55 protein-coding genes (2 of these 55 running past the window's edge) are annotated in these 55,906 nt (G+C 62.3%); 30 read left to right on the top strand and 25 right to left on the bottom strand.

The features are described 5' to 3' along the window. The 3 genes from ACZ9A3_RS14660 to ACZ9A3_RS14650 form a co-directional block, all read left to right on the top strand. Positions 1-417, top strand: partial view of an arylesterase gene (locus ACZ9A3_RS14660; RefSeq protein WP_176794241.1) — the 3' portion only. The gene continues 189 nt to the left of window position 1, outside the view; the window shows 417 of its 606 coding nt (coding positions 190-606); its start codon lies beyond the left edge, outside the window; it ends in the stop codon at positions 415-417. Positions 418-473: 56 nt separating this feature from the next. After that, the gene (locus tag ACZ9A3_RS14655) at positions 474-755 is read left to right on the top strand and encodes a hypothetical protein (RefSeq protein ID WP_010222548.1); all 282 of its coding nucleotides are present in this window, start codon (positions 474-476) and stop codon (positions 753-755) included. Positions 756-876: 121 nt separating this feature from the next. After that, positions 877-1,854: a L,D-transpeptidase family protein gene (locus ACZ9A3_RS14650; protein ID WP_093380972.1), complete on the top strand. Its 978-nt coding sequence runs from the start codon at positions 877-879 to the stop codon at positions 1,852-1,854. A gap of 129 nt (positions 1,855-1,983) precedes the next feature. Here ACZ9A3_RS14650 and oprI read toward each other — a convergent pair whose 3' ends face one another. After that, a complete protein-coding gene (gene oprI, locus ACZ9A3_RS14645; protein WP_003259780.1) occupies positions 1,984-2,235 on the bottom strand; it encodes an outer membrane lipoprotei OprI in 252 nt (83 codons plus the stop codon). A 507-nt stretch (positions 2,236-2,742) separates the two neighbouring features. On the opposite strand from oprI, the gene ACZ9A3_RS14640 reads away from it, so the two are divergent. Further along, the gene (locus ACZ9A3_RS14640; RefSeq protein WP_010222546.1) at positions 2,743-3,027 is read left to right on the top strand and encodes a GNAT family N-acetyltransferase; all 285 of its coding nucleotides are present in this window, start codon (positions 2,743-2,745) and stop codon (positions 3,025-3,027) included. A gap of 86 nt (positions 3,028-3,113) precedes the next feature. Here the strand turns inward: ACZ9A3_RS14640 and ACZ9A3_RS14635 are convergent, their stop codons facing one another. Continuing rightward, positions 3,114-4,190 (bottom strand): 3-deoxy-7-phosphoheptulonate synthase, encoded by a 1,077-nt coding sequence (locus ACZ9A3_RS14635; protein WP_045194753.1) that lies wholly within the window; start codon positions 4,188-4,190, stop codon positions 3,114-3,116. Positions 4,191-4,354: 164 nt separating this feature from the next. Then, positions 4,355-4,807, bottom strand: a complete 453-nt coding sequence (locus ACZ9A3_RS14630) for a PilZ domain-containing protein (RefSeq protein WP_045194748.1) — start codon at positions 4,805-4,807, stop codon at positions 4,355-4,357. Positions 4,808-4,923: 116 nt separating this feature from the next. On the opposite strand from ACZ9A3_RS14630, the gene ACZ9A3_RS14625 reads away from it, so the two are divergent. The 10 genes from ACZ9A3_RS14625 (at position 4,924) to ACZ9A3_RS14580 (ending at position 17,286) form a co-directional block, all read left to right on the top strand. Beyond that, entirely contained in the window at positions 4,924-5,892 is a 969-nt protein-coding gene (locus ACZ9A3_RS14625; protein ID WP_093380975.1) for a putative 2-dehydropantoate 2-reductase, read from the top strand. 42 nt (positions 5,893-5,934) lie between these two features. Then, complete coding sequence (locus ACZ9A3_RS14620; RefSeq protein WP_093380979.1) at positions 5,935-6,843, top strand: 5'-nucleotidase; 909 nt, start codon at positions 5,935-5,937, stop codon at positions 6,841-6,843. 92 nt (positions 6,844-6,935) lie between these two features. Further along, positions 6,936-7,433 (top strand): universal stress protein, encoded by a 498-nt coding sequence (locus ACZ9A3_RS14615; protein WP_045194744.1) that lies wholly within the window; start codon positions 6,936-6,938, stop codon positions 7,431-7,433. 124 nt (positions 7,434-7,557) lie between these two features. After that, on the top strand, positions 7,558-8,532 hold the full coding sequence (gene cysB / locus ACZ9A3_RS14610) for an HTH-type transcriptional regulator CysB (RefSeq protein ID WP_010222540.1): 975 nt from the start codon (positions 7,558-7,560) through the stop codon (positions 8,530-8,532). A gap of 1,001 nt (positions 8,533-9,533) precedes the next feature. After that, positions 9,534-10,013, top strand: a complete 480-nt coding sequence (locus tag ACZ9A3_RS14605) for a CS1 type fimbrial major subunit (protein WP_093380981.1) — start codon at positions 9,534-9,536, stop codon at positions 10,011-10,013. Between the two features lie 95 nt (positions 10,014-10,108). Then, a complete protein-coding gene (locus ACZ9A3_RS14600) occupies positions 10,109-12,640 on the top strand; it encodes a CS1-pili formation C-terminal domain-containing protein (protein WP_476253334.1) in 2,532 nt (843 codons plus the stop codon). Continuing rightward, positions 12,640-13,854 (top strand): hypothetical protein, encoded by a 1,215-nt coding sequence (locus ACZ9A3_RS14595; RefSeq protein ID WP_476252852.1) that lies wholly within the window; start codon positions 12,640-12,642, stop codon positions 13,852-13,854. Before ACZ9A3_RS14600 ends, ACZ9A3_RS14595 begins: the two co-directional genes overlap by 1 nt. Before the next feature lie 134 nt (positions 13,855-13,988). Then, positions 13,989-14,723 carry a fimbrial biogenesis chaperone gene (locus tag ACZ9A3_RS14590; protein WP_093380986.1) on the top strand — a complete coding sequence of 245 codons (735 nt, stop codon included), beginning with the start codon at positions 13,989-13,991 and terminating at the stop codon, positions 14,721-14,723. Between the two features lie 36 nt (positions 14,724-14,759). Next, positions 14,760-15,386 carry a response regulator transcription factor gene (locus tag ACZ9A3_RS14585; protein WP_195884647.1) on the top strand — a complete coding sequence of 209 codons (627 nt, stop codon included), beginning with the start codon at positions 14,760-14,762 and terminating at the stop codon, positions 15,384-15,386. A 13-nt stretch (positions 15,387-15,399) separates the two neighbouring features. Beyond that, complete coding sequence (locus tag ACZ9A3_RS14580; protein WP_176794242.1) at positions 15,400-17,286, top strand: ATP-binding protein; 1,887 nt, start codon at positions 15,400-15,402, stop codon at positions 17,284-17,286. On the opposite strand, the gene ACZ9A3_RS14575 is transcribed toward ACZ9A3_RS14580, so the two are convergent. Continuing rightward, positions 17,273-18,007 (bottom strand): phosphoadenylyl-sulfate reductase, encoded by a 735-nt coding sequence (locus ACZ9A3_RS14575; RefSeq protein ID WP_093387442.1) that lies wholly within the window; start codon positions 18,005-18,007, stop codon positions 17,273-17,275. The genes ACZ9A3_RS14580 and ACZ9A3_RS14575 overlap by 14 nt on opposite strands. A 129-nt stretch (positions 18,008-18,136) precedes the next feature. Here ACZ9A3_RS14575 and thrH point away from each other — a divergent pair, with 129 nt between their 5' ends. Then, positions 18,137-18,754: a bifunctional phosphoserine phosphatase/homoserine phosphotransferase ThrH gene (gene thrH / locus ACZ9A3_RS14570; protein WP_213603770.1), complete on the top strand. Its 618-nt coding sequence runs from the start codon at positions 18,137-18,139 to the stop codon at positions 18,752-18,754. Between the two features lie 44 nt (positions 18,755-18,798). On the opposite strand, the gene pabB is transcribed toward thrH, so the two are convergent. The 4 genes from pabB to rloA form a co-directional block, all read right to left on the bottom strand. After that, positions 18,799-20,142 carry an aminodeoxychorismate synthase component I gene (gene pabB / locus ACZ9A3_RS14565; RefSeq protein ID WP_093380994.1) on the bottom strand — a complete coding sequence of 448 codons (1,344 nt, stop codon included), beginning with the start codon at positions 20,140-20,142 and terminating at the stop codon, positions 18,799-18,801. Between the two features lie 127 nt (positions 20,143-20,269). Beyond that, complete coding sequence (locus ACZ9A3_RS14560) at positions 20,270-21,247, bottom strand: alpha-L-glutamate ligase-like protein (protein ID WP_045194737.1); 978 nt, start codon at positions 21,245-21,247, stop codon at positions 20,270-20,272. After that, positions 21,247-22,779, bottom strand: coding sequence for an osmotic stress tolerance membrane protein RloB (gene rloB / locus ACZ9A3_RS14555; RefSeq protein ID WP_045194736.1), 1,533 nt, complete (start codon positions 22,777-22,779; stop codon positions 21,247-21,249). Before rloB ends, ACZ9A3_RS14560 begins: the two co-directional genes overlap by 1 nt. Positions 22,780-22,784: 5 nt before the next feature. Next, positions 22,785-23,321 (bottom strand): retropepsin-like aspartic peptidase RloA, encoded by a 537-nt coding sequence (gene rloA, locus ACZ9A3_RS14550; protein WP_026001282.1) that lies wholly within the window; start codon positions 23,319-23,321, stop codon positions 22,785-22,787. A gap of 293 nt (positions 23,322-23,614) precedes the next feature. Here rloA and ACZ9A3_RS14545 point away from each other — a divergent pair, with 293 nt between their 5' ends. From ACZ9A3_RS14545 to prpD, 6 genes are all read left to right on the top strand, one after another. Then, a complete protein-coding gene (locus ACZ9A3_RS14545) occupies positions 23,615-24,325 on the top strand; it encodes a GntR family transcriptional regulator (RefSeq protein WP_045194728.1) in 711 nt (236 codons plus the stop codon). Then, positions 24,322-25,212 (top strand): methylisocitrate lyase, encoded by an 891-nt coding sequence (gene prpB / locus ACZ9A3_RS14540; protein WP_045194726.1) that lies wholly within the window; start codon positions 24,322-24,324, stop codon positions 25,210-25,212. Before ACZ9A3_RS14545 ends, prpB begins: the two co-directional genes overlap by 4 nt. Before the next feature lie 77 nt (positions 25,213-25,289). Then, positions 25,290-26,417, top strand: a complete 1,128-nt coding sequence (gene prpC / locus ACZ9A3_RS14535; RefSeq protein WP_258594201.1) for a bifunctional 2-methylcitrate synthase/citrate synthase — start codon at positions 25,290-25,292, stop codon at positions 26,415-26,417. A 160-nt stretch (positions 26,418-26,577) separates the two neighbouring features. After that, on the top strand, positions 26,578-29,169 hold the full coding sequence (gene acnD / locus ACZ9A3_RS14530) for a Fe/S-dependent 2-methylisocitrate dehydratase AcnD (protein WP_258594199.1): 2,592 nt from the start codon (positions 26,578-26,580) through the stop codon (positions 29,167-29,169). A 99-nt stretch (positions 29,170-29,268) separates the two neighbouring features. Beyond that, positions 29,269-30,459: a 2-methylaconitate cis-trans isomerase PrpF gene (gene prpF, locus ACZ9A3_RS14525; protein ID WP_258594198.1), complete on the top strand. Its 1,191-nt coding sequence runs from the start codon at positions 29,269-29,271 to the stop codon at positions 30,457-30,459. A gap of 51 nt (positions 30,460-30,510) precedes the next feature. Further along, positions 30,511-31,995, top strand: a complete 1,485-nt coding sequence (gene prpD, locus ACZ9A3_RS14520) for a 2-methylcitrate dehydratase (RefSeq protein ID WP_045194719.1) — start codon at positions 30,511-30,513, stop codon at positions 31,993-31,995. 86 nt (positions 31,996-32,081) lie between these two features. Here the strand turns inward: prpD and acnB are convergent, their stop codons facing one another. After that, positions 32,082-34,691: a bifunctional aconitate hydratase 2/2-methylisocitrate dehydratase gene (gene acnB, locus ACZ9A3_RS14515; RefSeq protein WP_045194717.1), complete on the bottom strand. Its 2,610-nt coding sequence runs from the start codon at positions 34,689-34,691 to the stop codon at positions 32,082-32,084. Positions 34,692-35,097: 406 nt separating this feature from the next. Here acnB and ACZ9A3_RS14510 point away from each other — a divergent pair, with 406 nt between their 5' ends. After that, positions 35,098-35,565: a DUF1289 domain-containing protein gene (locus ACZ9A3_RS14510; protein WP_093381002.1), complete on the top strand. Its 468-nt coding sequence runs from the start codon at positions 35,098-35,100 to the stop codon at positions 35,563-35,565. 49 nt (positions 35,566-35,614) lie between these two features. On the opposite strand, the gene ACZ9A3_RS14505 is transcribed toward ACZ9A3_RS14510, so the two are convergent. Further along, positions 35,615-36,478, bottom strand: coding sequence for a universal stress protein (locus ACZ9A3_RS14505; RefSeq protein ID WP_258594196.1), 864 nt, complete (start codon positions 36,476-36,478; stop codon positions 35,615-35,617). Between the two features lie 158 nt (positions 36,479-36,636). On the opposite strand from ACZ9A3_RS14505, the gene ACZ9A3_RS14500 reads away from it, so the two are divergent. From ACZ9A3_RS14500 to ACZ9A3_RS14485, 4 genes are all read left to right on the top strand, one after another. Next, the gene (locus tag ACZ9A3_RS14500) at positions 36,637-37,242 is read left to right on the top strand and encodes a MiaE family protein (protein WP_213603782.1); all 606 of its coding nucleotides are present in this window, start codon (positions 36,637-36,639) and stop codon (positions 37,240-37,242) included. Between the two features lie 161 nt (positions 37,243-37,403). Then, positions 37,404-37,877, top strand: coding sequence for a MarR family winged helix-turn-helix transcriptional regulator (locus tag ACZ9A3_RS14495; RefSeq protein ID WP_093381004.1), 474 nt, complete (start codon positions 37,404-37,406; stop codon positions 37,875-37,877). Between the two features lie 39 nt (positions 37,878-37,916). Continuing rightward, a complete protein-coding gene (locus ACZ9A3_RS14490; RefSeq protein WP_093381006.1) occupies positions 37,917-39,113 on the top strand; it encodes an HlyD/EmrA/EmrK family protein in 1,197 nt (398 codons plus the stop codon). After that, on the top strand, positions 39,110-40,642 hold the full coding sequence (locus ACZ9A3_RS14485) for a DHA2 family efflux MFS transporter permease subunit (protein ID WP_045194704.1): 1,533 nt from the start codon (positions 39,110-39,112) through the stop codon (positions 40,640-40,642). Before ACZ9A3_RS14490 ends, ACZ9A3_RS14485 begins: the two co-directional genes overlap by 4 nt. A gap of 63 nt (positions 40,643-40,705) precedes the next feature. Here ACZ9A3_RS14485 and lpxH read toward each other — a convergent pair whose 3' ends face one another. Together lpxH and ACZ9A3_RS14475 are read right to left on the bottom strand one after the other, a co-directional pair. Then, a complete protein-coding gene (lpxH, locus tag ACZ9A3_RS14480; RefSeq protein ID WP_045194702.1) occupies positions 40,706-41,428 on the bottom strand; it encodes a UDP-2,3-diacylglucosamine diphosphatase in 723 nt (240 codons plus the stop codon). Continuing rightward, on the bottom strand, positions 41,425-41,928 hold the full coding sequence (locus ACZ9A3_RS14475; RefSeq protein WP_045194699.1) for a peptidylprolyl isomerase: 504 nt from the start codon (positions 41,926-41,928) through the stop codon (positions 41,425-41,427). Before ACZ9A3_RS14475 ends, lpxH begins: the two co-directional genes overlap by 4 nt. A 216-nt stretch (positions 41,929-42,144) precedes the next feature. Between ACZ9A3_RS14475 and ACZ9A3_RS14470 the strand changes: the two genes are divergently transcribed. Next, the gene (locus ACZ9A3_RS14470; RefSeq protein WP_045194697.1) at positions 42,145-43,848 is read left to right on the top strand and encodes a glutamine--tRNA ligase/YqeY domain fusion protein; all 1,704 of its coding nucleotides are present in this window, start codon (positions 42,145-42,147) and stop codon (positions 43,846-43,848) included. A 9-nt stretch (positions 43,849-43,857) separates the two neighbouring features. Then, positions 43,858-45,240 (top strand): cysteine--tRNA ligase, encoded by a 1,383-nt coding sequence (gene cysS / locus ACZ9A3_RS14465; RefSeq protein ID WP_045194695.1) that lies wholly within the window; start codon positions 43,858-43,860, stop codon positions 45,238-45,240. Positions 45,241-45,315: 75 nt separating this feature from the next. On the opposite strand, the gene ACZ9A3_RS14460 is transcribed toward cysS, so the two are convergent. The 4 genes from ACZ9A3_RS14460 to ACZ9A3_RS14445 form a co-directional block, all read right to left on the bottom strand. Then, positions 45,316-46,704, bottom strand: a complete 1,389-nt coding sequence (locus tag ACZ9A3_RS14460; protein ID WP_213603785.1) for a sensor histidine kinase — start codon at positions 46,702-46,704, stop codon at positions 45,316-45,318. Beyond that, positions 46,682-47,362 (bottom strand): response regulator transcription factor, encoded by a 681-nt coding sequence (locus ACZ9A3_RS14455; RefSeq protein ID WP_045194691.1) that lies wholly within the window; start codon positions 47,360-47,362, stop codon positions 46,682-46,684. The genes ACZ9A3_RS14460 and ACZ9A3_RS14455 overlap by 23 nt, the downstream gene beginning before the upstream one ends. A 200-nt stretch (positions 47,363-47,562) precedes the next feature. Then, positions 47,563-48,582 (bottom strand): branched-chain amino acid aminotransferase, encoded by a 1,020-nt coding sequence (locus ACZ9A3_RS14450; protein WP_093381010.1) that lies wholly within the window; start codon positions 48,580-48,582, stop codon positions 47,563-47,565. A 131-nt stretch (positions 48,583-48,713) separates the two neighbouring features. Next, complete coding sequence (locus ACZ9A3_RS14445) at positions 48,714-49,349, bottom strand: LysE family translocator (protein WP_045194687.1); 636 nt, start codon at positions 49,347-49,349, stop codon at positions 48,714-48,716. A gap of 133 nt (positions 49,350-49,482) precedes the next feature. Here ACZ9A3_RS14445 and ACZ9A3_RS14440 point away from each other — a divergent pair, with 133 nt between their 5' ends. Further along, a complete protein-coding gene (locus tag ACZ9A3_RS14440; RefSeq protein ID WP_476252851.1) occupies positions 49,483-49,983 on the top strand; it encodes an Lrp/AsnC family transcriptional regulator in 501 nt (166 codons plus the stop codon). 194 nt (positions 49,984-50,177) lie between these two features. Further along, positions 50,178-50,708 carry a cysteine hydrolase family protein gene (locus ACZ9A3_RS14435; protein WP_093387444.1) on the top strand — a complete coding sequence of 177 codons (531 nt, stop codon included), beginning with the start codon at positions 50,178-50,180 and terminating at the stop codon, positions 50,706-50,708. Here the strand turns inward: ACZ9A3_RS14435 and ACZ9A3_RS14430 are convergent. The 9 genes from ACZ9A3_RS14430 to ACZ9A3_RS14390 form a co-directional block, all read right to left on the bottom strand. Beyond that, entirely contained in the window at positions 50,685-52,292 is a 1,608-nt protein-coding gene (locus tag ACZ9A3_RS14430) for an ABC-F family ATP-binding cassette domain-containing protein (RefSeq protein ID WP_476252850.1), read from the bottom strand. The two genes, ACZ9A3_RS14435 and ACZ9A3_RS14430, sit on opposite strands and share 24 nt — an antisense overlap. Before the next feature lie 412 nt (positions 52,293-52,704). Next, entirely contained in the window at positions 52,705-52,953 is a 249-nt protein-coding gene (locus tag ACZ9A3_RS14425; RefSeq protein ID WP_093381016.1) for a hypothetical protein, read from the bottom strand. 67 nt (positions 52,954-53,020) lie between these two features. Then, entirely contained in the window at positions 53,021-53,263 is a 243-nt protein-coding gene (locus ACZ9A3_RS14420) for a hypothetical protein (RefSeq protein ID WP_476252849.1), read from the bottom strand. A gap of 156 nt (positions 53,264-53,419) precedes the next feature. After that, entirely contained in the window at positions 53,420-53,659 is a 240-nt protein-coding gene (locus tag ACZ9A3_RS14415; protein WP_476252848.1) for a hypothetical protein, read from the bottom strand. A 184-nt stretch (positions 53,660-53,843) separates the two neighbouring features. Then, the gene (locus tag ACZ9A3_RS14410; protein ID WP_476252847.1) at positions 53,844-54,089 is read right to left on the bottom strand and encodes a hypothetical protein; all 246 of its coding nucleotides are present in this window, start codon (positions 54,087-54,089) and stop codon (positions 53,844-53,846) included. A gap of 6 nt (positions 54,090-54,095) precedes the next feature. Beyond that, entirely contained in the window at positions 54,096-54,581 is a 486-nt protein-coding gene (locus ACZ9A3_RS14405; protein WP_476252846.1) for a hypothetical protein, read from the bottom strand. A gap of 148 nt (positions 54,582-54,729) precedes the next feature. Next, complete coding sequence (locus tag ACZ9A3_RS14400; RefSeq protein ID WP_093381029.1) at positions 54,730-54,972, bottom strand: hypothetical protein; 243 nt, start codon at positions 54,970-54,972, stop codon at positions 54,730-54,732. A gap of 12 nt (positions 54,973-54,984) precedes the next feature. Then, positions 54,985-55,464 carry a hypothetical protein gene (locus ACZ9A3_RS14395; protein WP_045194668.1) on the bottom strand — a complete coding sequence of 160 codons (480 nt, stop codon included), beginning with the start codon at positions 55,462-55,464 and terminating at the stop codon, positions 54,985-54,987. Positions 55,465-55,582: 118 nt separating this feature from the next. Continuing rightward, on the bottom strand, positions 55,583-55,906 hold the final stretch of the coding sequence (locus ACZ9A3_RS14390) for a hypothetical protein (protein ID WP_476252845.1). It continues 1,062 nt past the right edge of the window; 324 of the gene's 1,386 nt are visible here — the last part of the coding sequence; the start codon falls outside the window, past its right edge; it ends in the stop codon at positions 55,583-55,585.

Here is a 55,906-nt window from a genome sequence, read left to right as displayed (position 1 = left end):
TCGATCAGCGGCGACACCAGTGCCGGCGGCCAGGCGCGGCTGCCGGCGCTGCTTGCAGAGCACAAGCCGGAGCTGGTGGTGCTCGAATTGGGCGGCAACGATGGCCTGCGCGGGCAGCTGCCAACGCAATTGCAACAAAATCTTGCCTCGATGATCGACCGCTCGCGGGCTGCCGGCGCCAAGGTGTTGTTGCTGGGCATGCGCCTGCCGCCCAACTATGGCAAGCGTTACAACGAGGCTTTTGCCCAGGTGTATGAAAACCTGGCGACGGAAAAACAGGTGCCGCTGGTGCCGTTTTTCCTCGAAGGGGTGGGCGGTGTACCCGAGCTGATGCAGGGCGATGGCATCCATCCGGCGCAGGGCGCCCAGGCCAGGTTGCTGGAAAATGCCTGGCCGCAACTAAAACCGCTGCTTTGACGCTTTTATAGTGACCGGCTTTCGGCTAATGTTGCGCCCCCGATTTGGAGCCCCCGATGCCGCGTCCCGCCTGGTCCCTGTATGCCTATCAATTGATCGAGCCTGACGAACAGCTTGACCTGTTCGCCTGCCAGGAGATCCGCGTCCACCTGGTAGCCCGCCAGCTCGAGCTCGGTGGCTCGGCCGACCGCACCCTCTGCGGCACCCTGTTGCCGGCGCAACCGCGCTGGTCGCAGGCCGAGCGCAGCATCTACCGTGACCGCCGCCTGTGCTCGCTGTGCCGGGCAATTCTCGATGCCCAGCGCCGTGGCACGCGGCCAGTGTGGCCCGAGCTGTAACGCGCTGATATAACCTTTCATCCCCTGCACCGCCAACTGCGCCCGGGACATCTCCCTGTTCCGCGGGGGGCGGTGTACAATCGATTGCTTGACTCAATTGAATTAGCGAAGGATTTCCCGGATGTTGCCGCGCTTTCCCGCCGTCACCCGTTGCCTGTCCCTGGCCGCCCTGCTGGCGGCAGGTCCCGCTGCTGCGCTGGAGTTCCCCCTGCCGCCTCCCGGTGAAGACGTCATCGGCCAGGTCCAGGTGATCAAGGCCAAGTACGAAGACACCTTTGCCGACATCGGCACCGCCAACGACCTTGGCTACCTGGAAATGATCGCCGCCAACCCCGGCGTCGACCCGTGGCTGCCGGGCGCCGGCACCGAGATCATCCTGCCGACCCGTTTCATCCTGCCGCCGGGCCCGCGCGAAGGCATCGTCATCAACCTTGCCGAGTACCGCATGTACTACTACCCGAAAGGGCAGAACGTGGTGCATACCTACCCGCTGGGCATCGGCCGTGAAGGCTGGGGTTCGCCGATCGCCAACACCAGGGTCACCGCCAAGACCCCGAACCCGACCTGGACGCCGCCAGCCTCGATCCGCAAGGAGCACGCCGAAGACGGCGACATCCTCCCGTCCGTAGTACCGGCAGGTCCGGACAACCCGCTGGGGCCGTTCAAGTTCACCCTCGGCGTGCCGGGCTATCTGATCCACGGTTCGAACAAGAAGTTCGGCATCGGCATGCGCACCAGCCACGGCTGCTTCCGCATGTTCAACAACAACGTGCTGGAACTGGCCAAGATGGCCCCGGTCGGTGTGCCGGTGCGCATCATCAACGAGCCGTACAAGTTCGGTATCAGTGCCGGCAAGGTCTATCTCGAGGCGCACACGCCGCTGGACGACAAGGGCGACCCGTCGGTGGTCGACAAGCACACCGCGGTCATCAACGCCCTGCTCAAGCGCGAAGACCTGGCCAACAACCTGCGCATGAACTGGGACATGGTTCGTGATGTGGTCGCCGCCGAAGACGGCATGCCGGTGGAGATCGCCGTGCCCAATGGCGCTGGCAACCCGGCGCCGATGGTGTCCAGCGTGCCTTACGACATGCAGTAAGCCATTCCTGCTGTACCTGAGGCCTGCCATCGTGCAGGCCTCGTCGTTTCTGCTGTTGCACTTTCACGGCGGCAATAAAAAAGCCGACCCACAAGTGGGTCGGCTTCCAATAACAATCCCGAAGGACTATTACTTGCGGCTGGCTTTGTCCAGCATACGCAGAGCACGCTCGTTAGCTTCGTCAGCGGTCTGTTGTGCTTTTTGAGCAGCAGCCAGAGCGTCGTCAGCTTTGCGATAGGCTTCATCGGCACGAGCTTGTGCACGAGCAGCTGCGTCTTCGGTAGCGGTCAGACGAGCTTCGGTTTCTTTGGATACGCTGCTGCAACCGGTAGCCAGGACTGCGGCCAGAGCCAGAGCAGAAAATTTCAGAACGTTGTTCATCGTGTTCCCCTTCAAGGACTTTCTATTAAATAGCCATCTCTCAAGAAAGAGAAACTGGCCGGCGTACATAGTACCCATTACTTGTAGTAAGTAAACTGACAGAGCGCAAGAACTGCAAAAAAATGCGCCTGTCCCGGGTCCGCCACAGCCTTATGTAGAAAAACTGTGAAGGCGCCGCATGCGCGGGTGCTAACAAGTGTAGCAAGTGTGTAATTTGTTGAACTAAAAGTGACTTAAAGTGTCATCCTTCGTCATAGCACTACAACATCCGGCAACTGTTCAGGCCGATGCTCGCCGCCGTGTCCGCTTGCCACAAGTGGGTGAAATTTGCGACCAGCCACCTTGAGCATCCGGGCATCGGGCGCCTACTATTTGTACGTGCTCATTTGCCAGAGAACAGCCATGCTCTTCTCGTTGTCCAATGGGGCACGGGGTGGCGTAGAGGTTCCTTCGCCGGACAAACATCGGTAAGGTAGGGTCATAGCACAAGACCCGCGAGGAGTAGTGATGAGCGAGGCGTTGTCCATCCACCATGACCAGGCTGGTCATCAGTTCGAGACCAATGTGGACGGTCATCGTGCTTACCTGACCTACATGGACCTGGGTAAGCAGACCCTGGATATCTACCGCACGTTCGTGCCCAACGCGTTGCGTGGCCGGGGTATTGCTGCGGCGCTCACCGAGCAGGCGCTCAAGTACGCCGAAGACATGGGCTATACCGTGATTCCGTCGTGCTCCTATGTTGAGCGCTACATGGAACGTCAGCAAAAGCACGCCACCAACAAGGCCTGAAGATCACGAAGGGCAGCCCTTTGCGCTGCTGTTCAACGCACCAACAAAAACGCCGGGCAATTGCCCGGCGTTTTTGTACCTGCCTGTCAGCCGCGCTGGCGTTTGGGCAACACGTCCTTGAGCTTGGCGTGCATGCTGCGCAGGGTTTTCTCGGTGGACGCCCAGTCGATGCAGGCGTCGGTGATCGAGACACCGTACTGCAGGTCGTTGAGGTCTTTCGGGATTGCCTGGCAGCCCCAGTTCAGGTGGCTCTCGACCATCAGGCCGATGATTGACTGGTTGCCTTCGAGGATCTGGTTGGCGACGTTCTCCATCACCAGCGGCTGCAGGGCCGGGTCCTTGTTGGAGTTGGCGTGGCTGCAGTCGACCATGATGTTCGGCTTGATCCTGGCCTTGGCCAGGGCCTGTTCGCACAGGGCGACGCTGACCGAGTCATAGTTGGGCTTGCCGTTGCCGCCACGCAGCACCACGTGGCCGTAGGCGTTGCCCTTGGTGGTGACGATGGACACGCCGCCTTCCTGGTTGATACCAAGGAAGCGGTGCGGGCTCGACACTGACTGCAGGGCGTTGATGGCAACGGTCAGGCCGCCGTCGGTGCCGTTCTTGAAGCCGACCGCGGAGGACAGGCCCGAGGCCATTTCGCGGTGGGTCTGGGATTCGGTGGTGCGCGCGCCGATGGCCGACCAGCTGATCAGGTCCTGCAGGTACTGCGGCGAGATCGGGTCGAGGGCTTCGGTGGCGGTCGGCAGGCCCATTTCCGCCAGGTCCAGCAGCAGCTGGCGGCCAATATGCAGGCCGTCCTGGATCTTGAACGAGTCGTCCAGGTACGGGTCGTTGATCAGGCCCTTCCAGCCGACGGTGGTACGCGGCTTTTCGAAATACACGCGCATGACCAGGTACAGGGTGTCGGACACCTCTGCCGCCAGCACCTTGAGGCGCTCGGCATACTCGTGGGCAGCCTTGATGTCGTGGATCGAGCAGGGGCCGATCACCACGAACAGGCGGTGGTCCTTGCCGTCGAGGATATTGCGCACCACTTCGCGGCCGGCAGTCACGGTCTGCAGGGCGGTAGCGCTGAGGGGGATTTCCTTCTTGAGCTGATCGGGGGTGATCAAGGTCTCGTTGGAGGCAACGTTTAGGTCATCGATCGGTAAATCAGCCATCGTGTTACTCGTCAGGTCACGGGTGCCGGCCGCCAGCGATCCCCGTGCGGCGGAGCAGCGAAAATTGTACGCAGCGGGGAGCCGAACCTTAGCGCGTTACACCGTGGCTCGACAATGGGCAAGGGCGGCTTTCCTGCAAGGAAAAGCCCACAGCCACGGGGTTTTTACCCCGGAAGGAGGATTTCCCGGGTATGGCTTGCCTCAAGGCTGGCCTCGGAGAACTCGCCGGCGTGCAGGCTGACCCACTGCTGGGCGAGGGCTTCGACATCGGTATCGGGGTTGGCGGCGTGCTCCCGGGCCTGACAGAAGTGCTGGATCTGGCACACCTGTTCGCCCATGCGTGCGCCAAACAGCGCCTGTTCGTCGATAAAGGCAATACCCACCCGGTAGCCGTCCTGGTGCTTCTGGCACCAGGCCACGTAACCTGGGTAGCGCGCCTCGGCGCCGAGGGAGGGAATGAGCATTTCCACCGCCATGCCGCGTCGGTAGGCCCGAGGGTGGTTGCAGGCGATTCCGCCCAGGCTGATAGTGTGCAGCCGTTGGCGGAACAGTTTGGGCGACTGACGCAGGGTCAGCTCCACCGGAACATCGTCCGGGTGCAGCAAGAAACCACGCATGCTCGACTCCGTGTCGATTTTTTGACCTTGTTCGCCTCAGTATAGTGAAGGTTCGTAAAACGTATGATTTGCGTGTAAAAAATGTGAACAGAAAATGAACGCTTGAGGAGAGCAGGATGAACACGAGCAGCCCGCGTATCGGCGTAATCGGCACCGGTGCCATTGGTGGCTTCTATGGCCTGATGCTGGCGCGTGCCGGGTTCGAGGTGCACTTTCTCTTGCGCAGCGAGTTCGACGCCGTTCAGCTCAACGGTTTGCGCCTCGACAGCGCCGTGCATGGCATCGTGCAGATGAAGGTTTCGGCCTACGCCGACGCCGCCGACATGCCGCCCTGCGACTGGCTGCTGGTGGGCGCCAAGACCACCAGCAACGCTGAATTGGCGCCGTTGATTGGCAAAGCGGCGGCGCCGGATGCCAAGGTGGTGCTGCTGCAGAACGGCCTGGGTGTCGAAGAGCAGCTGCGACCGTTGCTGCCGGCCAACCTGCACCTGCTCGGCGGCTTGTGCTTTATCTGTGTCAACCGCGAAGCGCCGGGGGTGATCCGCCACCAGTCGCTGGGCGCGGTGAACCTGGGCTACCACAGCGGCCCGGCGGTCGATGACGACAGCCGCCAGCAGATTGTCGAGGCCGGGGCGGCGCTGTTCCATGGCGCCGGCATCGATTCCCAGGCCATGAGCAACCTGGCCCAGGCGCGCTGGCAGAAGCTGGTGTGGAATGTGCCCTACAACGGGTTGTCTGTGCTGCTCAAGGCCAGTACCACGCCGCTGATGGCCGATGCCGACAGCCGCGCATTGATCCAGGCGCTGATGGCCGAAGTAGTGCAGGGTGCCCGTGCCTGTGGCCATGAACTGCCGCAAGGCTATGCCGAGCACCTGTTTGCGGTGACCGAGAAGATGCCCGACTACTGGCCGAGCATGTACCACGATTTCGCCCAGCAGCGGCCACTGGAACTGGCGGCGATCTACGCCGAGCCGTTGGCCCAGGCACGGGCGGCGGGCTGTGAGTTGCCGAAGATGCAGGTGTTGTATCAGGCCTTGGCTTTTATTGACCGGCAAACAGCACCGCCCCTGCAGGAGCGGGCTTGACCCGCGATGAGGCCCGCTAGAACAGCGCAATAGGAGCAGCACATGAGCAAGAACCTCGGTGACAAACTGGTCGTCGCCATCTCCTCCCGGGCGCTGTTCGACCTCAGCGAGAGCCACCGGCTGTACCTGGCCGAGGGCGTTGAGGCGTATCGCCAGTACCAGATCGAACACGAAGACGAAGTGCTTGAACCTGGTGACGCTTTCCCGCTGGTGCAAAAGCTTCTGGGCCTGAACGCCCATCTTGGCCAGGCGCGGGTCGAGGTGGTGCTGGTGTCGCGCAACAGCGCCGATACCGGCTTGCGGGTGTTCAATTCGATCGAGCATCACGGCCTGGGTATTTACCGCGCCGCCTTCGTCGGCGGTCGTAGTCCTTATCCGTATCTGGCGGCGTTTGGTTGTCACCTGTTTCTGTCCACCGATGCCGATGACGTACGCAGCGCCCTGGAAGCGGGCTTTGCCGCCGCCACTATTCTCTCCGGTGGCGCCCAGCGTGCGGCCAGTGACGAGCTGCGCATCGCTTTTGACGGCGACGCGGTGCTGTTCTCCGATGAGTCCGAGCGGGTCTACCAGCTCGGCGGCCTCGAAGCGTTTCAGGCCAGCGAGCGTCAATCGGCGCGTGAGCCGTTGCGTGGCGGGCCGTTCAAGCCGTTCCTGGCGGCGCTGAACCTTTTGCAAAAGGAGTTCCCGGAAGGCGCCTGCCCGATCCGCACGGCGCTGGTCACCGCCCGTTCGGCACCGGCCCATGAGCGGGTGATCCGCACCTTGCGTGAGTGGGATATTCGCCTGGACGAATCGCTGTTTCTTGGCGGCCTGGACAAATCGGCGTTCCTCGAAGCCTTCGCCGCCGATGTGTTCTTCGACGATCAGGCCGGCCATTGCGAACGGGCCCGCAGCGTCGTCGCCACTGGCCATGTGCCCCATGGGATCAGCAACGAACCGACCCTGGGCTGACTGGCAAACCTCGGCGCCGGACGGCCCTGCGGCCGGTCTTGGCGCTGCTAAGCTGAAGCTTGCTCTGCCGTCGTGGCAGTCGAGGAGGTCGAATGATCCGTTCCATGCTGTATGCCACTGACCTCGGTGTGTACGCGCCTTTTGTCATGCAACACGCGCTGGCGCTGGCGCGGACCTTCAACGCAGAGCTCTACGTCATTCATGCAGTCGAGCCCATGGGCCAGTTCGCCGAATCACTGCTGCAAAGCTACCTGGACGAGCAGACCCTCGATGAACTGCACAGCGAAGGCGTCACCACGGTGATGGCCAACATCGAGCAGCGGGTCCTGGAAAACTTTCGTGACGAATTAGGCGAGGAGGCTGACCTGGCCCTGATCAAGGCCGTGCGCGTGCGCCAGGGCGACCCGGCGCAGGTGATTCTCGAACAGGCCCAGCGCCTGAGTGTCGACCTGCTGATCTTCGGCAGCCACAGCCAGGGCGCCGGCGTTGACATTCCGATTGGCCGCACCGCTGTGCGCTTGCTGCAGCTGTCGCCGGTGCCGGTGTACATGGTGCCGCTCGCGCAACATCTCGGTCGTAGGAAGTCTTAACTGGGTGACGTAGGTGGGTTCCTTGAAGACTGCTAAAATAGTTCTAGATTTATTCTTCAAACCACTAATATAGTTATAAATCGTCGCTGCTGCCGGTGACGCCCAGCTGATTTGAGGGATACCTATGAAGCTTCAACAATTGCGCTACATCTGGGAAGTGGCGCACCACGACCTCAACGTCTCCGCGACAGCGCAGAGCCTGTACACCTCCCAGCCGGGCATCAGTAAGCAGATCCGCCTGCTCGAGGACGAGCTGGGCGTCGAAGTGTTCGCCCGCAGCGGCAAGCACCTGACCCGCGTGACCCCGGCCGGTGAGCGCATCATCACCACCGCCGGCGAGATCCTGCGCAAGGTCGAGAGCATCAAGCAGATTGCCCAGGAATTCTCCAACGAGAAGAAGGGCACCCTGTCGATCGCCACCACCCACACTCAGGCGCGTTATGCCCTGCCACCGGTGATCAGCAGCTTCATCAAGCAGTACCCGGAAGTGGCCCTGCACATGCACCAGGGCTCGCCGATGCAGATTGCCGAAATGGCCGCCGACGGCACCGTCGATTTCGCCATCGCCACTGAAGCTCTGGAGCTGTTCGGCGACCTGGTGATGATGCCCTGCTATCGCTGGAATCGCTGCGTGGTGGTGCCTCAGGGCCACCCGCTGACCAAACTGCCAAAGCTCACCCTCGAAGCCCTGGCCGAATACCCGATCGTTACCTACGTGTTTGGTTTCACCGGCCGCTCCAAGCTCGATGAAGCCTTCAGCCACCGCGGCCTGACCCCGAAAGTGGTGTTCACCGCCGCTGACGCCGACGTGATCAAGACTTACGTGCGCCTGGGCCTGGGCGTCGGTATCGTCGCCAAGATGGCGGTCGACACCAAGCTCGACAATGACCTGGTGGTGCTCGATGCCAGCGAGCTGTTCGAGTCCAGCGTGACCAAGATCGGTTTCCGTCGTGGCACTTTCCTGCGCGGTTTCATGTGCGACTTCATCGAGAAGTTCGCCCCGCACCTGACCCGCGAAGTGATGGCCAAGGCGATCGCCTGCCACAACAAGCAGGAGCTTGAAGAGCTGTTTGAAGGCGTCGAGTTGCCAGTGCACTGATTTGCGTCTTCAATAGCTGATGTGCAGAAAGCGCCCTTCAAGGGGCGCTTTTTTTTGGCTCTTCACGGAATCCCGGGTTGGGATGTTGAGGCTGCGAGTTTATCCATTCAGTGTGGGGCTGCTGCTGGCCCCTTCCGCCTTTACGGCGGCCTACTTTTCTCTTGGGAAGACGTAGGCAAAACCGCTTGCTCCTGCATACGGCCCTACGCTGCGCTTCGGGTCCCCTCGCTACGGCACCTTCCGGGGCATCGCGGCCTACGACTTGCTTCGCAAGTCTACATCTCGCGTCTTCGGCTGCCGCCGAAGGTGCTGCGCACCGCCCCTACAGGCACCTACGCTCGGCCTCCTGAAGTCGCTTTTCGCGGCGTCTGGAAGTGCGTGCATGAATATCAAGATAAAGTTGGTGCTCGTTTTATCAGCGGGCTGTCCCGCTCCTGCGTCAGCATGGCTTCGCCAACATCTGCTTTCGCAGATACGTCAGTGCAGGCGCCGCCCGTAACTTCGCGACTTCAGGAGGCTGAGCGTAGGTGTCTGGAGGAGGCTGGTGCGTAGCACCCTTCGGCCGAGGCCGAAGTCGCAAGACGTAGACTTGGCGAAGCAAGTCGTAGGCCGCGATGCCCCTGGAGGGCACCGTAGCGAAGGAACCCGGAGCGCAGCGTAGGGCCGAATGCTGGAGCGAGCGGTTTTGGTTCCTTTTGCCAAGAACAAAAGGGACCCGCCGTAAGGGCGGAAGGGGCCAACAGCGGCGCCACACCGAATGGATAAGTCCGCAACCCAACCCAAGAATCATAGCCCCCGGGATTCCGTGAAGAACCTTTTTTTTGTGCGATTGAACGCTAATGCTCTTTGGGAAATTTCCCAACTCTGCTGGGAGTGGTCCGACTTTTTGCGTCGGATATCTGCCGAATAATCCTCCTCGCCAACCGCCCTGTGCGGTGCGGCATTCGCCGTTGGCACGTCGCCTGTGACGATTGCACAGGTCAATTCGAGGAGATCAATTCATGAAGCGCACTTTTCTGGCCCTGCCGCTCGCCTTGCTGGCCGTTGGTAATGTATTTGCCGCCGACCCACTGGAGAAACAAGTCACCGTAACCGCCACCGTTCCGACCGAGAACTTTTATGTCGAGCCGGTGGGCGGCAACTGGATGAACGAACCGCAGAACATGGCCTGGAACGCCCTGCGCGAATCGCTTGAGCCGATCCGCAAGCAATTGCAGGTCAAGAGCACCACCGGGGCGATTTCCGCCCGTCTGCTCAGCCCGGCAGTGATCAACAGCGGCGCCAACAGCATCGGTCTGGACGTCGCGGTCAACGGCACCGACCTGACCACCACCTCGGTGCCGGTAGTGCCGGCAGCCGCAGCGGCGGCGGGCACCCTGGTGGCCTTCGATGTGGCCGCGCAGTCTGCCGGTGCTGGCGGCTACGTGCCAGGCAACTACCAGGGCATCGTCAACATGCTGTTCGAGACCGTTTCGCCGTAAGTCGCCAGCCGGCGTTTTTTTGTCCCCTTCTATTCACCCCGTTGCTCCTTCGTTTGGATGAGTACGGGGTGAATATTGCCTGTGAAAAAATGGACATGGCCAATTACTTGTCTCTCGCTGCATCCGTTCGACTGGCCCTGGGTTGGGTTGTGCTCTGCAGTTCTGCCTGTGCCTGGGGCGATGCCCGGGGAGCGGCCGGGCCCTTGGGGGTGTTGAGCCAGGCGCAAGGCTTGCCGCAAGAATTCGGCGAGCACTTCTTTGATGTGCCCCTGGCGGTTCGCGTCGACCTCGATGGTCGCTACCTGGGCGATGCGCTGGTGGTGCTGTCGCGCGATGAGCAGGTGCAACTGCTCGACTTTACCGACACCTTCGAGAGTCAGGCCGCCGACAGCGAGCGTTCACGCTGGCGCGAACAGTTGCAGGAGCCGAGGTTGCTGGGCAACTGCCTGTCCAGTTGCCCGCTGGGGCTGGTGGCCTTGCACTACAGCCTGGTCAATTCACAGTTGTCAATCCTCACCACGGCGGCGGAGCGCAGCGACCAGCCGGCGCTTTACCACACCTTGCCGGAACGCGGCAGCCACGGCTTGCTGTTGCGCAACCAGTTGAACCTGGTCGGGGGCGACCTGGAAACCACCGGGCGTTATGCCGTGCAGGGGCGGGGCAGCGTCGGCAACTGGACTGCCGTTGGCGAGGCGCAGTTCGACCGCAACAGCGACTACGCCGAGCAAACCCGGCACCGTGTCGACCAGCTCTATGCCGAGCGTGTGCACGACCAGCATTTCTTTCGCCTGGGCTACTTTACCCCGGGCGCCCAAGGCCTGACCCGTCAGCCGCGCCTGCTCGGCAACCTGCCCGATACCACCCGCGGCCTGATGCTCGGCAGCAGCGACAGCCTGGCGGTCAATAATGGCCAGGCCAGCGCCACGCCCATCTATGTCACCCCGAACCGCTCGGCTATCGCCGAAATCTACCGTGATGGTGTGCTGATCAACAGCCAGTCGGTGCAGGCCGGTTTGCAGGCGCTGGATACCCGGGTGCTGCCGGGAGGCATTTATGAAGTAGAAGTTCGCCTGATTGAAGACAACCAGGAAACCTCGCGCAGCGAGGCCTTCATCTACAAACCCTCGAACTGGAACAACGCCGAGTCGCCCTGGCGCTACAACGTTTATGTCGGGCAGCAGAGCACCTTGTGGAGCAATTGGGACAAGGACTATGACAACAGCCTGAGCGCCGGGGTCTTTACCAATTACCTGTTGCACCCGCGGGCAGTGCTCGGGCTCTCGGCCCAGCGCATCGATGAACTCATGCAGTACGGCAGCTCGCTGGACTGGGATGTGCTCGATCCGTTCAAGCTCTATGGCAGTGTTTTTCACACCGAAGATCAGGGTAACGGCTACGACCTGCAAGGCATCTACAACTATGCATCGGGCTCGCTGGTGTTCAGCCAGAGCCGCTCATGGCTGGACAGCCGCAGGTTCGAAGACGATCAGCCTGGCGCGCAGCGCGACTTCAGCGTGCGCGAGGTGCGCCAGAGCGCACTGTCGCTGAACCACCGGGTCGATCGCCACAGTACCGCTACCGTACGGGTTTCCCATAGCAGTGGTACTGGCGCAAACGGCACCGGCTTCGATGTCGGCTGGGGTTATTTTGGCAAGCTGCTGGACTCCGATACCCACTGGCGGCTGTCAGTGTTCGATCGCCCTGGCACCAGCAGCTCGGGTGATGCGCGCAACCGCGGCGTCACCTTGAGCATGAGCATGAGCCTCGGCGGGCCGGGACGCAGGATTTCGGCAACCCTGGGCAGCCGCACGTCCCGCGACGGCGGGCGCGATCAGAACGCTTCGCTGACCTATCAGCAAGATGTCGACTACGGCGCGTTGCAGAGCCTGGCCGGCACGGTTTCGCTGGACCGCTACGGCACCGGCTTTGGCGGCAGCGCCCTGTTCGAGAGCCCGCTGCTGCATGGCGATGCCTATGCCCAGAGCTCGTCGTACAACGGCGAACTGACCGCCGGTTTGAACCTCGACAGCGTGCTGGCGATCGGCGCCGGCCAGGTGGCGATGTCCGGGCAGTACCTGCCCCACGAGGCCGGCCTGATTGTCGATGTCGAGTCGGACCTGCAGGGCCTGCGCATGCGCGCCGACGACCATCACGGCCACAGCGCCGTGCTGCGCCCGGGGCGCAATGTCATTCCGGTCAGCGCCTACAAGGCCGGCCTGGTGCATTTCGATTTCGAAGGCAGGGACGCCCATGCTGCGGTCATCCAGCCCGCTACGGTGGAGTATCACCTCAACCGCGGCGGGGTCGATTATCACCAGATTCGCGTGATGCAGACCGTCACCGTGATCGGCCGTCTGGTCGATGGCAAAGGCCAGCCGCTGCGGGGCGCGCTGGTAATCAACCACGCCAGCCGCAGCGTGAGCGAGGCGGATGGTTTCTTCGCCATCGAGATGAGCGAATCGACGCCGACCCTGGAGATTCGCCGGGGCGCTGATGCCTTGTGCCTGTTCAGCTTCGATCAGGGCACGTACACCCGCGAGAACGACATTCTGCTGGTCGGCGACCTGACCTGCGCCGGGGCCAATTTGGCCAGGGCTGAGCTGAAACAATCGAAGGAGGACGCTTGATGCGATGGCTGAAACAACCACGGTGCGCAACCCTTGGGGCACTCTTTTCGGTGTTCGCAGCGTTCTGTCCGGAACCTTTCACGGGTGTTGCCCAGGCCGGCGTGGTGGACATTACCGGCGAGTACATTCCGGGTTACAGCGGCAGGCCGCCTACTGGCTTTACCAACACCACGCCGCGGGCGGCTTTTTGTTCGGGATTGGTCTCCTGCGTCGGCAGCGAGTACCGGTTTACGGCCAATTTGCCGTTGAGCTTTTCTACGGCGTTCATCCATCGTGCACCGCATCCGCGGGACAATTACTTCATCAGGCTTCCCCCAAGCAAGACGTTGAATCTGGTTAATGAGCAAGGGGATTCGTTCAGTACCCAGTTCCGAGCGACGCATATCGGCCTGAGGATGGTGCCGGGCCTGACGGTCTTGGTCGCGGGGCCTACCCATGGCGCGTGTGAACGGGTTGCAGCGACCGAGGACAGAAACGCTACGGTGTATCTGGGGCGAATCGATACAGCTATTTCAACCGGTTGTTACATGGTCGGACGCAGCGGCAGTGCCGGGACCGTTATCAATATAGATAGCACTATCGAGGGGCTTGCTTTTGACCTGCAGTTGCCTTCGCCGCTCTCACTGAAAAATGGCGTCTACCGGGCCCAGTTGCAATTGAGCGTCGGTGGCAGTGGGGCGGACTTTGACCTGGGTAATCGATTCACCAGTGTCAGCACCAACATGCTCACCTTCAATTTCGAGTTCACCGTCAAACACCCCTTGAAGCTCGAGTTTCCGCCTGGCTCCGAACGCGCAGTACTCGAACCGCCCGGTGGCTGGGCAAGCTGGATCAATCGCGGCACGCCACCTCAGCGCCTGTACCGGGTGCTGCCATTCCAGATCTGGACCACCGGTGCGATCAGCGTGCACACCCGCTGCGAATACGACCTGGGTGGGCGCTGCGGCATTCGCGGCCGCGACGGCCACCAGGTTCCGTTGAAAGTCGCCCTGACCCTGCCGGCCAGTATGAGGCACCTGGGTGCGCCGGTGGACAACCTGGTGTTGCCGGTCGGCGCGCCGGCGGCGCTGCACATCGATACAGTCGAGGCCACGCTCGACCGTCAGGCGCGGCTGCTGTTCGAAGTGTCCCAGGCCGATACCGCCTCGATGCTCGGGTACCCGGGCGAAACCTTCCAGGGCGATGTGACGCTGGTACTGGATGCTGCGCTTTAAACAACCCCCGAACGGGGCAATTGGAAGTTTCGCTGTCAGTTAAGGAAGTTTCCTACAGCTCCTGCCGGTTGCCCGGACAGGCAGGGTGGATGAGAATGATATTAATTGGCCAGTTGAGCTGGGAGCTAAACGACATGAAAGGAATACTGGCGGTACCGCTGCTATGGATACTGGTGGCGAGCGCTGCGCTCGCCGGGCCCGAGCTCAACATCGGGACCTTCTACGATTACCTCGACGGTGAAAAGAGCACGTTGCTCAAGCGCGTGCGCAATGCCGGCGACACCACCGCCTTCGTCAAGGTCAGCGTCGCCGAGCTGGTTTACGATGAGCAGGGCCAGGCCCGCGAGGTTGAAATGGACGGCCGCGAGGCATTGCAGCGTGGCCTGGTGGTGAGCCCGGCGCGGTTGATCATCCCCGCCAATGGCATGCAGGCGGTGCGCCTGCTGTATCGCGGCGAGCGTGAGCACGAGCGTTACTTCAGGCTGCGTTTCATCCCGGTGCTGCCTGAGGTCAACGACGGTTTTGCCGTGACCGAAGATGAAGCCGAGCGCTATGAAAACGCCCTCAAGGTCGGGGTCAACATTTTGGCCGGCTACGGCTCGATCCTGTTCGTGCGGCCCCAGGCCAGCCGCTACCAGGTCGAGGTCGAGCATGAGGCCGGGCGCTTCCTGGTCCCCAACCGGGGCAACACCACCATCGTCCTCGATCATTTCAATGATTGCGCCGCCGGCAACAAGGACTGCGCCCCGGCGACCAAGCACCATGTGCTGCCGGGCAAGGTCCGTGCATTCGAGAAACAGGCCGGGCGCCACTATCGCTTTGAGCTGGTCGAGGGCGAGCAACGTCGCGAAATTGCCTTCAAGGGGTGAATCGGACCGAGTCACCGTCGTGGTATGAGGGAAGGTATGAGTAGTGTTCTGATCGTGGACGATCACCCGTTTATTCGCTCAAGCGTCAACCTGCTGCTGGTCAGCGAGCGCTTCGAAGTGGTCGGCCAGACCGACAACGGCATCGATGCCGTGCGCCTGGCTCGTGAGCTGAGCCCGGACCTGATGATCCTCGATATCAGCATTCCGGGCCTGGACGGCCTGGAGGTGATTGCCCGGGTCAAAGCAATGAAGCTTGCGCTGAAAATTCTGATCCTGACCTCTCAGCAGGCTGATTATTTTTCCCTGCGCTGCATGAAGGCCGGCGCGGTCGGCTATGTATCGAAAACCGACGATTTATGCGAACTGAGCAAGGCCGTGCATGCGGTCATGTCCGGCTACACCTACTTCCCTGAAGTCGCCTTGAGCTCGGTGAGCAGGGTCGATGTGCGCGCCTCGGAAGCCGAGTGCATCGCCAGCCTGACCAACCGTGAACTGCTGGTGCTGCAGCAACTGGCCCGCGGCCTGAGCAACAAGGCCATCGGCGATGCGATGCTGTTGAGCAACAAGACCATCAGCACGTACAAAACCCGTCTGATCGAGAAATTGAGGGTCAAATCATTGGTGGACCTGGCGGATGTCGCCAAGCGCAACCTGCTCATTTAGGTTGCCCAATTGTGTGCATGCTCGCTTGCTGCAGGCGCTGGTGTTGCTGGTACTGCAGTGCCTGGCCACAGTGGCCGGGGCCGAAGAGGTAGCGCCAGGCATCTGGCCGGATGCCATCCGCGGCCTGCACGCCTTTGAGGCGCAAGCGCATGCGGTGGTGGCGCAACACCCCACGCTGGCGATTGTCGACAGTTTCTGGCACGAAAACGGGCGCCTGATTGCCCAGGCTTGTGCCGTGGTCGGCAGCTTGCTGGCGCTGGCGCTGGTGTGGATTCACTACCTGCGCCAGTCAATCCGCAAGTGCGAACGGGCCGAGCGTGCCCTGACCGAGATGTATGCTGAACTGCAAGCGGCCAAGGAACAGGCAGAGGCGGCTAACCAGGCCAAGACGACGTTTCTGGCGACCATGAGCCACGAGATCCGCACGCCGATGAACGCCCTGTTGGGCATGCTCGAACTGGCCCAGGAAAAGGCCGATCAGGGTGTGCTCGACCGGCTGGCTATCGAGGTGGCCTCAAGCTCGGCGCGTGGCCTGCTTGAACTGCTCGGCGATGTGCTGGATGTCACCCGCATCGAATCCGGCCATTTGCTCCTTGAACCGCGCCGCACCCAGCTGCGCCAGCAGGTCGAAGGGGTGGTGCGCATGTTTGAACAGCAGGCCCTGGGCAAGGGCCTGCGCCTGCACCTGGAGGTTACCGGCGCCCTGGACAGCGACGTGCTGCTCGACGCCCTGCGCTTCAAGCAGGTTCTCTCCAACCTGATCAGCAATGCCATCAAGTTCACCCGTGAAGGCTCGGTGCGTGTGCGCCTGCACACCCAGCGCCGGCTGCGCCGCGTGGAGGTGAGCCTGGTGGTGGAAGATACCGGCGTCGGCATTCCCATGGCCGATTTGTCACGCCTGGGTACGCCCTATTGCCAGGCCAGCAACAACCGCCAGGCCGGGCGCAATGGTGCCGGGCTGGGGCTGAGCATCTGCCGGATGCTGTGCGAGCTGATGGGCGGGCGTATGCAGCTGGACAGCAGTATCGGTGTCGGTACCCGTGTCGAGGTGCAGTTGAACCTGGCCTGCCTGCCACCGGCGGCGTCCAGCGACGCTCCGGGCCGGCGCCGGGAGAGCGCAGGCCTGAGCAAGCCGCTGAAGGTGCTGGTGGTGGATGACTACCCGGCCAATCGCATCCTGCTCATGCACCAGCTCGGTTACCTGGGCCATCGCGTGCGGGTCTGCGAACACGGCGGCGAGGGCTTGCGCTGCTGGCTGCGCGAGTCGTTCGATGTGGTCATCGCCGACTGCAACATGCCGATCTTCGATGGCTATCGGCTGGCCAGGGCGATCCGCGAGCATGAGCGGCGCGCCGGCCGCGAGGCTTGCCGGGTGCTGGCGGTGACCGCCAATGCCCAGGCGTCGGAACGTGCCCGCTGCCTGGCGGCGGGAATGAATGCCTGCCTGTTCAAGCCCTTGAGCATCGACGATCTGCAGCAGGCGCTGGAGGGCCTGACGGGCCGTATCGCGGTGCCGGTGGTGGCCCAGGCAGCGCCGGTGCTACCGGGCATGGACATCTCCAGCCTGCTGGTGCTGGCCGCCGGTGATCAGGACAAGGTCCGGGCCCTGCTCGGCGATCTGGTCAGCAGCAATCGCCAGGACCTGCGCGGTCTGGACCGGTTGCACGATGGTAAGGATCGGGTGGCGTTGGCCGACCTGGTGCATCGGCTCAAGGGCGGGGCGCGGATGATCCGTGCTCATGAGGTGTTGGCAGTTTGTGTACAGCTGGAACAGGCCTGCAGTACACAGGCGCCGGCCCACCGCATCAGCCAGCTGGTGCAGATGCTGCGCCAGGCGATTATCGACCTTGAGCAGCACCTGGAGCGCTATTGCCAGCGCGAGGAAGTCAACCCTTGGTGATCAGGTTGCCGGCGTGCAGCCCGCATTCCTTCTGGGTCGACTCTTCCCACCACCAGCGGCCTTCGCGCTCGTGCTGGTTCGGCAGCACCGGGCGGGTGCAGGGCTCGCAGCCGATACTGATGAAGCCGCGCTCGTGCAGGCTGTTGTACGGCAGCTCGAGCATGCGGATGTAACCCCAGACTTCCTCGCTGCTCATCTGTGCCAGCGGGTTGAACTTGTACAGGGTGTGCTCGGGGCTCGAGAAGGCGCTGTCGATTTCCAGCGCCGCCACCTGGCTGCGGGTGCCCGGGCTCTGGTCGCGGCGCTGGCCGGTGGCCCAGGCGCTGACAGTGCTCAGCTTGCGCCGCAGCGGCTCGATCTTGCGGATGCCGCAGCACTCGCCATGGCCGTCCTTGTAGAAGCTGAACAGGCCTTTTTCCTTGACGAAGGGCTCGAGCTTGCTGTGATCGGGGGAGAGGATCTCGATCGGCAGCTGGTACTGTTCGCGCACCTGGTCGATGAAACGGTAGGTTTCCGGGTGCAGGCGGCCGGTATCCAGGCTGAACACCTTGAGGTTCTTGTTGAGCTTCCAGGCCATGTCCACCAGCACCACGTCCTCGGCGCCGCTGAAGGAAATCCACAGGTCATCGCCGAAGTGCTCGAAGGCCAGCTTGAGGATGTCTTGCGGCGACTTGTTGGCGTAGGTCGCGGCCAGGGCGGCGACGTCGAAGGGTTGGCTCATCAGGCGGCTTCCGGTCATTGAATGGCGCTTGGCGCTCGTAATGCCCTGATCTTAACAAAAATTGCCCGGGTAGACGCCGCGCATGTAGAGTGCGGCTTCCCATTTTTGGCGTTGTTCGAGGAGTGTGCTGTGGAAATTGCCTGTCTCGACCTGGAAGGCGTATTGGTCCCGGAAATCTGGATCGCCTTCGCGGAAAAAACCGGAATCGAATCGCTGCGGGCCACCACCCGTGACATTCCCGATTACGACGTGCTGATGAAACAGCGCCTGCGCATCCTCGATGAGCACGGCCTGAAGCTTTCCGATATCCAGGCGGTGATCGCCACGCTCAAGCCACTGGACGGCGCCATCGAGTTCGTCGACTGGCTGCGTGAGCGTTTCCAGGTGGTGATTCTTTCCGACACTTTCTACGAGTTCTCCCAGCCTCTGATGCGCCAGCTGGGCTTCCCGACGCTGCTCTGCCATCGATTGATCACCGACGAAAACGACCGGGTGACCGGCTACCAGCTGCGCCAGAAAGACCCCAAGCGCCAGTCGGTGCTGGCCTTCAAGAGCCTGTACTACCGGGTGGTTGCCGCGGGGGATTCGTACAATGACACCACCATGCTCGGCGAGGCAGATGCAGGGATTCTGTTCCATGCGCCGGAGAACGTGATCCGCGAGTTTCCGCAGTTCCCGGCGGTGCATGATTTTGCGGCGCTGAAGAAAGAGTTCATCAAGGCTTCGAACCGCTCGTTGAGCCTGTAGGGCCTCATCGCGGGGCGACGCCTCGACTTGCCCCGCGATGCTTTTCAGAGGCCTTGCAAGGTCTCGAGCAACACCTTGACCTTGGTGATCGACTCTTCGTACTCCGCCTGCCAGTCCGAATCCGCCACCACTGCGCCACCCCCCCAGCAGCACACCTGACCGTCCTTGACCAGCAGGCTGCGGATGGCGATCGAGCTGTCCATCTCGCCGCGCACATCCACATACAGCAACGACCCGCAGTACAGCGCCCGACGGCTGGGTTCCAGCTCGTCGATGATCTGCATGGCGCGGATTTTCGGTGCGCCGGTGATCGAGCCGCCGGGGAAGCTGTCAGCGATCAGGTCCAGGGCATCCTTGCCGGCCGCCAGGCGCCCGGTGACGCTGCTGACCAGGTGATGGACGTTGGGGTAGCTCTCCAGGCTGAACAGCTCCGGGACCTTCACCGAACCGATCTCGCAGGTGCGCCCCAGGTCGTTGCGCAGCAGGTCGACGATCATCAGGTTTTCTGCGCGATCCTTGCTGCTGCCCAGCAGTTCGGCGGCGTTGCGCGCATCTTCGTCGGCATCGCTGCTGCGCGGGCGGGTGCCCTTGATCGGCCGGGTTTCGACCTGGCCATTGCTGACCTGGATGAAACGCTCCGGCGAGAAGCTCAGCAGCACGCTGCCGTCGGCCAGCAACTGGAACCCCGAATACGGCGTCGGGCAGGCCTGGCGCAGGGCCTGGTAGGCGTGCCAGGGGTCGCCCTGGCAGGGCGCGCGAAAGCGTTGGGTGAGGTTGATCTGGTAGCAGTCGCCGGCATGGATGTACTGCTGCACGCGGTCGAAGGCCTGGCGGTAGCTGTGTGCGCTGATATCGCCGCGCATCGGTGCTTGCAGGGCGAAGCTGGCGGCATCGATAGCAGGTGGCGCCTCGAACAGTTCAATCAGGCGCTGGCGTTCGGCCGCTGCCAGGCTTGGGTGAAACAGCAGCTGGCTGCACTTTTGCTGGTGATCGCTGATCAGTGCCCAGGCATACAGGCCAAGGCTGGCATCGGCCAGGCCCAGGTCATCGACAGCGATGCTTGGCAGTTGCTCCAGGCGCCGGCCAAAGTCGTAGCTCAGGTAACCGATCAGGCCGCCGGCAAACGGCAACTCGATGCCATCCGGTACCTGCGCCTGGCCCAGTTGCGCCAGGCTTTCACGCAGCCGTTGCAGGTAGGCGCTACCACGTTCATCCATCGCGGGCGCGAGGGTTTGCAGCGGCCAGGCGCTGAGCAGGTCAAAGCGGCCGCGTTCGGCGCTAGGCCGGGCGCTGTCGAGCAACACGGCGCCGGGCGCCTGGCGAATACGCGCGAAGTAGGCCGCAGGGTCGGCCTGGTAGGGCAGGGGGTGGAGCGTACAGGTCGGCATGCAAGTAACAGCTATGAATGCGGGGAGGCGATTGTAGTCCTCTGTAGGAAATGCTCCTAGCGCTGACTACGACATAGAGGCTCCAGGGCGCGCCAGCCGGGCAGGCTGGCGCGCACAGGATGTGGACTCAGCTCGGCACGTGGCCGAACAGCTCCTGGGCGAAGCGTACGCGTTCTTCGGGGCTTTCCTGGCGGCCGTCTTTGGCCAGTTGCTCCAGGTGCGCTTCCACCGCGTGGGTACGCAGGGTCAGGCCGCAGTCGTTGGCGATCTGGATGTTCAGGCCGGGGCGGGCGTTGAGTTCGAGGATCAACGGGCCCTTGTCCTGGTCCAGCACCATGTCGACACCGATGTAGCCCAGGCCGCACAGCTCGTAACAGCCGGCGGCAAGCTTCATGAAGCCGTCCCAGTTCGGCAGTTGCACACCGTCCACCGCGTTGGTGGTGTCCGGGTGCTTGCTGATGATGTTGTTCAGCCAGGTACCGCGCAGGGTCACGCCGGTGGCCAGGTCGACGCCGACGCCGATGGCGCCCTGGTGCAGGTTGGCCTTGCCGCCGGACTGGCGGGTGGGCAAACGCAGCATGGCCATCACCGGGTAGCCCATCAGCACGATGATGCGGATGTCCGGCACGCCTTCGTAGCTGATGCTCTTGAAGATCTGGTCGGGGGTAACGCGGTACTCGATCAAGGCGCGGTCGCGGTGACCGCCCAGGGAGTACAGGCCGGTGAGGATGCTGGAAATCTGGTGCTCGATTTCCTCGTGGCTGATGATCTTGCCCGAGACCGTGCGGTAACGGTCTTCGAAGCGATCGGCAACCACCAGGATGCCGTCGCCGCCGGCACCCTGGGCAGGCTTGACGACGAAGTCGCTGCGCCCGCCGATGATCTCGCCGAGCTTGTCGATCTCTTTCTCGGTGGAGATGATCCCGTACATTTCCGGCACATGGATGCCGGCCTGGATCGCACGCTCCTTGGTGATGATCTTGTCGTCGACGATCGGGTACAAATGGCGCTTGTTGTACTTGAGGACGTAGTCCGCATTGCGCCGGTTGATACCCATGATGCCCCGGGCCTCCAGGGCTTTCCAGGTTTTCCAGAGACCGAACATCAGGCGTCAGCCTTCACGAAAGCCTTGAAACGCACCAGCTCCGTCAGGCGGTAGCCGCGGTAGCGACCCATCGCCAGCATGAAGCCCACCAGAATCAGCAGTACCGCCGGGAAGGTGAAGACGAAGTACACCAGCTCCGGCACGCTCATCAGCAGATGCGCCAGGGAGGCAGCGAACAGGGTGCCGATCGCCACTTTCATGGCATGGCCGCCGCCGCGTTCTTCCCAGGTGATCGACAGGCGCTCGATGGTCATGGTCAGGATCACCATCGGGAACAGCGCGACCGACAGGCCGCGTTCCAGGCCCAGCTTGTGGCTGAACAGGCTGATGGCGGCGATCAATACCACGACGAAGGTCAGCACCACCGACAGGCGCGGCAGCATCTGCAACTTAAGGTGTTCAAGGTAGGAGCGTAGCGACAGCCCGAGCGCGGTAATCACCGTGAACAGGATGATGCCGAAGCCCAGCTGGGTTTCGCGGAAGGCCAGGGCGATCAGCACCGGGGTGAAGGTACCCAGGGTCTGGATGCCGATCAGGTTGCGCAGCACCAGGATCACCAGCACGCCGATCGGGATCATCACCATGATCATGAAGGTCTGCTGGGTCTGCAGCGGCAGGCCGTACAGCGAGTACTCGAGGAAGTCGGCGTCGGTGTTCTCGTCGGTCAGCTTGGCCAGGCGAATGGCGTTCATTTCGCTGTTGTTGAGGCTGAAGCTGACGTTGGCTTTCTTGCCGCCATCGACGGTGATCAGGTTGTCGTCACCGGTCCACCACAGCAGGCGGTCGGCCGGCAGGCCTTGCTCGCCGGTGTCCGGGTTGAAGTACAGCCAGTCGCTGCCGTTGAAGCTGCGCAGCCACAGTTCAGGGGTTTGCGGCTGGTCGGCGACCAGGCGGATGGTGTGGACCTTCTCCACCGGCACGTGGGCAATCGACAGCAGCAGGTCGATGACCTTGGCCTTGTTCAGCGACGAGGTATCGCCGGCCAGCAGCAGCTTGACGTTGTCGTCGTTGAGGTTGTTGACCCGCTTGATGGTCTCGCCAACGAAGGTTTCGACGTCGGCCGAGTGCTGGCGAATAGGCGCCATCAGGGCTTCGGCGGCGATCTTCTCGGGGCCTTCTACCGCCAGGCTGTCGCGGAAGGTCGGGCCTTTGATCTTGGCTTTTTCGGTGCTGTAGCGCTTGGTCAGCACCAGACGGTAGTAGAGGGTCTGGTTGCCGCTGGCGCGACGGGCCGACCAGGTCACCTTGCGGTTGCCGTCGACGCGGTTGACGCTGACGCCGTAGTTGTTGGAGATGAAACTCTCGTTGAGGCTCACATAGTCGCGGCTCAGCGGCGGCACGAACATCTGGACCTTGACCGGGTCCTTGGGGCTGGCGACGAACTCGACCTTGGCGTCGATGTTCCACAGGTCATCGGTTTCGTCCTCGGTCACCGGAATGCCGAGAAAGAAGATCTGATAGGCCGTGACCAGGATGCCCAGTAGCACCAGGACGGTAATCAGGACTTTCAGATGGAGGGTAAGAGAGCGCATCAGGATTACTCTGCGGTGTGAGCGTCAGTGGCGCAGGCGGGTTTGCCGGCAGCGTATTTAAGGCTTGGATCGACCAGCGCGTCGAAGTGCTTGAGGGCCTCGGAGCCGATCAGCAGCGGATACTGGAACGCGCTGCGGTCGGTCAGGTTCACTTCGATGCTGCGCAGGGCCGTACCCATGCAGATGTTCATGGCAATCACCGGGCGGGCGGTATAGGCCTTGCCTTCGTCCGGGTCGTAATCTCCGGCGCGTCGCTTGATCTTGCTGACGCGGGCCAGTGGTCGTTCTATCGGATGCGAGTGGGCAGCGTCAATTGCCAGGTAGAAGCGCACCCATGACTCACCATTGCGCTTGAAGCGCTTGATGTCGCGGGCACTGAGCGAGGCGGTCTTGGCCCCGGTGTCGAGTTTGGCCGCCACTTCCAGGTCGATATCGGCCAGGCGGGCGTATTCATTAAGGCCGTACACGGTCTTTTCCGCAGCCTGGCCCAGGGCCGGCAACAGACAGAGGCTGAACAACAGGGGGAGGGGCGTAAGTCTCATAAATCCTGGCGCGGTGCTGTGCGATGTTCGGGTCAAGGCCACTGGCAGTACTGCGCAAGCTTCCTCGTTTACCTGGCACCTGCATAAACAGATGACAGACACACTATTCGTGCCCCGTCGGGAGGCGCGGCATTCTATCACGCTGGTGTGCTGGCGCCAGCGGCTGGACTCAGACAACAGCGGACACCTTGAAGTTCGTTCTTAGACGATTGTCGACAATATTCATTTTGTCTTTGACTCCGCATGCCGATTTAGCTAGTTTTGCCCTCATTGATTTATGAGGTGTCGACAATATGCTGGACACAGCCCAAGCCCCCGGCACAGTGGCAGACGACAGCGAAACCCTCTCGGAAAACGTCTTCCGGCGTATCCAGGCGGCCATCGTCAAAGGCGAGATCGCCCCCGGCAGCAAGATCTCCGAGCCTGAGCTGGCACGCACCTACGGCATCAGCCGCGGGCCGCTGCGCGAGGCCATCCACCGCCTGGAAGGCCAGCGCCTGCTGGTGCGCGTACCGCATGTCGGGGCGCGGGTGGTGTCGCTCAGCCATGCCGAGCTGATCGAGCTGTACGAGATCCGCGAGTCCCTCGAAGGCATGGCCTGCCGCCTGGCCGCCGAGCGTATGAGCGTAGCCGAGATCGACGAGCTGCGCCGGGTGCTCGACACCCACGAGCGCGACGCCACCTTCCAGGCCGGCCTGGGCTATTACCAGCAGGAAGGCGATTTCGACTTCCACTACCGGATCATCCAGGGCAGCGGCAACCGCACCCTGGTGCAGATGCTCTGCGGCGAGCTGTATCAACTGGTGCGCATGTACCGCATCCAGTTTTCCGCCACGCCCAACCGGCCACGCCAGGCGTTCGCCGAACACCACCGGATTCTCGATGCCATCGCCGACCGTGACGGTGAACTGGCCGAGCTCTTGATGCGCCGGCACATCGGCGCCTCCAAACGCAACATCGAGCGTCACTATCTGGACGCTACCAGCCCACGAGGTGAGTCATGAGTCAGAAAAGCAGTCCCGGCCAGCGCTTTCGCGATGCAGTTGCCGCCGAACACCCGTTGCAGGTGGTCGGTGCGATCAACGCCAACCACGCGCTGCTGGCCCAGCGTGCCGGTTTCAAGGCCATCTACCTGTCTGGTGGCGGTGTTGCCGCAGGCTCCCTGGGCCTGCCTGACCTGGGCATCAGTGGCCTGGACGACGTGCTGACCGACGTACGGCGCATCACCGACGTCTGCGACCTGCCGCTGCTGGTCGACGTCGATACCGGTTTTGGCTCCTCGGCGTTCAACGTCGCCCGTACGGTCAAGTCGATGATCAAGTTCGGCGCTGCCGCCATTCATATCGAAGACCAGGTCGGCGCCAAGCGCTGCGGCCACCGCCCGAACAAGGAGATCGTCACCCAGCAGGAGATGGTCGACCGCATCAAGGCCGCTGTTGATGCCCGTACCGACGACAGCTTCGTGATCATGGCGCGTACCGACGCCCTGGCCGTCGAAGGCCTGGAAGCGGCCCTGGACCGCGCTGCCGCCTGCATCGAAGCCGGCGCCGACATGGTCTTCCCGGAAGCCATCACCGAGCTTTCGATGTACAAGACCTTTGCTGACCGGGTCAAAGCCCCGATCCTCGCCAACATCACCGAGTTCGGCGCGACGCCTTTGTACACCACCGAAGAGCTGGCCTCGGTCGATGTCTCGCTGGTGCTGTACCCGCTGTCGGCCTTCCGTGCCATGAACAAGGCCGCGGAAAACGTCTACACCGCGCTGCGCCGCGACGGCACGCAGAAAAACGTCATCGACACCATGCAGACTCGCATGGAACTGTACGACGCCATCAACTACCACGTGTTCGAGCAGAAGCTCGACGCCCTGTTCGCCCAGAAAAAGGGCTGAATGCTCGAACCTGTAGGCGCGGGCTTGCCCCGCGATTAGCCAAGATTCCATAACAATTTCAAAAGTGGAGAAAGACAATGGCCGAAGCAAAAGTACTCAGCGGTGCCGGCCTGCGTGGTCAAGTGGCCGGGCAAACCGCACTGTCGACCGTGGGCCAGGCCGGTGCCGGCCTGACCTACCGTGGTTACGACGTGCGCGACCTGGCCGAGCACGCGCTGTTTGAAGAAGTCGCCTACCTGCTGCTGTACGGCGAGCTGCCAAGCAAGGCGCAGCTGGCCGAGTACCAGCAAAAGCTGAAAACCCTGCGCGACCTGCCGCAGGCCCTCAAGGAAGTGCTTGAGCGCATTCCGGCCAACGCCCACCCGATGGATGTCATGCGTACCGGTTGCTCGGTGCTCGGCACCCTGGAGCAGGAGCTGACCTTTGCGCAGCAGCACGACAAGACCGACCGCTTGCTGGCGCTGTTCCCGGCGGTGATGTGCTATTGGTACCGCTTCAGCCACCATGGCGTGCGCATCGACTGCACCAGCGACGAAGACACCCTCGGCGGCCACTTCCTGCACCTGCTGCACGGCAAGAAGCCGAGCGAGCTGCACGTCAAGGTGATGAATGTCTCGCTGATTCTTTACGCCGAGCACGAATTCAACGCCTCGACCTTCACCGCGCGGGTTTGTGCCTCGACCCTGTCCGACCTGTACTCCTGCGTCACCGCCGCCATCGGCTCGCTGCGCGGCCCGTTGCATGGCGGCGCCAACGAAGCGGCGATGGAGCTGATCGAGCGCTTCCAGAGCCCGCAGGAAGCGGTCACCGAGCTGCTGCAGATGCTCGCGCGCAAGGACAAGATCATGGGCTTTGGCCATGCCATCTACAAAGAGTCCGACCCGCGTAACGAAGTGATCAAGGCCTGGTCGAAGAAGCTGGCGGACGAGATGGGCGATACCGTGCTGTACCCGGTGTCCGAAGCCATCGACAAGACCATGTGGGAGCAGAAGAAACTGTTCCCCAACGCCGACTTCTACCATGCCTCGGCGTACCACTTCATGGGCATCCCGACCAAGCTGTTCACCCCGATCTTCGTCTGCTCGCGCCTGACCGGCTGGGCGGCGCATGTGTTCGAACAGCGTGCCAACAACCGCATCATCCGCCCGAGCGCCGAGTACACCGGCGTCGAACAGCGCAAGTTCGTGCCAATCGAACAACGCTGAGACCAGGCCGAGCTGCAAGCTTGAAGCGCCAAGCTGCAAGTAACAGCAGGGATGTGCCCCGGCAGTAAATGCTGACGCACCACTCATCTGCTTTGCTTGCCGCTAGTGGCTTGGGGCTTGTAGCTGGCTTTCGACCTTACCGTGATTGAGTCCCTGTGCCATGAATAGTGAATTTCGCAAGAACCTGCCGGGCACTGGCCTGGATTATTTCGACGCCCGCGCGGCTGTCGATGCGATCAAGCCCGGCGCCTATGACCGTCTTCCCTATACCTCGCGGGTGCTGGCGGAAAACCTCGTGCGCCGCTGCGACCCGGCCAGCCTCAATGCTTCGCTGGGCCAGCTGATCGAGCGCAAGCGCGACCTCGACTTCCCCTGGTTCCCGGCCCGTGTGGTGTGCCACGACATTCTTGGCCAGACCGCGCTGGTCGACCTCGCCGGCCTGCGCGACGCCATCGCCGAAGGCGGCGGTGACCCGGCCCAGGTCAACCCGGTGGTGCCGGTGCAACTGATCGTCGACCACTCCCTGGCGGTGGAATGCGGTGGTTTCGACCCGCAGGCGTTCGAGAAGAACCGCGCCATTGAAGACCGCCGCAACGAAGACCGTTTCCACTTCATCAACTGGACCAAAAAGGCGTTCAAGAACGTCGACGTGATTCAGCCAGGCAACGGCATCATGCACCAGATCAACCTGGAGAAAATGTCGCCGGTGATCCATGCCGAGCGCGGCGTGGCCTACCCGGACACCTGCGTCGGCACCGACAGCCACACCCCGCACGTCGATGCCCTGGGCGTGATCGCCATCGGCGTCGGCGGCCTTGAGGCCGAAAACGTCATGCTCGGCCGTGCCTCGTGGATGCGCCTGCCGGAGATCGTCGGCGTCGAGCTTTCGGGCAAGCCGCAAGCGGGCATCACCGCCACCGACGTGGTACTGGCCCTGACCGAATTCCTGCGCAAGGAAAAGGTCGTTGGCGCCTACCTTGAATTCTACGGCGAAGGCGCTCGCGCCCTGACCCTGGGCGACCGCGCGACCATCTCCAACATGGCCCCGGAATACGGCGCCACCGCGGCGATGTTCTCCATCGACCAGCAGACCATCGACTACCTCAAGCTCACCGGTCGTGAAGACCAGCAGGTCAAGTTGGTAGAAACCTACGCCAAGGTCGCAGGCCTGTGGTCCGACAGCCTGGCCAACGCCGAGTACGAGCGAGTGCTGCGTTTTGACCTGTCCAGCGTGGTGCGCAACATGGCCGGGCCGTCCAACCCGCACGCCCGGGTCGCCACCAGCGACCTGGCGAGCAAGGGCATCGCCGGCCAGTGGGAGGAAGTACCGGGGCAAATGCCCGATGGCGCGGTGATCATCGCTGCCATCACCAGTTGCACCAACACCAGCAACCCGCGTAACGTGATTGCCGCCGGTTTGCTTGCGCGCAACGCCAACAAGCTGGGCCTGGTGCGCAAGCCGTGGGTCAAGTCTTCGCTGGCACCGGGTTCCAAAACCGTCGCCCTGTACCTGAAAGAGGCGGGCCTGGATGACGAGCTGGAGCAGCTCGGTTTTGGCATCGTCGCCTTTGCCTGCACCACCTGTAACGGTATGTCTGGCGCGCTGGATCCGCTGATACAGCAGGAAATCATCGACCGCGACCTGTACGCCACCGCCGTGCTCTCGGGCAACCGCAACTTCGACGGGCGGATTCACCCATACGCCAAGCAGGCGTTCCTGGCGTCGCCGCCGCTGGTGGTGGCCTACGCGATTGCCGGCACCATCCGTTTCGACATCGAGAAGGACGTGCTGGGCGTGGTCGACGGCAAGGAAATCCGCCTGAAAGACATCTGGCCAAGCGACGAAGAGATCGACGCGGTGGTCAAGGCCGCGGTCAAGCCCGAGCAGTTCCGCCAGGTGTACATCCCGATGTTCGCCGTACAGGAAGACACCGGGCCCAAGGTCACCCCGCTGTACGACTGGCGCCCGATGAGCACCTATATCCGCCGCCCGCCGTACTGGGAAGGCGCCCTGGCCGGCGAGCGCACGCTCAAGGGCATGCGCCCGCTGGCGGTGCTGCCGGACAACATCACCACCGACCACCTGTCGCCGTCCAACGCCATCATGCTCGACAGCGCCGCCGGTGAATACCTGGCGAAAATGGGCCTGCCGGAGGAAGACTTCAACTCCTACGCCACCCACCGTGGTGACCACCTGACCGCTCAGCGCGCAACCTTTGCCAACCCGAAACTGTTCAACGAAATGGTCCAGGAAAACGGCAAGGTCAAGCAGGGTTCGCTGGCGCGCCTCGAGCCGGAAGGCAAGGTCACGCGCATGTGGGAGGCGATCGAAACCTACATGCAGCGCAAACAGCCGCTGATCATCGTTGCCGGTGCCGACTACGGCCAGGGCTCGTCCCGTGACTGGGCGGCCAAGGGCGTGCGCCTGGCCGGTGTCGAAGCCATCGTCGCCGAAGGCTTCGAGCGTATCCACCGTACCAACCTGGTGGGCATGGGCGTGTTGCCGCTGGAGTTCAAGGCGGGCGTCAACCGCAAGACCCTGGGCATCGACGGCACTGAAACCTTCGACGTGCTCGGTGAGCGCACCCCGCGGGCGACCCTGACCCTGGTGATCACCCGGGCCAACGGTGAGCGTGTCGAAGTGCCGGTGACCTGCCGCCTGGATACCGCCGAAGAAGTCTCGATCTACGAAGCGGGCGGGGTGCTGCAGCGCTTTGCCCAGGACTTCCTCGAATCGGCGGTCGCGGTTTGAGGTAGGGCCTCATCGCGGGTCAAGCCCGCTCCCACTGAACTGTGGGAGCGGGCTTGACCCGCGATAGCTCCCCCAAAGCACTCACAGGACAACTCGGCCATGGCTCACGTACCCCAGATCAAAATCCCCGCCACCTACATTCGTGGCGGCACCAGCAAGGGCGTATTCTTTCGCCTCGATGACCTGCCGCAAAGCGCGCAGATCCCGGGCCCGGCCCGCGACGCGCTGCTGCTGCGGATAATCGGCAGCCCCGACCCCTACGGCAAGCAGATCGACGGCATGGGCGGCGCGACGTCGAGCACCAGCAAGACCGTGATCCTCTCGCGCAGCATCAAGCCCGGGCATGATGTCGACTACCTGTTCGGCCAGGTCTCGATCGACACCGCGTTCGTCGACTGGAGCGGCAACTGCGGCAACCTCTCGGCAGCCGTTGGTTCGTTCGCCATCAGCGCCGGCCTGGTCGACAGCAGCCGCATCCCGCACAACGGCGTGGTCGTGGTGCGCATCTGGCAGGCCAATATCGGCAAGACCATCGTTGCCCACGTGCCGATCACTGACGGTGAAGTGCAGGAAACCGGCGACTTCGAACTGGACGGCGTGACCTTCCCGGCCGCCGAAGTGCAGCTCGAATTCATGGACCCGGCCGCCGACGAAGACGGCGAGGGCGGCTCGATGTTCCCCACCGGCAACCTGGTCGATGACCTGGTGGTGCCCGGTGTCGGCACCCTGAAAGCCACGCTGATCAATGCCGGCATCCCGACCATCTTCATCCAGGCCGAGGCCCTCGGCTACACCGGTACCGAGCTGCAGGATGCGATCAACAGCGACTCGCAGGCCCTGGCCCGTTTCGAAACCATCCGTGCCTATGGCGCGGTGCGCATGGGCCTGATCGAGCATATCGACGAGGCCGCCAAGCGCCAGCACACACCGAAAGTCGCCTTTGTCGCGCCAGCGGCGGCTTATCAGTCATCCAGTGGTAAAGCCGTGGCCGCCGGCGACGTTGATCTATTGGTACGGGCGCTGTCCATGGGCAAGCTGCACCACGCCATGATGGGCACCGCTGCGGTTGCCATTGGTACTGCCGCGGCAGTGCCTGGCACCCTGGTCAACCTCGCCGCCGGTGGTGGCGAGCGCACGGCCGTACGTTTCGGTCACCCCTCGGGCACCCTGCGCGTGGGTGCTGAAGCCCGCCAGGTGAACGGTGAGTGGACTGTCACCAAAGCAATCATGAGCCGTAGCGCTCGCGTACTGATGGAGGGCTGGGTACGGGTACCCGGTGATGCCTTCTAACCAGTAGCGGCGCTTGGCTCCCTGTTACCTACGTCAACAGAGAGATGTGAAATGAGTGCCAACGTTGATCTGAATAACCGTCCCGACTACGACCGGGTGCTGCAGGACATCGCCGATTACGTCCTCGGCTACAAGGTCGAGTCGCAGGAGGCGCTGGACACCGCGCGCAACTGCCTGATGGACACCCTGGGCTGCGGCCTGCTGGCCCTGCGCTTCCCGGAATGCACCAAGCACCTGGGGCCGCTGGTGGAGGGCACGGTGGTGCCGTTCGGCGCGCGGGTGCCAGGTACCCGCTACCGCCTGGACCCGGTCAAGGCCGCCTGGGACATCGGTTGCATCGTCCGTTGGCTCGATTACAACGACACCTGGCTGGCTGCCGAATGGGGCCACCCCTCGGACAACCTCGGCGGTATCCTGGCCGTCGCCGATCACCTCTCGCAAAAACGCGTGGCCAATGGCGAAGCGCCGCTGAGCATGCGCGTAGTGCTTGAGGCGATGGTCATGGCTCATGAGATCCAGGGTGTGATTGCCCTGGAAAACTCCTTCAACCGCGTTGGCCTCGATCATGTGCTGCTGGTCAAGGTCGCCTCGACCGCGGTGTGCGCCAAGCTTATGGGCGCCAATCGCGAACAGCTGCTGGCGGCGTTGTCCCACGCCTTTGTCGATGGGCAGGCGTTGCGTACTTATCGCCATGCGCCGAACGCCGGCTCGCGCAAGTCCTGGGCGGCGGGCGATGCCTCCAGCCGTGGCGTGCGCCTGGCCGATATCGCCCTGCGTGGCGAGATGGGCATCCCCGGGGTACTGACGGCGCCGCAGTGGGGCTTTTATGACGTGCTGTTCAGCCACACCAACAAGGACCTGGCGCTCAAACCCGAAGGCAAACGTGCTTTCAGCCTGAGTCAGAAGTACGCAAGCTACGTGATGGAAAACGTGCTGTTCAAGATCAGCTTCCCGGCCGAATTCCATGCCCAGACTGCCTGCGAAGCGGCAGTGACCTTGCACCCGCAGGTGCGCAACCGCCTGCATGAAATCGAGCGTATCGTCATTACCACCCATGAGTCGGCGATCCGCATCATCTCCAAGGTTGGCACCCTGGCCAATGCCGCTGACCGTGATCACTGCATCCAGTACATGACCGCCGTGCCGCTGATTTTCGGTAACCTGGTGGCCGAGCAGTACGAAGATGATTTCCATGCTGCGCACCCGATCATTGACCGTCTGCGCGAGAAGATGGAGATCGTCGAAGAGCCGCGATTCACCCGCGAGTACCTGGAGGCCGACAAGCGTTCGATCGCCAATGCCGTGCAGGTGTTCTTCAACGATGGTTCGAGTACCGAGCAGGTGGTGGTGGAGTACCCGATCGGCCATCGCCGGCGCCGGGCCGAGGGCATTCCGCTACTGGAAGAGAAGTTCAAGGCCAACCTGGCGACGCGGTTTACCGGGCAGCGTTCGGCGCAGATATTTGCCCTGTGCAAGGACCAGCAGGCGCTTGAAGCGACGGCAGTGCAGCGGTTTGTGGATTTGTTTGTGATCTGAGGGCCTCATCGCGGGGCAAGCCCGCTCCTACAGGGCCCCATAAAAAACCCCGCCAATTGGCGGGGTTTTTTTAACGCTAAGTCAGCTTAGGCTTGAACAACCGGGATCTTGGCGTTCGCAGCGGCTTCACGGAACTCGGCGATCTGGTCGAAGCTCAGGTAGCGGTAAACGTCGGCAGCCATGCTGTCGATGTTCTTCGCGTACTCCATGTACTCTTCGACGGTTGGCAGCTTGCCCAGGATCGAGGCAACAGCGGCCAGCTCGGCAGAGGCCAGGTAGACGTTGGCGCCATCACCCAGACGGTTCGGGAAGTTACGGGTCGAAGTCGACACTACGGTCGAGTTCGCCGCAACGCGTGCCTGGTTACCCATGCACAGCGAGCAGCCCGGCATTTCCATGCGCGCGCCAGCCTTGCCGTAGATGCCGTAGTAGCCTTCTTCGGTCAGCTGGTGAGCGTCCATCTTGGTGGGCGGCGACAGCCACAGACGGGTCGGGATCGAGCCTTTGACCTTGTCCAGCAGCTTGCCGGCAGCGCGGAAGTGACCGATGTTGGTCATGCACGAACCGATGAACACTTCGTCGATCTTCTCGCCCTGTACCGAGGACAGCAGACGGGCGTCGTCCGGGTCGTTCGGGGCGCAGAGCACAGGCTCTTTGACGTCGGCCAGGTCGATCTCGATGATCTCGGCGTATTCGGCGTCCTTGTCGGCAGCCAGCAGTTGCGGGTTGGCCAGCCAGGCTTCCATCGCTTGCGCGCGGCGTTCCATGGTGCGGGCATCGCCGTAGCCTTCGCTGATCATCCAGCGCAGCAGGGTGATGTTCGACTTCAGGTACTCGGCAACGGCTTTTTCTGGCAGCTTGATGGTGCAACCGGCAGCCGAACGTTCGGCCGAGGCGTCGGACAGTTCGAACGCTTGCTCGACGGTCAGCTCGTCCAGGCCTTCGATTTCCAGGATGCGGCCGGAGAAGGCGTTGATCTTGCCTTTCTTCTCGACGGTCAGCAGGCCTTTCTGGATGCCGTAGTAAGGGATGGCATGGACCAGGTCACGCAGGGTGATGCCTGGCTGCAGCTTGCCCTTGAAGCGCACCAGTACCGACTCCGGCATGTCCAGCGGCATGACGCCGGTGGCCGCGGCGAAGGCGACCAGGCCGGAACCTGCAGGGAACGAGATGCCGATCGGGAAGCGGGTGTGCGAGTCACCACCGGTACCGACGGTGTCCGGCAGCAGCATGCGGTTCAGCCAGCTGTGGATGATGCCGTCGCCTGGACGCAGGGACACGCCACCACGGGTGCGGATGAAATCCGGCAGGGTGTGGTGGGTGGTGACGTCGATCGGCTTTGGATAGGCCGCGGTGTGGCAGAACGACTGCATGACCAGGTCGGCGGAGAAGCCCAGGCACGCCAGGTCTTTCAGTTCGTCACGGGTCATCGGGCCAGTGGTGTCCTGGGAGCCGACGGTGGTCATCTTCGGTTCGCAGTAGGTGCCTGGACGCACGCCTTTGCCTTCCGGCAGGCCGCAGGCTTTACCGACCATCTTCTGTGCCAGGGTGTAGCCCTTGCCGGTGTCGACAGGTGCTTCAGGCAGCTTGAACAGGTCGGTTGGGCCCAGGCCCAGCTCGGCGCGGGCTTTCTCGGTCAGGCCACGGCCGACGATCAGCGGGATACGGCCGCCAGCGCGGACTTCGTCGAGCAGCACCGGGGTCTTCAGTTCGAAGGTGGTGATGACGTCTTCGGTGCCGTGCTTGCAGACTTTGCCAGCGTGCGGGTAGACGTCGATGACGTCGCCCATGTTCAGGTTCGACACGTCGAACTCGATCGGCAGGGCGCCGGCGTCTTCCATGGTGTTGTAGAAGATCGGGGCGATTTTCGAACCGAAGCAGAAGCCGCCAGCGCGTTTGTTCGGTACGTACGGGATGTCGTCGCCGAAGAACCACAGCACCGAGTTGGTGGCGGATTTACGCGAGGAACCGGTACCGACCACGTCACCGACGTAGGCAACCGGGAAGCCTTTGGCTTTGACTTCTTCGATCTGCTTGAGCGGGCCGATGGCGCCTTGTTGCTCAGGCACGATGCCGTCACGGGCCATTTTCAGCATGGCCAGGGCGTGCAGCGGGATGTCAGGGCGCGACCAGGCGTCCGGGGCAGGGGACAGGTCGTCGGTGTTGGTTTCGCCAGGGACCTTGAACACGGTCAGGCTGTACTTGTCAGCGATGGCTGGCTTGCTGGTGAACCACTCACCGGCGGCCCAGGATTCCAGCACGGCCTTGGCGTGGGCATTGCCCGCCTTGGCTTTTTCGGCGACGTCGTGGAAGGCATCGAACATCAGCAGGGTGTGCTTGAGCTGTTCGGCGGCCACAGGGGCCAGTTCGGCGTTGTCCAGCAGCTCGACCATGGTGGCGATGTTGTAGCCGCCCTGCATGGTGCCCAGCAGCTCAACGGCGCGCTTCTTGTCGATCAGCGGCGAGGTGGCTTCGCCTTTGGCGATGGCGGAAAGGAAACCGGCCTTGACGTAGGCGGCTTCGTCCACTCCTGGTGGAACGCGATTGGTGATCAGGTCGACGAGGACTGCTTCTTCGCCAGCAGGGGGATTCTTCAGCAGCTCGACCAGGCCTGCGGTTTGTTCGGCGTTAAGCGGCTGGGGCACGATACCCTGGGCGGCACGCTCTTCGATGTGTTTGCGGTAGGCTTCAAGCACAGTTATTACCCTCATCAGTGGTCCCAAATGGGTGTCCGGGACGCTCATCCAGAAATTCCGGCAGCCATGCGCAATACGGCTTCTTGGGCCGCGTAGCCAGGGTTGCAGGAAATCCTTACAGAAGCTGCTTTCAAAGTTTTACGCCTGTAGAACGGAGGCTGATGAGGGCTGGCGCGGGACATGCGCGAAGCGAATATCCCGGGCCAACGCCGTTCTACCGGATGAACTGTGCTCGTGACGCTTTGAAAACAGCTTCTAACGGACATTGCTGCCTTAAAAAGGCCGGATGATTCTACGGTAAAAAGTCGATAAAGGTAAGGCGCGCTGGATGACTTTAGCGGGTGACCCTCGTTAGACAAAGGGCTAACATGGCAGCCTGTTCCACCGCCAAGCTGTCGGTTTTTTCATGTCCAATCAGTCAATTAAAACGCCTTGCGTCGGCCTCTGTTCCACGGTTTACGGGGACTTGGTGTGCCGTGGCTGCAAGCGTTTTCACCATGAAGTGATCAACTGGAACGGCTACAACGAAGATGAGAAGCGTGCGGTGTGGCTGCGCCTGGAGCAATTGCTGGTGCAGGTCATGGTGGCCAAACTTGAAGTCTTTGATGCCACGCGCCTGCGCCAGCAACTGGAGCTGCGCAAGGTCCGCTTCGTAGCGCATCAGTCTGAATATTGCTGGGCTTATCAACTGATTGCCCGCGGCGCACGGGTGATCCGTGAGCTGGAGGCTTACGGCATGGTGCTGCTGCCGGAGTTTCGCGACTGGGAATTGCCCGAGCTGCGCGATGCCATTGATCGGGAATTCTTCCTGCTGTCGGAGGCCCATTACCAGCGCTATATCGCGCCAGGCTTTCTCAAGGATGCCTTGGGGTAGGTGGTCAAGCCTGCTCCTGTAGGAGCGGGCTTGACCCGCGATGAGGCCCTCAGCCCCTGGCCAGTTCCGTCAGCTGCACCTTCACATCCTCGGTCTTGAGCACCAGCACATCACACTCCAGCGCATCGAGCACCACTTCCGCGGTGTTGCCGATCAGCGCCCCGGAAATCCCGGTACGGGCCACGGTGCCAATCACCGTCACCGCCGCTTCGTACTTTTTCGCCGTATAGGGAATCAGCACATCCGCCGGCCCTTCGGCAACATGCAGGCGCTCATTGCTGATATCGAACTCGGCCTGGAACGCTGCGCATTCCTCGCGGTACTTGCGCTCGATGGTGTCTTTGAGCTGATACACCGGGTCTGCCGCTGACAGCATCGGCGACGGATGGGCGCTGATCACATGCAGCTCGCCCTTGGCCAGGCTTGCGATCGCGTAGCCATGGTCGATGATGCTGGTGTGCAGCAGGCGATGGGCCTCGTCGTGGTTGCCGACGTCGACTGCGGCAAGAATCACCCCGCCGGTCCACGGGCGCTCGCTCTTGACCATCAATACCGCGCACGGGCACTGGCGCAGCAGCTTCCAGTCGCTGGGGGTGAGCAGGGCGCGCTTGAGTGGGTTATCCGGGCGATGCTCCTTGATCACCAGCTCGCAGCCTTCGGCCTGCTGCACACTGACGATCGACTCGTGCAAGGTGTCGTGCCAGGCCTGCTCATGGGTTACGTTGTTGTAGCCGTCATCATGCAGCTGGCTGGCCAGCAGGCTGAGCAGGGCGCTGTGGTCGTGCTTCTTGTCGCACATCAGCAAGTGCAGGCGCGCGCCGGTGACCCCGGCGATCAGTTTGGCCCGGGTCAGCGCCCGGCTGTGAGCGTGATCGGGATCCAGTACCACCAGGATGCTGCGTACTTCTTGCATGAGCGTGAACTCCCTTCATAAATGGCGGCCAATGCCTGACTATAGTCGGCGCCAACTGCACCGGGCGTTGATATGTATCAAGCATAGTTCACTGGTGATCGGCGCTGCTGCCGGTATAATCGCCGGTCTTGCCGTTTGCCCTGCCTGTTTGTGAGCCTATGTCCCTTATCCCTGAAATCGAAGCCTTCCTTGGTTGCCGTACCCCTGATGCCTGGGTCCAGGCGGCGCTCGCCGACCAGGAAACCCTGCTGATCGATCACAAGAACTGCGAGTTCAAGGCCGCCAGCACCGCCCTGAGCCTGATGGCCAAGTACAACACGCACCTGGACCTGATCAACATGATGTCGCGCCTGGCCCGCGAAGAGCTGGTGCACCATGAGCAGGTACTGCGCCTGATGAAGCGGCGCAAGATCGCCCTGCGGCCGTTGTCGGCCGGGCGCTATGCCTCGGGCCTGCGCCGGGTGGTGCGCACCCACGAGCCGGTGAAGCTGGTCGACACCCTGGTGGTCGGCGCCTTTATCGAGGCGCGCAGTTGCGAGCGCTTTGCCGCCCTGGTGCCGCACCTGGATGAAGAGCTGGGCAAGTTCTATCACGGCCTGCTCAACAGCGAAGCGCGGCATTATCAGGGTTACCTCAAGCTTGCCCATCAGTACGGCGATGGCGCAGATATCGAGCGGGTGGTGGAGAAGGTCAGGGCGGTCGAGGCCGACCTGATCAGCAGCCCGGATGAAGAGTTCCGTTTTCATAGCGGCGTGCCGGTCTGATTAATCACTTCTTTTGAATGCCTGATCGCGGTGCGGCGACCCGACTTGCCCCGCGATTGCCTTCTATCGACAAAATAATAAGCTAGCTAATTAATGCCTTGACGTTAGCTGCCTAAGCAGTAACATTATGTAACTTACTGCCTAAGCAGGTATCTGTGTCCATGCAGCACTACACCCCGGAAAACTTCCAGAACTGCACCCTCGGCATGCTTCTGGGCCGCACCGCGCTGGTCAAGGACCGCATCATCGACAGCCACATGCAGCCTTACGGCGTGACTGCCGCGCAGTTCAAGGTGCTGATCATCGTCGCCCAATACGGCGTCGACACCCCGGCCGAGCTGTGCCGCTACCTGTCGGTTGACAGCGGTTCGATGACGCGCATGCTCGACCGCCTCGAACAGAAAGACCTGATCATCCGCCGCCGTTGCCCGGACGACCGTCGGCAGATTCGCCTGGGTCTGAGCGAAGAAGGCCAGAAGCTCGCCGACCTGCTGCCACAGATCGGCGCTGCGGCGATGAACGAGCTGGTCGGTGTGCTCGAGCCCAGTGAGCTGGCCACCCTCGAAGCGATCCTGAGCAAGGTGCTGCTGGCCGCCGGCGACACCCTGACGGCCATGCGCCTGGGCGCCAAGTAAGCGCCCATTTCACCCATTCACTCAGCCAAGGTATTAGCAATGGCCACTACTTCTTCTGCGCACGACACCACGCAGGACCTCAACAACCAGCGCAAGCGCAAGACCTGGCTGTTGGCCCTGGCGTTGCTGATCGTCGTCGCCGGCGCTGGCGTCTGGGCCTGGCACGAGCTTTACGGGCGCTGGAGCGAAGAGACCGACGATGCCTATGTCAACGGCAACGTAGTGGAGATCACCCCGCTGGTCACCGGCACTGTGGTCAGCATCGGCGCGGACGATGGCGACCTGGTCCACGAAGGCCAGATGCTGCTCGAATTCGACCCCAGCGACGCCGAGGTCGGCCTGCAGGCTGCCGAGGCCAAGCTGGCGCGTGCGGTGCGCCAGGTGCGTGGCCTGTACAGCAACGTCGATGGCAAGAAGGCCCAGGTGGCTTCGCGCCAGGCCGAGCTGAAAAAAGCGCAGGAGAACTTCAACCGGCGACAAACCCTGGCCGCCGGTGGGGCGATCTCCAAAGAAGAGCTGTCCCATGCCCGCGACGACCTGTCTTCGGCGCAAAGCGCCTTGAATGATGCAAAACAGCAGCTCAACACCACAGCGGCGCTGGTCGATGACACCGTAGTGTCGTCGCACCCCGAGGTGATGGCCGCGGCCGCCGAGCTGCGCCAGGCCTACCTCAACAACGCCCGCACCACCCTGGTGGCGCCGGTCACCGGCTACGTTGCCAAGCGCACCGTGCAGCTTGGCCAGCGCCTGCAACCGGGCACTGCGACCATGGCGGTGATCCCCCTCGACCAGCTGTGGATCGACGCCAACTTCAAGGAAACCCAACTGCGCAACATGCGCATCGGCCAGCCGGTCGACATCGTTGCCGACCTGTACGGCAGCGACGTCAAGTACAGCGGCACCATCGACAGCCTCGGCGCCGGCACTGGCAGCGCCTTTGCCCTGTTGCCGGCGCAGAACGCCACCGGCAACTGGATCAAGATCGTCCAGCGGGTGCCGGTGCGTATTCATATCAATGCCGAGCAACTGGCCAAGCATCCGCTGCGGATCGGCCTGTCGACCCAGGTCGAGGTCGATCTGCATGACCAGAGCGGCCCGGTGCTGGCCCAGCAGCCGCCGCAGAAGGCCTCGTTCGCCACCCAGGTGTACGACCGTCAACTGGTCGAGGCTGATCGCCTGATCACCAGGCTGATCCATGACAACAGTGCCGGTTCCAGCAAGACGGCGCAGCGATGAGCGCCAATCAGGCTTCCTTTACCCCGCCAAGCCTGTTGCTGACCACCATCGGCCTGTCACTGGCGACCTTCATGCAGGTGCTCGACACCACCATCGCCAACGTGGCATTGCCGACTATTTCCGGCAACCTCGGCGTCAGTTCGGAGCAGGGCACCTGGGTCATTACCTCGTTTGCGGTGAGCAACGCCATTGCCTTGCCGCTGACCGGCTGGCTGAGCCGGCGCTTCGGTGAGGTCAAGCTGTTCATCTGGGCCACGCTGCTGTTCGTGCTGGCTTCGTTCCTTTGCGGCATTGCCCAGTCGATGCCCGAGCTGGTCGGCTTTCGCGTGCTTCAGGGCATCGTTGCCGGGCCGCTGTATCCGATGACCCAGACCCTGCTGATCGCAGTCTATCCGCCGGCCAAGCGCGGCATGGCCCTGGCGTTACTGGCCATGGTCACGGTGGTGGCGCCGATTGCCGGGCCGATTCTCGGCGGCTGGATCACCGACAGCTACAGCTGGCCGTGGATCTTCTTCATCAATGTGCCGATCGGCCTGTTCGCCGCCGCCGTGGTGCGCCAGCAGATGCGCACGCGCCCGGTCAGCACCAGCCGCCAGCCGATGGACTACATTGGCCTGCTGAGCCTGATCATCGGCGTCGGCGCCTTGCAGATCGTGCTCGACAAGGGCAATGACCTGGATTGGTTCGAGTCGAATTTCATCGTCATCGGCAGCCTGATCTCGGTGGTGTTCCTGGCGGTGTTCATCATCTGGGAGCTGACCGACAAGCACCCGGTGGTCAACTTGCGCCTGTTTGTGCACCGCAACTTTCGCATCGGCACCATCGTGTTGGTCGGCGGCTATGCCGGCTTCTTCGGCATCAACCTGATCCTGCCGCAGTGGCTGCAGACGCAGATGGGCTACACCGCCACCTGGGCAGGCCTGGCGGTGGCGCCGATCGGCCTGTTGCCGGTGCTGATGTCGCCGTTTGTCGGCAAGTACGCGCACAAGTTTGACCTGCGGGTGCTGGCGGGGCTGGCGTTCCTGGCGATTGGCGCCAGTTGCTTCATGCGTGCCGGCTTTACCAACGAAGTCGACTTCCAGCACATCGCCCTGGTGCAATTGTTCATGGGGATCGGCGTGGCGCTGTTCTTCATGCCGACCTTGAGCATCCTGCTCTCCGACCTGCCGCCGCACCAGATCGCCGACGGCTCGGGGCTGGCGACCTTCCTGCGGACCCTGGGCGGCAGTTTTGCCGCGTCGCTGACCACCTGGATCTGGATTCGCCGGGCAGACCAGCACCATGCCTACCTGAGCGAGAGCATCAGCAACTACGAGCCTGCGACCCGCGAGGCGTTGAACCAGCTGGGCGGGGCGAGCGGGCAGTCGTATGCGCAGCTGGAGCGGATGCTCAGCAGTCAGGCGTACATGATGTCGACGGTGGATTACTTCACCCTGATGGGCTGGATTTTCGCAGGCTTGATATTGCTGGTGTGGCTGGCCAAGCCGCCGTTTGCAGCCAAGGCCGGGCCGGCGTCGGCGGGGCACTGATAATCGCGGGGCAAGCCCGCTCCTACCAGGAATGTAGGAGCGGGCTTGCCCCGCGATCAGTCTTCAGGGAAAAGCAAAAGGCTGCAGTTGAAACCCTTGCTCGTCCACCTCCAGCGCCCAGCCTTGGCGGTCCCAATCGCCCAGCACGATACGCCGCGCCGGTTGATCGCCGACCACCAGCTTGTGAATCGCCGGCCGATGGGTGTGGCCATGCACCAGGGTGCGCACACCGTATTGCTGCATGATCCGCGGCACTTCCTCGGCGGTCACGTCGACAATGTCGTTGGCCTTCATCCGCGTCTGTGCCCGGCTTTCGCTACGCAGCTTGCGTGCAAGCTTCTGCCGGGTGCTCAGCGGCAGATGCCGAAGAATCCACAGGCTCAACGGGTTGCGCAGGTAACGGCGCATCTTCATGTAGGCCAGGTCGCGGGTGCACAGGCTGTCGCCGTGCATCAGCAACACCGGCTCGCCGCCCATCTCGACCACGCTCGGGTCGGCCAGCAGGGTGCAGCCAGCGGCCTTGCAAAAGGCCTGGCCGAGCAGGAAGTCGCGGTTGCCGTGCATCACAAAGACCTGCGTGCCGCTGTCGCTCAAGGCGCGCAGGGCCTGGCAGATCGAGGTCTGGAAGGGCGTCATGGCGTCGTCGCCGATCCATGCCTCGAAAAAATCGCCAAGGATGTACAGCGCCTCGGCGTGCCGCGCACGACCGTCGAGCAGATCAACAAACGCCCGGGTAATGTCCGGGCGTTCTTCTTGCAGGTGCAGATCAGAGATCAGCAGTATCACTCAATGATCTCGGCTTTCTCGATGATCACGTCGTCCTTCGGCACGTCCTGGTGACCGGACTTGGAACCGGTGGCGACTTTCTCGATGGCGTCGACAACCTCGGTACCTTCGGTCACTTTGCCGAATACCGCGTAACCCCAGCCCTGCACGTTCTTGCCGCTGTGGTTGAGGAAGTCGTTGTTCGAGGCGTTGATGAAGAACTGCGCCGAGGCCGAATGCGGCTCCATGGTGCGAGCCATGGCGATGGTGTACTTGTCGTTCTTCAGGCCGTTGTCAGCTTCGTTCTGGATGCTGGCACGCTTGTCACGCTTCTCGTTCATGCCTGGCTCAAAACCGCCGCCCTGGATCATGAAACCCTTGATCACACGGTGGAATACGGTGTTGCTGTAGTGGCCAGCGTTAACGTATTCGATGAAGTTGGCCACGGTGATCGGGGCTTTCTCGGCGTTCAGCTCGATGACGATGTCACCGTGGTTGGTAGTCAGTTTGACTTTGGACATGCTTGAAACTCGCTCTGTTCGGGGGTTTTGCGGTGGTGTAGCTTCAAGCTTCAAGTGGCAAGCTGCAAGAAAAAGCGCACGGCGTTCGTCTTGGAGCGTGTTGCTTGTAGCTTGAAGCTGCTATTTGACCTGTCGGCAGCTCGACCGCTTCGGCTATGATAAGCGCTTTGATTCAGTCGGCCTACCCAGGCCGTGCACCCCGTATTCAAGGATCCTATGAGCAAGCCCACTGCCGACACCGCTCCCAACGCCGCTGCCAAAGGCGCTCCCGCCATCCCTGCGAACTTCCTGCGTCCGATCGTGCAGGCAGACCTGGACTCGGGCAAGCACAGCAGCATCGTCACCCGTTTCCCGCCAGAGCCCAACGGTTACCTGCACATCGGCCATGCCAAGTCGATCTGCGTGAACTTCGGCCTGGCCCAGGAATTCGGTGGGGCCTGTCACCTGCGTTTCGATGACACCAACCCGGCCAAAGAGGACCAGGAGTACATCGACGCGATCCAGAGCGACATCAAGTGGCTGGGCTTCGAGTGGACCGGCCCGGTGCGCTACGCTTCGCAATATTTCGACCAGTTGCACGACTGGGCGGTCGAGCTGATCAAGGCCGGCAAGGCCTACGTCTGCGACCTGACCCCGGAGCAGGCCAAGGAATACCGTGGCAACCTGACCACCCCTGGCCAGAACAGCCCGTTCCGCGAGCGCTCGGTTGCAGACAACCTCGACCTGTTCGCGCGCATGAAAGCCGGTGAGTTCAAGGATGGCGAGCGCGTGCTGCGGGCCAAGATCGACATGGCCTCGCCGAACATGAACCTGCGCGACCCGATCCTCTACCGCATTCGTCATGCCCATCACCACCAGACCGGTGATGCCTGGTGCATCTACCCCAACTACGACTTCACCCACGGTCAGTCGGATGCCATCGAAGGCATCACCCACTCGATCTGCACCCTCGAGTTCGAAGGCCATCGCCCGCTCTACGAGTGGTTCCTCGACAACCTGCCGGTGCCGGCCAAGCCGCGCCAGTACGAGTTCAGCCGCCTGAACCTGAACTACACCATCACCAGCAAGCGCAAGCTCAAGCAACTGGTCGATGAGCAGCACGTCAACGGCTGGGACGACCCGCGCATGTCGACCCTGTCGGGTTTCCGCCGTCGCGGCTACACCCCGGCGTCGATCCGCAACTTCTGCGAAATGGTCGGTACCAACCGCTCCGACGGCGTGGTCGACATGTCGATGCTCGAATTCAGCATCCGTGACGACCTTGACCGCACCGCGCCACGCGCCATGTGCGTGCTGCGCCCGCTGAAAGTGGTCATTACCAATTACCCGGAAGGCCAGGTCGAGAACCTCGAACTGCCGCGCCACCCCAAAGAAGACATGGGCGTGCGCGCACTGCCATTCGCCCGCGAAATCTACATCGACCGCGACGACTTCATGGAAGAGCCGCCCAAGGGCTACAAGCGCCTGGAGCCGGCCGGTGAAGTGCGCCTGCGCGGCAGCTACGTGATCCGCGCCGACGAGGCGATCAAGGACGCTGACGGCAACATCGTCGAGCTGCGCTGCTCGTACGACCCCGACACCCTGGGCAAAAACCCTGAAGGCCGCAAGGTCAAGGGCGTGATCCACTGGGTGCCGGCCGCGGCCAGCGTCGAATGCGAAGTACGCCTGTACGACCGCCTGTTCCGCTCGGCCAACCCCGAGAAGACCGAAGATGGCGGCAACTTCCTTGACAACATCAATCCTGATTCGCTGCAGGTGCTGACGGGTTGTCGTGCGGAACCTTCCCTGGGCCAGGCCCAGCCAGAAGACCGCTTCCAGTTCGAGCGCGAAGGCTATTTCTGCGCCGACCTGAAAGACTCCCAGCCGGGTCGCCCGGTGTTCAACCGCACCGTGACCCTGCGCGATTCGTGGGGCAGCTAAGGAACTCTCGTGCTTACCATCTACAACACGCTCAGCAAGACCAAGGAAGTCTTCAAACCGCTTGAAGGCAACAAGGTGCGGATGTACGTCTGCGGCATGACCGTCTACGACTTCTGCCACCTGGGCCACGGGCGCAGCATGGTCGCCTTCGACCTGGTGACCCGCTGGCTGCGTTACAGCGGCTACGACCTGACCTATGTGCGCAACATTACCGACATCGATGACAAGATCATCAACCGGGCCAACGAAAACGGCGAAAGCTTCGACGCCCTGACCGCCCGCATGATCGACGCGATGCACGAAGACGAGCGCCGCCTGAACATCCTGCCGCCGGACCAGGAGCCGCGTGCCACCGACCATATCGCCGGCATGCACGCGATGATCCAGACCCTGATCGACAAGGGCTATGCCTACGCGCCGGGCAACGGCGACGTGTACTACCGGGTCGGCAAGTTCGTCGGCTACGGCAAGCTGTCGCGCAAGAAGATCGAAGACCTGCGCATCGGCGCCCGCATCGAGGTCGACGAAGCCAAGCAGGACCCGCTCGACTTCGTCCTCTGGAAGGGCGTCAAGCCCGGCGAGCCGAGCTGGGAATCGCCCTGGGGCGCGGGTCGTCCGGGCTGGCACATCGAGTGCTCGGTGATGTCCACCTGCTGCCTGGGCGAGAGCTTCGACATTCACGGTGGTGGCAACGACCTGGAGTTCCCGCACCACGAGAACGAAATCGCCCAGAGCGAGGCCGCCACCGGCAAGCAGTACGCCAATTCGTGGATGCACTGCGGCATGATTCGCATCAATGGCGAGAAGATGTCCAAGTCCTTGAACAACTTCTTCACCATTCGCGACGTGCTCGACAAGTATCACCCGGAGGTGGTGCGCTACCTGCTGGTGTCGAGCCACTACCGCAGCTCGATCAACTACTCCGAAGACAGCCTGCGCGAGTCCAAGGGTGCCCTCGAGCGCTTCTACCACGCCCTGCGCGGCTTGCCACGGGTGGCGGCTGCAGGTGGCGAGGAGTACGTCGAGCGCTTCACCGCGGCGATGAACGACGACTTCGGCACCCCTGAAGCCTGCGCCGTGCTGTTCGACCTGGTGCGCGAGATCAATCGCCTGCGCGAGAACGATCCACAGGCCGCTGCCGGCCTGGCCGGTCGCCTGCGCGAACTGGGTGATCTGCTCGGTGTGCTGCAACTGGACGCCGATGACTTCCTGCGTGCCGGCGCCGAAGGCAAGGTCGATGCTGCCGAGGTTGAAGCCTTGATCCAGGCGCGCCTGCAAGCGCGTGCCGACAAGAACTGGGCCGAATCCGACCGCATCCGCGACCAGCTGACCGCCATGGGCGTGGTGCTGGAAGACGGCAAGGGCGGCACGACCTGGCGCTTGGCTGACTAAGTAATCGCGGGTCAAGCCCGCTCCCACAGAAGACTGCAATCCTCTGTGGGAGCGGGCTTGCCCCGCGATGAGGCCCTAACTGACTACACCCGTCCTGCAGTGCAACACCAGTTTCGCCCCACCCAGCTCACTCTCGCCGACCTCCAGTTCAAAGCCATGCAGGTCAACGATCGCCGCCACAATCGACAGGCCCAGCCCGAACCCCGGGTGACGCTGGCCTTCCTCACTGCGATAAAAGCGCTTCAACACCGCCCCACGCTCGTCCACGGGAATCCCCGGGCCGCTGTCGTGCACCTCGATATGCAGGCCCTTGGCATCGCTCAACGCGCGCATCAGTACCTGGCCCTGGGCCGGGGTGAACTTGATCGCGTTGCCGACCAGGTTGGCCAGCGCCTCGAACAGCAACTCGCGATCACCGTGCAGCGCCGGCAATTGCTCGGGCATTTCCAGCGTTAGTCCAATCTCGCCGTCTTCGGCCAGCGGCAGGTAGAAGTCGTGCAGCTCCTGCAGCAGCCCGTGCGGGTCAAGCTCGACAAACCCGGCGCGGCGCTGGCGGTCTTCCAGCTCGCTGATGCGCAGCAACCCGCGAAAGCGCGCCATCAGCGTGTCGGTTTCGCCAATCGCCTGTTCCAGTGCTTCGGCCTGCGGCGAATCATCGCCGGCCTGCTGGCGGATGCGGTAGAGCTGGGCGCGCAGGCGGGTCAGCGGGGTGCGCAGGTCGTGGGCGATGTTGTCACAGACGCCTTTGACTTCATGCATCAGGCGCTCGATGCGGTCGAGCATGGCGTTGACGATGGCCGCCAGCATGTCCAGCTCGTCGCGCCGCGACGACAACGGCAGGCGCCGGGTCAGGTCGCCGGAAACAATCTGCTCGGCGCTGGCCTGGATCGCGCGGATACGCTTGAGCGGCCTGCGCCGCAGCAGGTACCAGCCGGCGATGCCGGGAATGATGGTCAGCGACAGGCCCCAGAGCAGGGCGTGGAGGATGATCCGGGTGACCACGAACAGCGAGCCGTTGTCGCGCACCAGCACCAGCCAGCGGCCATCGCGGACCTTGATCGCCACTGCATCGCAGCTGTCACGGGGCAGGTGCGGGTCGTCGGCGTCCAGGCAGCGGCTCAGTTCGTGGATCTTGCCGTCCAGGCCGAGTTCGGGCGGGATCTGGCGAACCTGCCCGCCGAGCGCATTGAACTGCGCGTCGAACAGCCCATAGGCATCAAAACTGCGCTCTTCGAAGGCCTGGCTGGCAATCAGCGCATCATCGAGCTGCTTGCCGCTCATGTGCGCGAACAGGTGCTGGCGCTGCAGCAGGGAGTGGCGGGTGAGCTTGTTCAGGTAGCCTGATACCTCGAAGTACAGCACCCCCATGAGGATGCTGCTCCAGGCCACGAACAGAAAGCTGTACAGCGCCAGCAGGCGGCTGGTGGACGAGCTCCAGCCCTTAGACGGGTTCGGCAATGGCATAGCCCGAGCCCCGCACGGTGCGAATCAGCGGTGTCTGGCCGGCGGCGTCGATCTTCTTGCGCAAGCGTCCGATGTGTACGTCGATCAGGTTGGTGCCCGGGTCGAAGTGATAGCCCCAGACTTCCTCGAAAATCATCATCCGGGTAATCACCTGGCCAGCGTGACGCATGAGAAATTCCAGCAGCTTGTACTCGGTGGGCAGCAGGTTGAGGGTCTGCTCGCCGCGCTTGGCCTCGTGGCTGATCAAATCCAGCTCAAGGTCGGCAACCTGCAGGCGGGTCTGCGCCAGCGGCACGCTGTTGCGGCGCAACAGCACCTCGACGCGGGCGGCCATTTCATCGGAGGCGAACGGCTTGGTCAGGTAGTCATCACCGCCGGCGCGCAGGCCACGGACCCGTTCGTCGACATCCGAAAGGGCGCTGATCATCAGGATCGGCGTGGCGATCTTCAGGGTGCGCAGGGTGGTGACGATGGTCAGGCCGTCGACTTCCGGCAGCATCCGGTCCAGGGTGATCAGGTCGTAGCCACCGGCAATCGCCTTGGCCAGGCCTTCACGGCCGTTGTCGGCCCAATCCACTTCCAGGCCATGGCTGGAAAGTTCGGCGACGATCTCCTGGGCGGTGACAGCGTCGTCTTCGATAGTCAGTACGCGGGGCATGCTTTTACCTGGGCGGCGGGTAGAGACTTGATTGTGCCAAAGAATAGGCGGTGCCCGGGTTAAAGAAAAATTCATCTAGGGGGGAGAGCATCGCGGGTCAAGTCGGATCGCCGCACCGCCGCTCCCACAGGATTTGCGATCACCTGTGGGAGCGGGCTTGACCCGCGATCCGCTTTGGCCCGCGATGGCGGTTCAGCGCATCAGGCGACCTTGACGATCCAGCCCGCCGGGCCTTCGATGTCGCCGCTCTGGATACCGGTCAGCTCGTTGTAGAGCTTCTGGGTAACCGGGCCAACCTCGGTTTCGCTGTAGAACACGTGCAGCTTGTCGCCATACTGGATGCCGCCGATCGGGGTGATCACCGCAGCGGTGCCGCAAGCGCCGGCTTCGACGAAGCGGTCCAGGTTGTTGATCAGCACGTCGCCTTCGATGACCTTCAGGCCCAGGCGCGATTGCGCCAGCTCCATCAGCGACAGGCGGGTGATGCCCGGCAGCACGGAGGCCGACTTCGGCGTGATGAACTCGTTGTTGGCGGTGATGCCGAAGAAGTTGGCCGAGCCGACTTCCTCGATCTTGGTGTGGGTCAGCGGGTCAAGGTAGATGCAGTCGGCAAAGCCGGCTTGCTTGGCCTTGTAGCCCGGTTGCAGGCTGGCCGCGTAGTTGCCGCCGACCTTGGCAGCGCCGGTGCCTTGTGGCGCGGCGCGGTCGTAGTCGGAAATCAGGAACTTGTGCGGGGTCATGCCGCCCTTGAAGTACGAGCCGACCGGGATGGCGAAGATCGAGAAGATGAACTCCGGCGCGGTCCGCACGCCGATGTTGTCGCCCACGCCGATGACGAACGGACGCAGGTACAGCGCACCTTTGCCATACGGCGGAATGAAACGCTCGTTGGCCTTGACCACTTGCTTGCAGGCGTCGATGAACTGTTCGGTCGGCACCTGCGGCATCAGCAGGCGGTCGCAGCTGCGCTGCATGCGCAGGGCGTTCTGGTCCGGGCGGAACAGGTTGATCGAGCCGTCCTTGCAGCGGTAGGCCTTCATCCCCTCGAAGCATTGCTGGCCATAATGCAGCGCGGTCGAGCCTTCGCTGATGTGCAGCTGGTTGTCTTCGGTCAGGGTGCCCTTGTCCCACTCGCCGTTACGGAAATAGGACAGGTAGCGCTTGTCGGTCTTGATGTAGTCGAAGCCCAGCTTGTCCCAGTTAATGCTTTCGTTACTCATGGCACCCTCGATTCGGTTGCAGATGCCTGCTCAGGCAGGCGGTTCTTATTGCGCACTCGGCCACGATAATACATCCCGTGCAGATCGGGAACGCCCAGTCATAGATTGGACCTTGGTCGCAGTGAAAATCTTCAGCCACCGAGCTGGCGCAGCAGTGCCAGACGCATGCCGAAGCCGATCAACAGGGTGCCGAACACGCGGTTCTGCAGTTTCTGCTTCCAGGGGCTGGCGGCCAGCCAGCGCCCCAGGCGATCGCCACTCAGGGCATAGAGCCCGTCAAAACCCAGGCCGACCACCACCAGCACCGTGCCGAGCACGGCAAACTGCTGGCCGACCGCAGCGCCGTGCGGGTCGATGAACTGCGGCAACAGTACCGAGCAGAACAGCAGCGCCTTGGGGTTGAGCAGGTTGGTCAACAGGCCCTGGCGCAATGCCGCCTGCCAGTGCCCGCGCTGCTGGACCCCGCTGTGACGCGGCGGCAGCGGCGCAACCGGGGCGCAGAGCAATTGCCAGCCGAGCCAGGCCAGGTAAATACCGCCGGCAATGCTCAGCAGGTCAAACGCCCAGGGGTGGCTGCGTAGCAGGGCGGCCAGGCCCAATGCCGCCAGGCTTACGTGCGCCGCGCGGGCCAGGGCCAGGCCCAAGGCGGTCACCAGGGCCTGGCGCTTGCCCTGGCTGGCGCCGGTATTAAGCAGCAGGAACATGTCCGGGCCGGGCACCAGGTAGACCACCAGCAAGGCGGCGCAAAACAGGCTGTATTGAGACATGACGGGCTCCTGCGCAAATAACGGGACGAGAAAATTCTAAGCGCGAAAGGCCTGGCAGGTGCTTGCGATTGTTGCGTGTTTGCCCAGGTGTATTGCTATAAACTGCCACGATCTACCGCTCAGAATTAAGATCATGCCAAAACCCACCCTCGACGCTTTTGATCGCAAGATTCTCGAAGCTTTGCAGCGCAATGCCCGCCTGAGCAATGTCGAGCTGGCTGAAGCCATTGGCCTGTCGCCGTCGCCGTGCCTGCGCCGGGTGCGTCTGCTGGAAGAGGCGGGGCTGATCAAGGGCTACGCCGCGCAACTGGACCGCGATGAAGTCGGCCTGGGCCTGACCGTGTTCGTCGGGGTCAAGGTCGAGCGCCACCACGAGCCAGCCGCCCAGGCCTTTCAGCAGGCGGTGCTGGCGCTACCGCAGGTAATTGCCGCGCACCTGGTGTCCGGCGAGTCGGACTTCCTTTTGCAAGTGGTGGTGCCGGACCTGCGCAGCTACGAGCGCTTTCTCATCGACACCTTGCTCAAATTGCCCGGCGTCAGCGATATCCGCAGCAACTTCGCCATCCAGACCGTCAAGGCGCACGGGCCGTTGCCGCTGGATCACCTGGGCCTGGCCGAGGAAAACAAGCGTTGACCGCTGCCTGGCCCGGGCGCATTATCGAGCTATGAAGATTTGCCTGCTGACCTCGTCGCGTACCACTACCACCGCCATACGCGGGGCGGGTACGGCTGCATAACCTTAGGCAGCAGGTAATCCAAGGCCCCGCCAGCAATGGACGGGGCCTTGTCTTTTCTCCGTCCGGGCTGGCCAATCACACGGAGATGAAGATGCAAGCAAAACGCGCACTGCTGGTCCTGGATATGCAAGTGGGTTTGTTCCACGGCCCCGAACAACCCTGGCAGGGTGAGCAGGTGCTCAACCGGATCAACAGCCTGATCGGCGCTGCGCATAACGCCCAGGCAGCGGTTTTTGCGGTTCGCCACACCGGGCCCGAAGGTTCGCCGATTGCCGCCGGCAGCCCCGCGTGGCAGTTGTTGCCGGCCCTGGCGATTGATCCCGCACGCGACACGGTCTTCGATAAAACCCGGCCCAGTGCCTTCTTTGCTACCACGCTGGCCGATCAACTGCGTGAAGCCGCTATCGATGAACTGGTCATCGTCGGCCTCAAGACCCAGTACTGCGTCGACACCAACTGCCGGGTTGCCCGCGAGCTTGGCTTCAACGTCGTACTGGTCAGTGATGCCCACACCTGCATGGACACCCCAGGCTTGCCCGCCGAGGCGATCATCGCCCACCACAACCTGACCCTGGGCGGCGCCTTTGCCCGCCTGCAATCAAGCGCGGATGTGCAGTTCTGAGCCCTCGCCCAGTTGCAGGTAGCCGTCCAGCTCTAGTTGCTGCATGAACACCCGGTCGTGGGACGCAACCAGCAAGGTCCCACGATACTGGCGCAGCATCGCTTCAAGGGCAGCGAGGGAGGGCAGGTCGAGGTGGTTGCTCGGCTCGTCAAGCAACAGCAGGCCCACCGGGGTGTCGCGGTACAGCACCCCGGCCAGGGTTGCCTTGAGCCGTTCGCCGCCGCTGAGCACGCCGCTGGGCAAACTGATGCGCTCGGCGCCCAGGCCCAGTTGCGCCAGGCGCGTACGCAGCAGGCTTTCATCCGGGTTGGCGCTGGCGCTGCGCAGGTAATCGAGCACCGATTGCCCGGCGGGCAGCAGGCTGCAGTGCTGGTCGAGCAAGGCGACTTCGCTGCGTACTTCACACGTCCCCGCGGCCGGCGCCAATTGCCCGGCCAGTACCTTGAGCAAGGTGGATTTACCGCTGCCATTGGCGCCGACCAGGCCCAGGCGTTCGCCGCTATACAGGCTGAGATCGACCAGGCCTTGGTGGGCGAAGGGTAATTGCAGGTCTTGAAATACGACTACCTGACTGCCGCTCGGTTGTAGCGGCGCGGGCGCATGGATCACGATCGGGCTGGCAGATTCAACCTGCTGCGCCGCATCGCGCACCTGTGCGTTAAGCGCCTGGCGCGCCGCCTGATGATCACGCTGCTGCTTGCCGGCAGTGGTTTCGCTGCGTTGCTGCTGGCGGTCGAGAAGGATCTTCGCCTGGTTGGCCGAACGCGCAGCCTTGCTGGCGCGTGACTGCTGGCGCTGCAGGCGCTCGCGCTGTTGCTGCAGCTCGCGGGCCTGGCGCTGGCGTTCGAGCTTGAGGCGTTCCAGGGTGCGTTCGGCCTGCTCGGTCTGCGCGCTTTTGCACTGGGCGTAGACGCTGTAATTGCCGCCGTAGCTGCTCAGGCCCAGGGGCGAGAGTTCGACGATGCGCTCCATGCGCTCAAGCAGCGCGCGGTCATGACTGATCACCAGCAGGCCCTTGTTCCAGCCCTCGAGCAGGGTCATCAGCGCCTCCCGGCTGGTGGCGTCCAGATGGTTGCTGGGTTCGTCGAGAATCAGGTAATCGGCATCACTGACAAAGGCCCCGAGCAGCGCCACGCGTATCGCCTGGCCGCCGCTCAGCGCCGCTGCACAGTGCGCCCAGTTCAGTTGCCCCAGGCCATGCAGATCAAGCTGCGCCTGCAGGCGTTCGCGAATGTCCCAGCGCTCGCCGACGCAATCGAAGTCCGCGTCTTGGGTGCTGCCGGCCTCGATGCGCAGCAAGGCATCGATCACCTCGCGCAGCTGGGCCAGGTCCGCCACCGTGGCATCGGCATCGGCCAGATGCTGACCCACATAGTGCACCCGGCCACGACGCAAACAGCGGCCTTCGCTGGGCGGCAAGCGCCCGGCCAAAACCTGCGCCAGCAACGACTTGCCCACGCCATTGCGACCGACCAGGCCGGTGCGGCGCTGGTCGAAGGTCTCGACAAGATCGGAAAACAAAAGCCGGCCATCCGGCAAGGCCAGGGTGACGCTGTCCAGCGTCAGGATCGACGTATTCGTCATGCAAAACTCCAAGAAATGCCCGCGACGTCCCCCGCAAAGGGGCTGAAGACTGGCCGTCGCAAAGACGGCGGCATTAATGGCGCATTGGACGAATACCTCGGGGAGATGGGGGAGGGGACAGCTTAGGGCGCAGAGCGGTGCGGGTAAAGAGCCATTTAGTCCAGGTGGTCAAACCTGCGACGCCTGAAGAATAAACTGGAGCCGGAACCTGAGATGAGCAATGACACCAGCCAGATGTCCAGTCCGTACCAGTATGTGTCAGGGAATGCGAACAGACCATAAGTGCCGCCCGCCCAAAGCGAAATCCCCAGCCACTTTCTGATCGGGTAAGGTTTCAGGCAGTGGTCCACCACGGACATCAGGATCATTGCGAAGCACATATGTGTAATTGCAGACATGGCTTACACCCTGCTCAGGCCCAGCGTTCGGGATTGAATCGGTGGCGCCTGAAGAACAACTCCAGCCCACCGACAACGGCAAAGAGTGAAACGAGGTGCAAGTCAAAGCCAAGCCAATGGCTTTCGGTCAGCGTTAACCTGCCAAGCAAGCCGCCACCCAGGAAGGTAAGACCGAGCCATTTTCGTGGCCTGTAGGGCTTGATCAGACGGTCTATGAGGATGAAAAACGCCAGGACGAGGAAGAATTGATTGGACTCTGACATGGTCTTTTTTAACCTTGACTCTCGCAGATGGCGACGTCGGCAAAAGACCCGCCTAGAAGATATTCATTCATTCGTCGGGTTGAAACTTGCGGCGTCCCTTAACCAGAGTCATGCCCGCGAACAATACGAACAAAGGGAACAGTTTCAGATTCAACTCATGCCAATAGAGGCCGCCGGGTACAAATTGCAACGCAACGGCGGCTGTCATCAGCGCCAGGCCCAGCCATTTGCGGAGTAAATAGGGTTTCAGGCAATGATCCATAAATGCAGTCAGGATCAGTGCGTAGCACAGCTGGGTAGCGTCAGACATGGGCAGCACTCAAGCGTCCTCATCGAATCGGTTGCGCCTGAAGAACAACGCCAGGCCACCAAGAATTGCAAAAAGTGCAATCAGGTGCAGGTCAATGTGTCCCCTGCGAGGTAGTAGGAGTGGCCCCAAGTTAGAGAGGGGCAGCTAAGAAGCGGGTCAGCCATGTTCGAGATACTTGCGTCGTGTCATGAACAGCGCACCGCCGGCCCCTGTGATGCAGATGGCGATGAATTCGATATCCAATGAACCTACCCGGGCTGGAAGCAGGTAGCTAGCAATCATGCCGACGCCAAACAATACGACGCCACAACGTTTTCTTAGCCGATAAGGCTTGATGAGGAAATACAGGAGGTAAAACACAACCAGAAGGATGGTGTATTGAAGATACTCACTCATTCGTCAGGTTGAAACTTGCGACGTCCGATGATCAGCGTCGTACCTGCGCAGAATACGAGTATTGGCACTAGGAACAACCCTAGCCATTTACGAATCAGGTAGGGCTTCAGGCAGTGATCCAGAAAGGCGATGATGATCAACGCGTAACATAGCTGGGTAACTTCAGACATGATGTGTGCTCTGCTCAGTCATCGTCTTCGTGGCGGTTGCGTCTGAAGAACAACTCAAGTCCTCCGACAATTGCAAAAAGCGAAACCAGATACAGATCAAAGCCGCCCCAGTAACTTTTTTCGCTCAGCGTGACTCTACCCAGCAGGCCGCCCATCAAGAATATCAAGCTTAGCCATTTTCGTAATTTCGAGGGTTTGAGCAGGCGCTCAATCAGTGCGAAGAATACGAAGGCGATAAAAAATTGACCGAATTCCGTCATGTGTTTTCAGCCTTGATTCTTGATGATCGTCGAAACGCTTGACTGCTGAGTGCCGATGCCGCCGCTGACAAGTGCCTGGATAATGACGATTACGTCACCCGCGTGGTGAGTGGGGAGTCTGCGCTTGGCCAAGTAAGTTGTTATCGCTGTAACGGCTGTTCCGACGATTGCCTTTGTAAGCAGGCCGACAGGCCCCCCTGCAGCGCTGCCGACAACACCGGAAGTATAAATTCTCTGGTCATTCAGCTTGTCTGCTTGACGCCGATTAAGCGGTTGGGAAACAGCGACTCTCATCTCACAAACACGATTACCGGCCTGCATTCTATCGTAGAGCGCCACCAGCATTGTGTTGACCTGATAGTGCGCCCCCTTCGCCTCGCTGATATGCAACTCGCGCAGCTTCGCGCGATCTTCCGGCAGGACCACAATTTGCGAGACGTGGAAAACAATGCCGAAGTTGCCGGCGTACTCATAGGTTTTTTCGATCTGCACAACAACCTTCCCTGTGTAATACAGACGCGCCAGGCGCACCTCATCGACGTGCAGGGAAAGATGCCCAAATCAATTTCGGGCGTATGTCGTACTACTCCGGTATCAAGGTAGGACCGATCCCAAATTAGCGATCAGCCCCAGGAAACGCTCAGCCAACCGGCGCAAACCGACGACGTTTGAGGAACAGCCCTACACCCAGGGCGACGGCGAAGATCGACAGCAGCCCCAGGTCGGCCCCCAGCAGGCGGGCCTGGCTTGCCGCTACGCAGCCGACCGCGCCAGCGGCCACCAGCGCCAGGCCCAGCCACTTGCGCAGCGGGTAGGGCTTGAGAAAGCGATCAAGCAAAAAGAACAGCACCAGGGCCAGAACCAGCTGGGTAATCTCGGACATGTGCGGCTTCACTCAGGTCTTGATGATCAGGGTCGAAATGGTGCTCTGCGGGCCGATGCCGCCGTTGACCCGCGCTTCAATGCTGACCAGCACGTCGCCGGCATGGTAGGTGGGCAGGATTTCGTTGGCGTACATGCGCACACCGGCACCCACCGGGACGCCGACATAGGGCGAGGCGACGGAACTGGCGGCGCCGGCGAAGGCCGAGGCGGCGAGGTTGGCGACCTTGGTGCGCTGGGCATTGAGCACGTCGCCCTGCTGGCGGGTCAACGGCTTGGAGATGCCGATCATCATGGTGCACGGCAGGTTCTTGGCGAGCATCTTGTCGTAGACCTCGACCACCTTGCTGTTCACTTCATAGTGAGCGCTTTTCGCTTCGCCAAAATGCAGCTCACGCAGGCGCCCGCGTTCGCTGTCGGTGAGGGTGATCTGCGAGACGTTGAAGACGATCCCGTGTTGGCCCATGTATTGGAAAGTCCCTTCGAACTTCATTGCACGCATCCTTTCGAGGCAAAGGCGGCGATTCTGTACAAGGATCGCCGTCGGTGCAAATCATTGTGCCAGGGTTGTGATCAACTCGTGGCTTGGAGGTGAGAGGGCCCCAAGGGGTTCACTTCACCGTCTGCAGACGCAGGTCGCTGTAGTAAAAGGCGTTCTTGTCGGTGCTGGCATTGAAGAAGTAGCCGTAGTCTTCCAGGTAGAACAGGTGATTCACGCGTTTGTACTCGTCACCCTTTACGCTGCAGTCGAGTGCCTTGGCATTGCCACTCAAGCTGGCGTTGAGGGTGTTGGCCGGCAGTTGCTGTTGCACGGTGCACTCGGTGATCTTCAGATCCTTGTCGTACTGGCCAATCACGCTGTTGTTGGTCACACCTTGCTGTGAATAGCTGAGTTTGCTGCCCACCGCCATGGTCTTCCAGTCACCCTTGAAGCT

Source organism: Pseudomonas sp. TE4620 (genome assembly GCF_056279045.1).
The sequence above is the reverse complement of the archived record's forward strand: the minus strand, read 5'-3'. Positions and strand labels throughout refer to the sequence as shown.

Coding starts and splice junctions, on each gene's coding strand:
- ACZ9A3_RS14605 (WP_093380981.1), top strand. CDS start 9,534: ATGAAGCGCACTTTTCTGGCCCTGCCGCTCGCCTTGCTGGCCGTTGGT.
- ACZ9A3_RS14395 (WP_045194668.1), bottom strand. CDS start 55,464: ATGAAGTTCGAAGGGACTTTCCAATACATGGGCCAACACGGGATCGTC.
- ACZ9A3_RS14600 (WP_476253334.1), top strand. CDS start 10,109: ATGGCCAATTACTTGTCTCTCGCTGCATCCGTTCGACTGGCCCTGGGT.
- prpF (WP_258594198.1), top strand. CDS start 29,269: ATGGCTCACGTACCCCAGATCAAAATCCCCGCCACCTACATTCGTGGC.
- pabB (WP_093380994.1), bottom strand. CDS start 20,142: ATGCCGACCTGTACGCTCCACCCCCTGCCCTACCAGGCCGACCCTGCG.
- ACZ9A3_RS14630 (WP_045194748.1), bottom strand. CDS start 4,807: ATGCGTGGTTTCTTGCTGCACCCGGACGATGTTCCGGTGGAGCTGACC.
- ACZ9A3_RS14485 (WP_045194704.1), top strand. CDS start 39,110: ATGAGCGCCAATCAGGCTTCCTTTACCCCGCCAAGCCTGTTGCTGACC.
- acnD (WP_258594199.1), top strand. CDS start 26,578: ATGAATAGTGAATTTCGCAAGAACCTGCCGGGCACTGGCCTGGATTAT.
- ACZ9A3_RS14575 (WP_093387442.1), bottom strand. CDS start 18,007: ATGAGCCAACCCTTCGACGTCGCCGCCCTGGCCGCGACCTACGCCAAC.
- ACZ9A3_RS14560 (WP_045194737.1), bottom strand. CDS start 21,247: ATGTTCGGTCTCTGGAAAACCTGGAAAGCCCTGGAGGCCCGGGGCATC.
- ACZ9A3_RS14440 (WP_476252851.1), top strand. CDS start 49,483: ATGCCAAAACCCACCCTCGACGCTTTTGATCGCAAGATTCTCGAAGCT.
- ACZ9A3_RS14595 (WP_476252852.1), top strand. CDS start 12,640: ATGCGATGGCTGAAACAACCACGGTGCGCAACCCTTGGGGCACTCTTT.
- ACZ9A3_RS14410 (WP_476252847.1), bottom strand. CDS start 54,089: ATGACGGAATTCGGTCAATTTTTTATCGCCTTCGTATTCTTCGCACTG.
- ACZ9A3_RS14425 (WP_093381016.1), bottom strand. CDS start 52,953: ATGTCAGAGTCCAATCAATTCTTCCTCGTCCTGGCGTTTTTCATCCTC.
- ACZ9A3_RS14640 (WP_010222546.1), top strand. CDS start 2,743: ATGAGCGAGGCGTTGTCCATCCACCATGACCAGGCTGGTCATCAGTTC.
- ACZ9A3_RS14470 (WP_045194697.1), top strand. CDS start 42,145: ATGAGCAAGCCCACTGCCGACACCGCTCCCAACGCCGCTGCCAAAGGC.
- ACZ9A3_RS14615 (WP_045194744.1), top strand. CDS start 6,936: ATGATCCGTTCCATGCTGTATGCCACTGACCTCGGTGTGTACGCGCCT.
- ACZ9A3_RS14585 (WP_195884647.1), top strand. CDS start 14,760: ATGAGTAGTGTTCTGATCGTGGACGATCACCCGTTTATTCGCTCAAGC.
- cysB (WP_010222540.1), top strand. CDS start 7,558: ATGAAGCTTCAACAATTGCGCTACATCTGGGAAGTGGCGCACCACGAC.
- ACZ9A3_RS14590 (WP_093380986.1), top strand. CDS start 13,989: ATGAAAGGAATACTGGCGGTACCGCTGCTATGGATACTGGTGGCGAGC.
- ACZ9A3_RS14455 (WP_045194691.1), bottom strand. CDS start 47,362: ATGCCCCGCGTACTGACTATCGAAGACGACGCTGTCACCGCCCAGGAG.
- prpC (WP_258594201.1), top strand. CDS start 25,290: ATGGCCGAAGCAAAAGTACTCAGCGGTGCCGGCCTGCGTGGTCAAGTG.
- oprI (WP_003259780.1), bottom strand. CDS start 2,235: ATGAACAACGTTCTGAAATTTTCTGCTCTGGCTCTGGCCGCAGTCCTG.
- ACZ9A3_RS14505 (WP_258594196.1), bottom strand. CDS start 36,478: ATGCAAGAAGTACGCAGCATCCTGGTGGTACTGGATCCCGATCACGCT.
- ACZ9A3_RS14450 (WP_093381010.1), bottom strand. CDS start 48,582: ATGAGTAACGAAAGCATTAACTGGGACAAGCTGGGCTTCGACTACATC.
- ACZ9A3_RS14510 (WP_093381002.1), top strand. CDS start 35,098: ATGTCCAATCAGTCAATTAAAACGCCTTGCGTCGGCCTCTGTTCCACG.
- ACZ9A3_RS14625 (WP_093380975.1), top strand. CDS start 4,924: ATGAACACGAGCAGCCCGCGTATCGGCGTAATCGGCACCGGTGCCATT.
- ACZ9A3_RS14545 (WP_045194728.1), top strand. CDS start 23,615: ATGCTGGACACAGCCCAAGCCCCCGGCACAGTGGCAGACGACAGCGAA.
- ACZ9A3_RS14635 (WP_045194753.1), bottom strand. CDS start 4,190: ATGGCTGATTTACCGATCGATGACCTAAACGTTGCCTCCAACGAGACC.
- rloA (WP_026001282.1), bottom strand. CDS start 23,321: ATGAGACTTACGCCCCTCCCCCTGTTGTTCAGCCTCTGTCTGTTGCCG.
- ACZ9A3_RS14655 (WP_010222548.1), top strand. CDS start 474: ATGCCGCGTCCCGCCTGGTCCCTGTATGCCTATCAATTGATCGAGCCT.
- ACZ9A3_RS14490 (WP_093381006.1), top strand. CDS start 37,917: ATGGCCACTACTTCTTCTGCGCACGACACCACGCAGGACCTCAACAAC.
- ACZ9A3_RS14500 (WP_213603782.1), top strand. CDS start 36,637: ATGTCCCTTATCCCTGAAATCGAAGCCTTCCTTGGTTGCCGTACCCCT.
- ACZ9A3_RS14475 (WP_045194699.1), bottom strand. CDS start 41,928: ATGTCCAAAGTCAAACTGACTACCAACCACGGTGACATCGTCATCGAG.
- ACZ9A3_RS14435 (WP_093387444.1), top strand. CDS start 50,178: ATGCAAGCAAAACGCGCACTGCTGGTCCTGGATATGCAAGTGGGTTTG.
- ACZ9A3_RS14445 (WP_045194687.1), bottom strand. CDS start 49,349: ATGTCTCAATACAGCCTGTTTTGCGCCGCCTTGCTGGTGGTCTACCTG.
- ACZ9A3_RS14400 (WP_093381029.1), bottom strand. CDS start 54,972: ATGTCCGAGATTACCCAGCTGGTTCTGGCCCTGGTGCTGTTCTTTTTG.
- ACZ9A3_RS14495 (WP_093381004.1), top strand. CDS start 37,404: ATGCAGCACTACACCCCGGAAAACTTCCAGAACTGCACCCTCGGCATG.
- prpB (WP_045194726.1), top strand. CDS start 24,322: ATGAGTCAGAAAAGCAGTCCCGGCCAGCGCTTTCGCGATGCAGTTGCC.
- ACZ9A3_RS14460 (WP_213603785.1), bottom strand. CDS start 46,704: ATGCCATTGCCGAACCCGTCTAAGGGCTGGAGCTCGTCCACCAGCCGC.
- prpD (WP_045194719.1), top strand. CDS start 30,511: ATGAGTGCCAACGTTGATCTGAATAACCGTCCCGACTACGACCGGGTG.
- ACZ9A3_RS14415 (WP_476252848.1), bottom strand. CDS start 53,659: ATGAGTGAGTATCTTCAATACACCATCCTTCTGGTTGTGTTTTACCTC.
- ACZ9A3_RS14420 (WP_476252849.1), bottom strand. CDS start 53,263: ATGTCTGACGCTACCCAGCTGTGCTACGCACTGATCCTGACTGCATTT.
- ACZ9A3_RS14620 (WP_093380979.1), top strand. CDS start 5,935: ATGAGCAAGAACCTCGGTGACAAACTGGTCGTCGCCATCTCCTCCCGG.
- ACZ9A3_RS14650 (WP_093380972.1), top strand. CDS start 877: ATGTTGCCGCGCTTTCCCGCCGTCACCCGTTGCCTGTCCCTGGCCGCC.
- ACZ9A3_RS14430 (WP_476252850.1), bottom strand. CDS start 52,292: ATGACGAATACGTCGATCCTGACGCTGGACAGCGTCACCCTGGCCTTG.
- rloB (WP_045194736.1), bottom strand. CDS start 22,779: ATGCGCTCTCTTACCCTCCATCTGAAAGTCCTGATTACCGTCCTGGTG.